This window comes from Chitinophaga sp. Ak27 (assembly GCF_012726295.1).
Lineage (GTDB): Bacteria > Bacteroidota > Bacteroidia > Chitinophagales > Chitinophagaceae > Chitinophaga.
The window spans coordinates 288,358-346,028 of sequence record NZ_JABAOB010000008.1 but is presented as its reverse complement, the minus strand read 5'-3'; the positions used below and the strand labels follow the sequence as shown (position 1 = coordinate 346,028).

Genomic DNA, 57,671 nt, shown 5'->3' with positions numbered 1-57,671 from the left:
TGCCATCCCGTATAGGCGTCTACGTTAATCGTATTGCTGCCGGCCTTTCCTCTTTTAGTGGTAACCACTACTACGCCATTGGCCGCTCTTACTCCATATATAGCTGCAGAAGCATCTTTCAGCACAGAAATACTTTCAATATCGTTGGGGGAGATGTTGTTAAATTGGCCGGCATCCTTCTGGATTCCATCAATCACATACAATACGTTTCCGAAGTTACGCACCTGGATATTGGCGGCGGCGCCAGGGCGGCCATCGGGCATCCGAAAACTCACGCCGGGTATTTTACCTGCCAGCGTAGCGCTCACCGTGGAGGCATGCACCCGTTCCAGGTCTTTGCTGGTAACGCCGGAAATGGCGCCTGTCACCGATTCTTTTTTCTGGGTACCATAACCTACCACAATCACTTCTCCCAATCCTTTACTATCTGTTTCCAGTTTTACATGCTGTACATTTTTGTCGCCTGCGGGCATTTCCTGTTTAACGTAACCCACATAGGAAAATACCAGTATGGCATTTTTGTCGGGCACCGACAAACTGAAAGCGCCGTTGGCATCGGTGGAAGTCCCTTTGGAGGTGCCTTTCACGCTTACCGTAACGCCGACCAGGGCCATGTCCTTGTCATCTGTTACTTTACCTGAAACAATGATATCTGCCGGAGCAGCGTGGCCCGTAAGGGCGCAGAAGAGCAGTAATACCGACAGTAGCGGGCATAGCCCAGCCAGTATTACATTCCGCATTGGGATGCGGATACGTAATCGCTTTTTCATAACATTATTTTTGTGTGGTTTATTGGTTTATCAGTTTTTCATAACTGTCAGTTTTGGTTGATCTTGCAATTACTTTACAACGGGAAATGCTACGATTCTTACCTTGGTACATCCATATGGTACCAGGCTGATGGTTTCTTCCTGTTCGTTTACACGGCCTTTATAAATACCATTTCTATCTGTTACGGGTTGTGGCGCTACATCATCTACCAGCTTCCATTCCGGGATTTTTTTCCCGGTGGTGGTAATTGTTACAGGGGCATGCTCCAGGTTCCAGACAAACTGGTCAGTTACCGGTTGCACCTGCGTTATCTTCAGGTATTGTGCGGGTGATTGAATAATTTTTTCCGGGAGTCCATAGTTCCAGTCGCCGGCCGGATATACACTGAAATAATCACCTTCCGCATCATCATGTCCTTTTTCCCAGCGTTCTCCTAACTTCAACGCATATACGACAGGTCCTCGTTCGATGGTACGTGAGTTTCGTCCCCAGTTGGAGGTACGCAGCTGCATAGGCAGTTGCAGGGTCACCTGGTCGCCATTACGCCAGTTGCGCTCCAGGGTGATTACCTGGCCACCTTTTTCACTGCGCACTTTCTCGCCGTTGATTATCACCACCGCTGCTTCACACCAGGCAGGGATGCGCAGCTGCAAAGGAAATGATACCGCCTGTGACATTGCCAGGTCGAAACGCACCTGCTCTTCAAACGGGTAGGCAGTTACTTCTTTAATCGTTACAGCGGTATTTGTTTTTCCTACTTTAGCCGTTACTTCATTGGGACTGTAAGTAAGTGCAGCCAGGCCATTGCCGGCAGTGCTGTACCAGAGGTGCGAAGCGAATTTCGTCCAGCCCTGGTGCATATTAGCCAGGCAGCAGGTATAGCCGCTTTTCATGCCCAGCACATTATTCATTTCCCGGTCAAACGGCAGGGAAAAATTAAATACGCCCCTTTTGATATTGACCTGGTTGGCCATCTGGAAATACTGCTTATTGTTGTAGTCGTCGGTGGTTTGCGTAGGCAGGGCATTAAAGGTCATGCGCTCCAGGGCATCCATATAAACAGGATCGCCGGTGATACTAATAATTTCTTCCAGTGAGAACATAGATTCTACGATGGCGCATAGCTCCGTTCCCTGCGTAGGGGCGTTACCGTGCAGGTCCTCATCAGCAGAAAAAATACCCATGGGCAGTCCATGCAGGTGCATCAGGTCGGCGAAACCCGTGTGCAGATCCTCCAGGTATTTCTTGTTGCCGGTACGCTGATAATCCAGCGCTGGCGCCTTGAGGCCCATTCCTACATTTACGCCGTGGCGGCGCATCCAGTACTGATCGTTCTGTTGTGCAGCAGCGTCTATCACCCAGCTGCGGTTGCCCAGCCAATCGCTCCAGGCAAATGCCTGTGATTGCAGCAGGTTGGACAGCTCCAGCAACTGCTTATCTTTGGTGATCCCATACAGCCATTGTGCTATCATCACATTCTCCGCTCCCCGGGAAGTGGCCCATTCAGTCCATTTACCCAACGGACATTTTTTCAGGGCTTGTAACTGGTAATTAAAGTACCGCGTCATAAAAGATAAAACGCGGGTATCATTTGTCGCCGTATAATACTGTTGCAAAACCTTTAGCATCACCATCTTCGGCCACCAGTCTTCGCCCTGGTCGGCATTATCCAAATTGATGGTTACATTACCAGACCGCTCTACATTAGTAACCGGGCCGAAATAGCCGGAAGGCCGTTGGTGTTGCAGGGTCCAGTCAATATATCTTTTTGCTTTCTGTTGCAGGGCTTTATCATCCAGCAGGTAAGCCAGGGGAACGGCGCCATCGAGCCAGTAAGGCGTTTCTTCCCAACCATCGCCTTTTCCACCCAGCCAGCCATTGTCTTGCTTCACCTTATTGTAGACTTCATCCAGGTGGCCAGTGGTGCCGTCACGCATGATTTGCAGCTGATGCCGTAACCATCCCTGAGGCCTAATAGCACCCAGTGGTAACGGCTGATATACAGGTGCTACAAACGACGAGGTGTCTGCACTGGTAACCGGCGGATGCGATGCATCCGCCGTTGTTATTCCCACAGAAAAAACAGAAAGAATCAATAAACCAAACTTCTTTCGTTGTTCCATTATCAGGGTTTTAAGGTTACCAGTGCTGGATTATATAATTTCTGATGTACTTGTTTCAGTTGTTCTACCGGTACCTTCTGCACTTTACGGTCGTAGGTCATTAAACCGTTAATCTCGACTTCTACATCGGTAGTCTGTGTATATACAGCAGCCGACAATCCCTGTTTAATCAGTGTTTCCAGGCGATCCGTAAATCCGCTGTAGCGTTTAAACAGGTCGTTGGCATTCTTAAAGCTCTGGTATCCCCAGTTATCTTTTTGTTGCCAAACATGCCCATCTACCGGCAATCCCAGTCCTCCGAATTCTCCCAGCACGATAGCGCGCTTGTCGCCATAAACAGCCGGATCCGGCATGGCTGGCTCCGGATAGTTATGCAGGTCGATGATAGGTCCTACGGGATAGAAGTTACCACCGCTGGCAGTATTCACGAGGCGGGAAGGATCTTTCTGCATAGTCCACTGGGCGATGTCCATCGTTTTAAACTGGCCCCATGCTTCGTTGAATGGCGTCCATACTATGATAGACGGGTAGTTGTATAAGTGATCGATAATAGCATTCCATTCTTTCCGGTAGTAGCCTTCCGATTCGGGTGAGCGATGCTGATCGGTAGCGCGATCGATGATACCGGGACGTGGCTCCCAGCCATTACCCAGGTCGCCACTGGGCATATCCTGCCATACCAGCATACCTAACTGATCGCAGTAATAATACCAGCGGGCAGGTTCTACTTTGATATGTTTACGGATCATGTTAAAGCCCATGGCTTTCGTTTGTACGATATCGTATTTCAGGGCTTCGTCTGTAGGTGCGGTATACAAGCCGTCGGGCCACCAGCCCTGGTCCAGCGGGCCAAACTGGAATACAAAGCGGTTGTTCAGCAACATGCGCTGGATACCATTGGCATCTTTACCAATAGAAGATTTGCGCATGGCGAAATAACTTTTTACTTCGTCTATTACTTTTCCTTTACGCGTTATCGTTAGTTTGAGATCGTACAGGAAAGGTGATTCCGGTGACCACAATTTGGGCGACGCAATTTTCAATATGGCATTGTCGCCACTGATCACTTGCTCGGCTACTTTATTGGCGCCGTCGAAAGCGGCTACTGTTACTACATCACCGGCTTTTGCATTGGCCACATTGGGTGTTACGGTAAGCGTTTGCTGATCAATATCCGGTGTTTGGCGGGTGCCGGCAATATAAGTATCTGCTACGGCTTCTATCCATACGGTTTGCCAGATACCGGTTACAGGCGTATACCAGATGCCTTCGGGTTTTACCACCTGTTTACCTCTCGGCTGCGGACCTTCGTTGGTGGGGTCCCATACCCGCACTACGATGTCTTGTTTGCCTTTTTTAACCAGGGAGGTGATATCCAGTGTGAATGGATCAAAGCCACCTTCGTGCTGACCTGCTTCCTGTCCGTTCACGTATACGGTAGTACGCCAGTCGGATGCGCCAAAATGCAATAATATCTTCTTTCCCTGCATGGTGCCGGGTAACGTAAGCGAGGTATTATACCAAAGTTCGTTGTCTTTACCTACGTTGCGGCCTACGCCTGATAAAGCCGATTCCACGGCAAAAGGCACCAGTATCTTTCCATCCCAGGTGGCAGGTTTTTCCTTTCCTTTTGGTTGGATAGCATAATTCCACAGGCCATTCAGATTTTTCCAGTTGCCTCTTACCAGCTGCGGACGTGGATATTCCGGCAAGGTAGCGGCAGGTGATACCTTTTCACTCCAGGGCGTAGCAATTTTACCAGCCACCATTTTCCATTCCTGCTGTGCGTTGGCGGCGTTCCACCCCAATCCTAATGCCAGCGCAAAAAATAGGTACGTCTTTTTCATATGTATACTTATAGTGATTTTATTCTCCGGAAGGTCTTTTTAGTGGTGTATTTATTTTCACGGGTTCCCCAAAATCAGGGCGTCCATCCGGGCGCCAGCTAATCTGTTGGATACGCGGATTCCGGGCACCTCCGCAGCCTTGTCCTGCTTTTGAATTGGCATGATAAATAATCCAGTCTTCACGCCCGTCCACTGATTTAAAAAAGCCGTTGTGCCCTGGCGCGAAAGCGCCATTTTCCGGTTTGCTTTTCAGCACAGGTTCAGCCGATTTGGTCCAGTTGCCGGGTTGTAAAGGATCTGCATTTTTTTTCAGGGTCATGATACCCAACGTATAATTTTCTGTCCAGCACCCACAGGCAGAAAATACCAGGAATACATCTCCCCGGTTATTCCTTAATATTTCCGGGCCTTCATTTACCCCGTTCTGCTCCCAGGCATACTTGGGAGCCGCTATTTCCACCCGGGGCGATACCAGGGTCCAGGGGTTGGACATGCGGGCAATATAGAGGCGCTGTACATTGTCTTTACCGTTATGCCCGCTCCAGATAAAATAACGCTGGCGTTGATATGTAAACACTGTTCCATCTATCGCAAAATAATCGGCGGCAGTATCTTTTATTTGTCCCCGGTCTGTCCAGGTACCGGTGGTAGGATCTTCCGCCGTATTCTCCAATACAAAAGTGTGCTGGGGATGAATACTGTCTGAAGATCCCGCGGTATAATACAAATACCATTTGTTGTCGAGCCGGTGCAGTTCCGGCGCCCATACATCCCGCACATTCGGTCCTTTACGGGGCGGCGTCCATACTACCATTTCCGGCGCCCTGCCCAGTTCAGACATCCGCGCGGTTTTACGGATTACCAGGTTATGCCCGGTGGTATGCAGGTAATAATAATACCCCTTATGTTGTATCACCCAGGGATCAGGACCACTCCCCAACAGCGGGTTGGTGAATACTCCTGCGGTATCAGCTGTGGATGCCCTGCAAACACCGGCGAGCAATAATAAACATAGCAGGGAAAGTAGCTGGCAGACTTTCATAACATGGATTTAGCGACGCATTATTTAAGTGTAAAAATCACGCTTAAAGACTTCCTCAAAGAAAGCATTTCCCTGGTTTTTCCGGGCGTCTGTTTATCTCATTTTTTATCACTTTTGTATCATTTTAGCTTTTAACGGAAAAAACTATAGTTTTAAGCCTCACCAGTTACTTAAATATACATGCCTAAAGGCTATCGCTATATCTTTTTTCTACTACTGCTGGCGGCCACCAAAACATACGGACAGGCCGAAAGCTTTGTGCATTACCAGGTGGAAAACGGTCTGTCACACAATGCCGTGATCTGTACATTGCAAGATAAGCAAGGCTTTATGTGGTTTGGCACTATGTACGGGCTCAACCGCTTCGATGGCTATACTTTCCGCGTATTCCAGCGCTCTGAAAAGCCCGGGGGGCTAGGCGCCAACTTCATCCTCAGCCTTTTTGAAGATGATAACGGTCTGTTGTATGTAGGCTCCGACCGGGGCGTATTTGTGTATAATCCCCGTACCGAACAATTCCGGGAACTGGATAAAAAAACAAATGGCGATATACATGCCATCACAAAAGACAAACAGGGGAATATATGGATTACCTCCTCCGGGCGCCTTTTCCGCTATTGGTCAGCCACCGATAGTTTATACACCATACCAACGCCACTTAATATTTCTTCTATCTGCATTAACAGCGATGACCAATTATGGGTAAGCAGTATCGATGGTAAAGTAGCCGTGTATGAGCCGGTTAAAAAAAGCTTCAACACCTTCGATGTATTTGCCCACTCCCCAGCGGTAAACAGCAACTGGATTTCTAAGATTGCCGCCATCGGCAAAGATTCGCTGTGGATCTGTACCACTACCCAGGGCGTTAAACTATTTGACACCCGCACACATAGTTACCAGGACTTCTTCATTATTTCTCCCGAAAAAACTGAAATATATGCGAGAGACATTATTTGCCGCCAGCCTGGTGAGTACTGGGTAGCTACCGAATCTGGTATTTATGTTTACCATCTCCCTGGCAATAAAGTAGTGAACCTGCGAAAGCGGTACAATGATCCTTACTCCGTATCGGACAATGCCGTATATAGTTTGTGTAAAGACAAAGAGGGCGGCATATGGGCGGGGACTTATTTTGGCGGAGTTAACTACTTCCCATACCAATACACCTCCTTCGAAAAATTTTTTCCCAAAACCGGCGAGGCTTCGCTGGGTGGAAACGCCGTCAGGGAAATTCACAATGATCGATACGGCCATCTATGGATAGGTACAGAAGATGGAGGGCTCAACAAATTTACACCGGCTACCGGCCACTTTGTAAATATTAAACCCGTGCCGCCCCCCGCTGTGGGCTTGTCACATACCAATATCCACGGGTTACTGGTTACCGGCGACTCCCTCTGGATAGGTACTTTCGAACATGGACTGGACATTATGGATATCCGCAACGGAAAATTCATCAGGCATTATGCTGCTGGTCCCGGCCCCCACCAGTTGCACAGCAACTTCATTCATTCTATGTTACAAACCCGCGATGGACAAATACTCATTGCCACTACGCGCGGGTTATACCAGTATAACCGTCGGCGTGACGATATAGAGCCTGTGCCCGAAGTACCCGATTATATGTTTTATGTATCCATCTTTGAAGACCATACCGGCACTATCTGGCTGGGCACGGTGAGAGATGGACTATATTATTACAACCGGCATACCGGTAAAAAAGGCCTCTACCTTCATGATCCGGCTAATAGCCGGAGTTTGAGCAACAACCGCGTAAACCGGATTTTTGAAGATAGCCAACGGCGGTTATGGCTGGCTACAGACGATGGCCTCGATCTTTTCCATCCCGAAAGCGGGCAGTTTACCACGTACTCCACCCATCATGGATTTTTAAGTAACATGATTTTTAGTATGCTGGAAGATAAGAGCGGGCATCTGTGGGTAACCACTTCAAAAGGGCTGGCTTGCTTTTCTCCTAAAACCGCAAGCGCGGTGGTATTTACACAAGCCAACGGGTTATTGAATGATCAGTTCAACTACAATTCTGCCTACCAGGATAGTAGCGGCAATATGTACTTTGGCAGTGTAAAAGGCATGATCCGTTTTAATCCCGATCACTTCCTGCGCAACAACTTCCAGCCACCGGTATATATTACCGGCTTCCAGGTGTATAACAAAGAAGCACAGGTAGGCGATGTATTAAAAAAATCGATTGCCTACACCGATACTATTATATTATCGCACGACCAGTCGTCGTTCAGCATCGACTTTGCGGCGCTCAGCTATACCTCTCCTGAAATGACAGCCTATGCTTATAAGATGGAGGGACTGGATAAAGACTGGACCTTGCTGGCTACCAACCGGAAAGCCTATTTTACACGATTGGCGCCGGGCAATTACCATTTCATGGTAAAAGCGGCCAACAGCAGCGGTAACTGGAGCGTATCCCCTCGGACATTGTTTATAAAAATACGGCCCCCTTTCTGGGCCAGTTATTGGGCTTATGCCGCCTACCTGTTGTTATTGGGCGCTATTGTATATGCCATCATTTCCTGGTACCATCAACGCGCGTTGCAAAAGCAAAAGCGGCAAATGGAGCTGCTGGAACATGAAAAAGAGAAGGAAATATACCAGGCAAAAATAGAGTTCTTCACCCACCTGGCTCATGAAATACGTACGCCGCTCACCCTCATTAAAGGGCCTATGGAAAAGGTGATCCGTAAATCAGAAGAGGTACCGCCGATCCAGAAAAACCTGCGGATCATGGAGCGGAATACTGACCGGCTGCTGGACCTCACCAACCAGTTGCTGGATTTTCGTAAAACAGAGATCAATGGTTTTAGTCTCAATTTCGTACATACCGATATTTCAGAGCTATTGAAAGAAAACCATTTGCGTTTTACGCCGGCGGCGGAGCAAAAGAATATCCGTTTTAAAATAGAATTATCATCGCTCCATTTCTTTGCGTATGTAGATGTAGAAGCATTGCATAAAATACTGGGCAACCTGTTGAACAACGCCATCAAATATGCCGCTACCCGCGCATCCATACATCTGTTGCCAGTAAACCTTACAGATACTACCTTTACCATATTGGTAAAAAATGATGGGTATATTATCCCTCCGGAGATGAGAGAAAAAATATTTGAGCCGTTTTTCCGGGCTAAGGCGACGGAGGCGCAATCCGGCACCGGGCTTGGGTTGTCGTTGTCGAAGTCGCTCACAATGCTGCATAAAGGCAGCCTCGAACTATTGCCTACGGCAGCGGGGCTCAACATTTTTTCCCTTACCTTACCTATTCACCAGGAGATAGAATTTAATTTGAGCACATGGAAAACAAACCGCTGATATTACTGGTTGATGATAATGAAGAAATTCTGTCCTTCATTGCCGATGACCTGGAAGATAAATATAAAATAGCGACGGCGCTGAATGGCGCCGCTGCCTTGGAACTACTACAGGAACAACCGGTACAGCTGGTGATCAGCGATGTAATGATGCCGGTAATGGATGGTTTTGAATTGTGCCGCATTATTAAATCACGGGTAGAATCGAGCCATATCCCTGTAATATTGCTTACCGCCCGTAACACATTGCAATCAAAGATAGAAGGGCTGGAACTGGGCGCTGATGCCTATATAGAAAAGCCTTTTTCACCGGAATTTCTACAGGCACAAATAGCCAGTTTGCTGAGCAACCGGCATAAAATAAAAGCCTATTATGCCAGCACGCCGCTGGTACACCTGAGAAGCATGGCGTATAACAACGCCGACGAACAATTCCTTGAGAAGCTGAATGACCAGATTAACCAACATCTCACCGACAGCCACCTCGATGTGGAACAACTGGCCGACCTGATGAATATGAGTCGCCCTACCTTTTACCGTAAAATAAAAGCTATTTCGGATCTCACCCCGCATGAGCTGATTAATATTGCCAGGCTCAAAAAAGCAGCGTCATTATTATCTACCGGCGCCTACAAAATCAACGAAGTGGCGGAGCTGTGCGGCTTTGCATCGCTGACAAATTTTGGCAAAAATTTTCAAAAACAATTCGGCATACTACCTTCCCGTTATGTAGCACAAATACAATCTGAAAAAGGTCAGTAGGCAAAATCTTTAGATTACCGTTTATTACTAAAACTTTGTCTTGATTCCCCGCAGGAAAAACGATATATTAGCAATCATTCAAAGATCCGGAAACTGGCATCTGACACATATGTGCGGTGATTTCTCATCGCCATAAACGTACAACAAACGAACCTTAAATCGATTTTTACTGTATGCATCCACCATCATTGATCATTGACCTGGCATTAATTTTAGGAGCGGCGGGAGTTATTACTTTATTATTCAGAAGGCTGAAACAGCCGATGGTGCTAGGGTATATTATCGCAGGATTCATCGTAGGTCCGAACTTTCATTTATTTCCTACCATCGGAGATGCAGCGGGAATAAAAACCTGGTCGGAGATTGGCGTTATTTTCCTCCTGTTTTCCCTGGGACTGGAATTCAGTTTCAAAAAGCTAATGCGGGTAGGAGGCACCGCCACCATCACCGCATTTGTAGAAATAGCCTGTATTACCGGGGCCGGGTATTTTACCGGTCAACTCATGGGCTGGGGATTTATGGACAGCCTTTTCCTGGGAGGACTGCTGGCCAGTTCTTCTACCACCATCATTATACGTGCTTTTGAAGAATTAGGTATCAAGAAAAAGTCCTTTACCAAAATCGTATTCGGCGTACTGGTGATAGAAGATATTGTGGTGATCCTTATGATGGTGTTACTATCTACTATGGCGGTAAGTCGCCAGTTTGAAGGCACCGAAATGCTTTTTACCATCGGTAAACTTATGTTTTTCCTGGCCATCTGGTTCCTGGCAGGGATCTTCCTGCTGCCTACGTTCCTGAAAAAGATGGAACGGTATATGAATGGCGAAACATTGCTGATACTCAGCATAGCACTTTGCCTCGGCATGGTGATCCTGGCTACGAAAGTGGGATTTTCAGCAGAATTGGGCGCATTTATCATGGGCTCTATTATCGCCGAAACCACATCATCCGAAAAGGTAGAACACCTGATACAGCCGGTAAAAGACCTGTTTGGCGCCATCTTTTTTGTATCGGTAGGGATGCTCATTAACCCGGAAATGATCGTGGAATACCGGTGGCCGGTGCTATGGATCACGTTATTAACATTAACCGGGAAGTTTCTGAGTACTACGCTGGGCGCCCTATTGTCTGGTCAGCCGCTGAAACAGGCGGTGCAGGTAGGAATGAGCATGGCGCAGGTAGGGGAATTTGCCTTTATCATCGCCACGCTGGGATTGAGCCTGGGCGTAACCAGCGAATTCCTGTTTCCTGTAGCGGTGGGCGTATCTGCCGTTACTACCTTTACTACACCTTATATGATCAAGTTTTCCCTGCCACTGTACAACTGGCTGGAAAAAATTGTCCCCACCCGTTGGCTCGATGCCTTGAACAGGTATAGCGCCAGCTCACAAACCTTACAGGCCGAAAGCGACTGGCGGATTGTACTGCGCAGCTATGTAAGGGTGATTGTGCTCAATAGTGTGATCATGCTGGCTATTATCCTGCTCAACACTTATTACATTGGCCCGTTTGTGTTGAAGTACCTGCATAATACTTTCTGGGCGCGACTGGTATGCGTGATCATCGGTATTGCCATGATGTCGCCTTTCATCTGGGCGCTGATGGTGCAAAAAATATCCAGTATCTCGTACAAAGCGCTGTGGCTCGACTCCAAATACAACCATGGCCCGCTGGTGGTGGTGGAAGTGGTACGTAACACCGTAGCCGTATTGCTGGTAGGCTTCCTGGTAAATCAATATTTCCCGTTCTGGCAGGCGCTCTTAGGTACCGGTATCGTACTGGCCTGCGTATTGCTGGTGCTGCGCTCCCAATTGCAGAAATATTATAACCGTATAGAAAAACGTTTCCTCGCCAACCTCAACGCCCGGGAAGATGCAGATGCTGCCGCCAAAAAAACCGCGGCCGCCGATCTCCTTCCCTGGGATGCCCAGGTATCAGAAATTGAAATCGACCCCTGGTCGGAGTTGGTAGACAAACCGTTGATAGAACTGGAACTGCGGGAAAAATATGGCATCAACGTAGGCGCCATCAAAAGAGGAAATATCACTATTTACGCCCCTACCCGTGACGAGAAACTTTATCCACATGATGTAATTACTGCTATTGGTACTGAAGCCCAGCTGGAAGAATTTAACCGGGTGGTAAATTCACTTAACATAGAAAGAAGCGATGATGTAGCCGATGAAAATATCGGTTTAACCAGCCTCGTTGTAGATGAACACAACGGTCTGAAAGGCCAAACCATCCGCAATTCCGGCATCCGGGAAAAAACAAAAGCCCTGGTAGTAGGTATTGCCCGTGGCGGTGAAAAAATTCTGAACCCTGCCTCTGAAACCGTGTTTGAGTGGGAAGACGTGGTATGGCTGGTAGGTAACCGGAAAAAAATCCTGGAGTTTTCCAGGAGTAAGGATCAGAAAGCCTAAGGCGGAAGGCAGAAGGCAGAAGGCGTAAAGCAAAAAGCTATTGAAGCGATAGCTTTTTGCTTTACGCTTTACGCTTTAAGCTTTTTGCAAAAATGCCCTTAATACGTACTGCAGGATACCTCCATGGCGATAGTATTCGATTTCTATCGCTGAGTTCAATTTACATTTTACTTTAAATGTCACCGGGTCGCCTGATGCCGGAGTAGCCGTTACCGTTAGCTCTTCTCCCGGCGTAAGCCCATCGGAGATACCGTGGATACTGAACAACTCCGTACCTGACAATTGCAGCGTTGCAGCGTTTTCGTTCTCCAGGTATTGCAATGGCAATACCCCCATTCCTACGAGGTTGCTGCGGTGAATACGTTCATAACTTTCTGCAATCACCGCCTTTACGCCCAGCAAATTAGTCCCCTTGGCAGCCCAGTCGCGGGAAGAACCGCTACCATATTCCTTTCCGGCCAATATAATGAGCGGTATCTTATTGGCAGCGTACTGCATAGCTGCCTCATAAACCGGCAACACTGTTCCGGTAGGTATGATAGTGGTAAAGCCGCCTTCTTTGGGTGATAATTCGTTTTTAATACGCACATTGGCAAAGGTGCCCCGAATCATTACTTCATGGTTACCGCGACGGGACCCATAAGAATTAAACAACCGGGGATCAATACCCCGGTCCAACAAGTATTTACCGGCGGGCGTATCTGATTTAAATGATCCTGCAGGAGAAATGTGATCTGTAGTCACGGAATCGCCCAGCTTCAGTAATACCCTGGCGCCATCAATATCTTCCAGTGCAGCCGGTTGTGCAGACAACCCATTAAAGAAAGGCGCTTCCCGGATATAGGTAGAGTCCTGGCTCCAGTGATAGTCTTTTCCCGAAGGCGCCAGCAGTCCTCGCCATTGCTCGTCTCCATGAAAAATAACACGGTATACGTCCTCAAAATCTTCTCTTTTCACTGCGGCGGCTACGGCCTCATTAATTTCTTCCTGGGTAGGCCAGATATCCCGCAGGTATACCGGCTCGCCATTGGGATCATAGCCCAGTGGTGCCGTCAGCATATCCACATCTATTCGGCCTGCAATGGCATAAGCCACTACCAGCAAAGGCGAGGCCAGGAAGTTCATCTTCACCTGCGGATGCACCCTGGCTTCAAAATTCCGGTTGCCCGATAATACGGAGGCTACTACGAGGTTCCCCTTGTCTACCGCTTCTGCAATGTGCGGCGGCAGCGGACCACTGTTACCTATACACGAAGTACAGCCATATCCGACAATATGAAAACGCAGCGCTTCCAGTTCGGCCAGCAAACCCGAACGCTTCAGGTATTCGGTCACCACCCTCGATCCGGGCGCCAGGCTGGTTTTTACCCAGGGCTTTACATACAAGCCCCGGCTGATCGCTTTCCGCGCCACCAGGCCCGCTCCTATCATTACGCTCGGATTAGAAGTGTTGGTGCAACTGGTAATAGCAGCAATAGTGATGGCGCCGTCGCTTAATACGTATTCTTCGTTTTTCAATTTAATACGTACCGACTTTAAATAATCCAGTTCCACTGCCACCTCTTCTGTGTGCTTCTGTATTTCGTAGGTAAACGCCGTACCAGAACCTCCTTCCGACAACCAGGCGGTGTCGCGGCGTTTGCCTTCCGGCGTATACATGCGTTTAAATTCCTTGTTGAGTAACGTTTCAAACTCGTTGTGCAGATCCCGCACCAGGATGCGGTCCTGCGGGCGCTTAGGCCCTGCTACGGCCGATTGTACCAGGCCCAGATCCAGCTCCAGGATATCAGAATAGGCGATCTGCTCATTGCCATGCCGCCAGAGCATATTGTCTTTGCAGTACGATTCCACCTGCGCAATTTCCTGCTCGGAGCGATTGGTACGCCGCATATATTGCAACGTTTGTTGATCGATCGGAAAGTAGGTAACAGTACAGCCAAACTCGGGCGACATATTGGAGATGGTAGCGCGGTCGGGTACCGATAAATGATCCAGGCCATCGCCAAATACTTCCACAAACTTATCCACCACACCATATTTGCGCAGTAGCTGAGTAATGGCTAATACCATGTCGGTAGCGGTTACGCCTTCGGTCAGACGTCCGGTTAATTTTAACCCGATGACCTGGGGACAGGAAAAATAAATAGGTTGACCCAGGATAGCCGCTTCTGCCTCTATACCGCCTACTCCCCAGCCCAATACGCCGATACCATTTACCATGGGCGTATGAGAATCAGTACCTACCAGGGTATCGGGAAACAGCCAGCCATCACGGCTGATCACGCCTTTGGCCAGGTATTCGAGGTTTACCTGGTGGCAAATACCCATACCGGGGGGCACTACCGTAAAATTATCAAATGCCTGTTGCGCCCATTTCAGCAGCTGATAACGTTCTTTATTACGCTCATACTCATAGGCCACATTTTTTGTATAGGAATAATCAGTGCCGAAAAAATCTACCTGCACAGAGTGATCTACAACCAGGTCCACCGGGATAGCCGGGTTAATTTTAGCGCCGTCCTTTCCTTTGCGGATTACTTCCGCCCGGATAGAAGCAATATCTACTACGGCGGCTACGCCCGTGAAGTCCTGCATCAGTACCCGCGCGGGCTTAAAGGGAATTTCCTTATCGGTCCCTCCCGGTTCCCAATTTACCAGGGTCTCGAGATGCTCGTCGGTAATAGCGAAGTTGTCGTGGTTCCGTAATACATTTTCCAATAGGATCCTGATAGAAAAAGGCAGGCGGGAAATTTGCCGTCCTTCCTTTTCCAGTTTGCTGAGAGAAGCGATACTAGGCTGCATAGTGAGAAATTGTTTTATAGAAACAATACCGCCGGTAATTTGTTTATCAAAAAATCACCGCGAAAGGCAGAAAGCTGTTGCTCTAAAATACCGGCAACAACGGGTAACATTACACTATAAATATACCTCATTATAAATGGTTTGTAATGAGTTTATGAGAAAATACCCCTGCTATCGCGATGCATGAAGGAAGCCTAGTTTTAACTATAAATACACCTCAAAATGACCGTACAGTTAAAAGTACCCGCTACTTCCCGCCTTGTGCTGGAAGCTGCCATGCAGCTCTACACTTCGCCGCTGCAACAGCAATATATGGCTGCTATCGACTTCAGTGAAACCAGCCATATTTTTCACGAACTGCAACGCAAATTTCCGCAGATCATAGACACCGTCTGCCTGCGTAAACAAAGTATACGGGACTCGTTGAAATCGAAGCTACTGACCAATTCTAGGCCGCAAGTCGTTATCCTGGGCGCCGGGCTGGACCCGTTAGCTCTATATCTCCTCGAAAACTACCGGGAAAATATTAGCCGCATTATAGAAGTAGACAATGGGTATATAGAAGAAAAACAACACATCTGCCATCACCTCGCCCCCGTAGCGGCGCAGATACAATTTGTCAAATGCGATGTTACCGATACTGCACTGCTATGGAGCAGACTCCTGGAAAATGGCTACCAGGAAGACATTCCTACTATTATTATTTTTGAAGGTGTGATACATTACATCAGCAATGAAGCATTTATCCAGACCATGCAGTTGTTTAAAACACCTGACCACCGTAATCATGTGATGCTAGATTATTCGGTATCGGAAGAAAACCTGGTCCCCTCCTTTCTCCCCACTTACCGGGGTATCCGGGAGGCGATGGAATCTTATATTGGCAGGCCTTTTAATGTCAACAGCCGGGCAGATATGGCAGGGGTGCTGTACCAGCTCAATGCGTCGCTGGAAACATTGGAACCGTTATGTGATATTGAGAAAAGAGTGAGAGGTCATCACCATTTTTTTCATCTGCCCGGCGAAGGAATCATAGAGATGCTGAGTTTTGCCATTTGAGCAGAAGCCAGAAAACAAAAAGCTATTATGGAGAAGGCCAAACGCGGTTTTAAATATTCGCCAGCGTCATTATTCATAATAGCTTTTTGCTTTAAGCTCCTAAAAACCACGGTTCATCGGGATAAGATTCATCCACTACCACGGGCTGTCCTATTTTAGGTGTGGTGATCTTCATGCCCAGCTCAGCTGCGCTGGCAGTAACCCGTTTGGCTGATTCATTCCAGGGATGGTTGGCCAATGCAAATTTAGCCCAGTGCACGGGCAGCAAAACTTTCCCTTTCAGGTCGATAGCCGCCTGTACGGTTTCTTCCGGCTTCATATGGATAAAAGGCCAGTTATTGTTATACTGGCCGCATTCCAGTATCACCAGGTCGAATGGACCGTATTTATCGCCAATGGCACTGAAATGGGTATCATAGCCTGAATCGCCGCCTATAAATAGTTGATAGCCGTATATCTGTAATACAAAAGAACTCCACAGGCTGCCTCCCCGTTTCAGCCCCCGGCCGGAAAAATGTCGTGCAGGCGTAGATGTTAGCGTAACATCGGGCGCTATCTCGCCGCTTTCCCACCAGTCAAGTTCATGAATATTATTGTTCCTCACCAGGCAGGATTGCAGATCACGACCTACGCCCAGTGCGGTGTAGATCATTTTGGTGTGAGGCTTCAGCTGAGCCAGTGTTTTTTTATCGAGATGATCATAGTGATTATGCGTGATAATCATCAGGTCTATTTCTGGCATATCTGCCGGCGTATAGGCATCTGCGCCGGGGAAAGCTTTGATCATAAAAGACATGGGCGATGCGCTGCCGCTGAATACCGGGTCTACCAGGATATTAAAACCCTTTACATGTACCAGGTAAGAAGAATGCCCGAACCAAACGATCACGGGTTTTTCGGCGTACAGCGTTTTCAGGTTGGTTTTTACAGAAGGCAGCGGCATGGAGGGCCTCACATCTGCCGGGCGCTGAAAGGTTTCCCTTAGCATCTGGTAATAGGTAACATCGTCCGGCTTCATGGGCGTGGGCGAAAAGTTCTGAAAAGCGCCTTGCTTGAACTGCGGAGATGATTGGATCCGTTCTTTTATAGAAGTTAATTTTTGCGGCATGTCTTAAAGTTAAGAAACTTGTGATATAAGGAAGACGGATACCGGCGCCGGATATTTTAGTGTAGCATAAAAAAGACCTGCCCCGAAGGACAGGCCTGCATTCAACCTATCTTTAAGCAGGCACTTTACCGTGCCAACAATCTTTTGCCCCTGGCCATCAGGCGCAGCAGGCGGGTGTTTCCGTAAAAAGCCGAATGATACTTTGCATCAGCCCGGCGGCGTTCACCATAAGCTCTTAATACGGCATCGGCGGTAACGACACCAGTTATTTTCTTTTCTTCGTCCAGTACTACCAGCACATCCGGCCGGTAGCTATCGAATAATTCTGTTACCAGGTTAATATCGTCGGAGGCATATACATAAGGCGCAGATGCTTCCAGGTATTGATAAACCGCCGTTTGATCGGCCTTCGTCAGTGTTTCCCGGTTGAGGTAGCCTTTAAAATGCCCGGCATCATCTGTTACCGGCAGGTATTGATAATAATAGGCGTTGTTTTGCTGCAACAGCTGTTGTGCCTGTATGAGGGTCATATCGTAACGGAGCGTTGCCAATGGGCGGCTGATCACCGATGCCACGTTGATGAGCTGCATCACATCCGGAGTATACTCATCCGGTGCAGATACGCCACGCCGCCGGATTTTTTCCGTCATGATACTACCTTTCATCAGGAAGAAAGAAACGAAGTAAGCCGCTGTGCAGGCGCCGATCAATGGCAGGAGGCCATGTGGCTGCCCGGTAGTTTCGAGCGAAAAAACGATGGCGGTAAGCAAAGCGCGGGAAGCGCCGGCAAACATGGCAGCCATGCCAATGAGTGCGGCGGTGGCAATGTTGATATCACTACCGGGGAATAACTTTTGTACCACAATGCCCATTAATGCACCCAATGCACCGCCAATGGTGAATAACGGGGCGAGGGTACCACCAGATGTACCACTACCCAGTGAGATAACCCAGGAAATATACTTCAATACACAAAGCGATATCACCAGGGTTAACGGCAGGTTGCCTGTGAGCAGGCCGGTAATATTATTATATCCTACTCCCATGGTATGTGGTGCATAGTAACCTACCACACCTACGACAACAGCACCTAAAGCGGGCCACCACATCCAGTGGATGGGCAGCTTTTCAAACATATCTTCTACGAAGTATACTGATTTTGATACGTAGGCTGCTACCACACCCACGGCAGCACCCATGAGCACATAGGTCACCAGCGCAATGTCGGATACCGCAGGAATATCAGGCATCGCAAATACCGGGTGCGAGCTAAACAGCAGGATGTGCATACCGGCGCCAGTAATACAGCCAATGGCCACCGGTATTACAGAACGGGGTGAAAACTCGAACAATAACAGTTCAATCGCCAATAAAATGGCTGCCAGCGGGCTTCCGAAGATCGCGGCCATACCCGCACAGGCGCCGGCTGCCAGCAATACTTTTCTTTCAGCAGAAGAGATATGGATTACCTGGCCGGTAAAAGAGCCGATAGCTCCCCCCGTGGCAATGATAGGGCCTTCCGCACCGAAAGGACCACCCGTACCAATAGAAATAGCAGCAGATATCGGTTTCAGTAAAGTAATGACCGGCGGGATCTTGCTTTCATTCAGGATAATGTTTTCCATGGCTTCGGGAATACCATGCCCACGGATGGCCTTGCTGCCAAAACGGGCCATAATACCCACTATAACACTACCAATAACAGGTACAAGTACCACCAGCCACCCCAGCTGATTGCCGGCCGGCCCTTCCTCTCCGAATGAAAACTTTCCATAAAACGACAAATTGGTGATCAGATTGATCAACAGCACCAATCCCTTTGCCACGAAGCCTATTACCAATGCATTGATACATGCCTGTATACTGAGATAAAACACTCTACGGGACATATTTCCGGCAAACTTCTGCTCTTTTTTATGATTCATAATATATAAAATGACAACCCATTTTTAAAAAACACCACAAAAATATGATCTAAATCATATTAAATCCTATTTTTTCTAACAAAAAGGCAAAAAAACATTACGTTTGCAACCATGAAGAAAGCCGGGGCTTGCGATTTAAAGACTTGTTTCCTTTGCCAGTTCAGCATTCCTGAGTGGATTGCTGCGGTGGGAGACCATAAACAACATCTCTCTTATAAGAAGAATGAAACCATTTTCCAGGAGGGCAGCCCGGTAAAGGGCATCTATTTTTTATACGATGGGAAAGTAAAAGTGCATAAGCAATGGGGCGCGGAAAAAGAGCTAATTGTACGTTTTGCACAAAAAGGAGATATCCTGGGGCATAGGGGTCTGGGTAGTGGCGAACGCCTGTATACGGTATCTGCTACAGCATTGGAGGATACCACGGTGTGTTATACTGACCTGGCATTTTTTGAAGCATCGCTGAAAGTGAATCCAAAGCTCACCCTGAAACTCATGCAGTTTTATGCCGACGAACTACAGGAAGCAGAAAGAAAGATGCGCAACCTGGTGCATATGGATGTAAAAAGCAGGCTGGCAGACGCTTTGCTCGATATCAGCCGGCTGCATAATGATGTTCAGTTTACGATCAGCCGCCAGGATCTGGCGTCTTTTGCTGGCACTACTTACGAGACTATTTACCGCAACCTCCAGGAATTTATACAGGAGAAATTAATTGCGGTAGATGGCAAAAGCATCACCATTCTACAGGAAAAGAAACTAAAAAAATATATTACCCTCTGATTATTGAATGTCGGTTAAACGAAGCAGCATCGCTTCATTCAGAATGGTATAGTTTTTTCCCGACACCGCTACCAGCCGTTCGGCAATCAGCTCATTCAATATGCGGAACGTGGTTTCATAAGTAGCCCCGATATAAGAAGCCAGGTCCTGCTTACTCAATGCTATGTTGATAAATCCATCCTTATTAAATCCGAATTTTTGCTGCAGTAGCAGCAAAGCATTGGCTATACGGCCTTTTACGGTCATGTGGGCCAGATTGCGCATTTGCTTTTCCGAAGATTGCAGTTCCTGTGCATAAAATAACATCAGCTCGTATAACAGTGCATGGTTGATTTTCAGAGAAGCCTGGAAAAAATCCATCTCTATAAAACAAACCTTTACCGGTGCTAATGCCGTAGCCGATACTGGGTAAAACTGCTCCAGTCCCCCGATACCCCGATGCCCTATAATATCGCCTTTCTGCGCAAAACGCACAATCAGTTCCTTATCCGGGCCCCAATGTTTATGCACTTTCATCAGTCCTTCATGAATGAAGTAAATGCCAGCCACCGGGTCGCCTTCTTTAAACAGCATTTCGCCTTTTTGCAGGATAAAATTACGGCGGTGCAGTGCTACTGCCGGCGCCCATTCCTTGAGTGATAGCCGGCACAGGAGGCAGGTTTTTCCATCACAACCCTGTTTGTCTTTCTTCATGTACGAGGTGATTGTTTAGTTGTTGTACAGCAGTAGTGGTGAGCAGGGCGTGCAGGTTTACGACTGCGCCTACCACGATAATAGCGGGATTGCTCATCCCTGCGGCAGTGGCTCTCCAGGCAATATCCGTCACCGTACCGGTGACCATCTTTTGATGTGCGGTGGTGCCATCCTGGATGATGGCTACCGGCGTATCCTGCTTTCCGTGGGCGGCGAATAGTTCCATAATTTCACTGAGCTTACTCATCGCCATCAGGATTACGACGGTAGCGGTGGAGCGCGCTGCCAGGGCAATATCTCCCGAAATATCCCCTGAGCGGGTGGTGCCGGTAGTTACCCAAAAGCTTTCGGATATTCCCCGACAGGTGAGCGGGATAAACTGTGAAGCGGGTACCGCTATGGCGCTGGAGATACCCGGGATAACCTCTACGCCAATGCCATGGTCCCTCGCCGCCGTAATTTCTTCCACTGCCCTGCCAAATACAAAGGGATCACCGCCTTTGAGTCGTACTACATGCCCATGTGCCATTGCCATTTCCACGATCAGGTGGTTGATTTCCTGCTGCGATAAAGCGTGGCACCCATACCGTTTACCTACAAACCGGATAATGGCGCCGGGGCGGGCGTGGTGTAATAATGATTCGTTGACCAATGCATCATATAATATAACATCGGCGCGCCGAATGGTATTGACCGCTTTGAGGGTGATCATTTCCGGGTCTCCGGGACCTGCTCCAACTAACGACAAAAATGGATTCAACATTGGCATACATATTATATTTAAATTTATATATGATATTTAACACTAACGATACATAAATTTAAAACAAAATCGCTTAATTTTATAACCAACATCATACACCTACCTTGAAAATCATCTCCAAAACACAAAATAAGATTATATTAATTTATTTATAATATATCTGTTTTTTCTGATCCATAAATATAATCTAATGAAAGTAGTAGTCATCGGAAACGGCATGGTGGGCTATAAATGCTGTGAAAAGCTGGTAGCAAGGTCCGGCTCTTCTCCCCTCGAACTGGTTGTATTTGGAGAAGAACCCCGCCCTGCCTACGACCGCGTACATCTTACCTCCTGGTTTGATGGCAAAACAGCCAACGACCTTCTTCTCGCACCACTTAGCTGGTATACCGACAATGGCATCCGGCTCCACTTGGGCGACCCGATCATGCAAATAGACCGGACCAACAAAACCGTTACCTCCTATAAAGGCATTACCGAACAGTATGATTACCTGGTAATTGCCACCGGCTCTGCAGCATTTGTTCCGCCGGTACCGGGCATGGATAAAAAGGGTGTCTTTATTTACCGCACCATAGAAGACCTGGAAATGATGAAGGCTTACGCGCCACAGGCCAGCTGCGGCGCCGTTATCGGCGGCGGCCTCCTCGGACTGGAAGCAGCTAAAGCCCTGCTCGACCTCGGCATCAGCAATACCCATGTCATCGAATTTTCTCCAAGGCTGATGCCCCGGCAGATTGATGAACAGGGTTCCGCTATCCTGCAACATAAACTACATCAACTGGGATTAAAAATACTCACCGGCAAAAACACCCGGGAAGTAATGGGCGAGGAAGCCGTTACCGGGCTGCAGTTTGCAGACGATACCATTCTTCCGGCTGATATCGTAGTTGTATCTGCCGGCATCAAACCCCGCGATGAGCTGGCCAAAGCCTGCGGCCTCGCTACCGGCCCCCGCGGTGGTATCATTGTAAACGAACAACTGCAAACCAGCGATCCCTATATATATGCAATAGGAGAATGCGCCCTCCATAACAATATGATCTATGGCCTGGTAGCTCCCGGTTACGAAATGGCGGAAGTTGCCGTTTCCCACATCTGCAGCGATCACAAAGCCTTCACCGGCTTTGACATGAGTACCAAATTAAAACTCATCGGTGTAGATGTGGCCAGCTTCGGCGATCCGTTTCCTGCCCCCGATACCTGCCATAGTATTGTATTTGAAGATAAATACAAAGGAACCTATAAACGCATCAACATCACACCAGATGGGCAATTCCTGCTGGGAGGTATCCTCATCGGCGATGCAGCAGCCTATAACCTGCTGCTCCAAACTGCCCGCAACAAAATGGTACTCCCTGCCAACCCGGAAGAACTACTGCTGGGAAGCCGCGGTACTGCCGACAACGGCGCCGGCGTAACCGCCCTCCCCGACGAAGCCATGATCTGCAGCTGCGAAAATGTGAGCAAAGGCGCTATCTGTCAGGCCGTAACAGATGGTCATGAAACACTCGACGACGTAAAAAAATGTACGAAAGCAGGCACCTGCTGCGGTGGTTGCACCCCCATGGTAAAAGACCTCATCACCGCTACCATGAAAGCACAAGGCAAATATATCCGCAACGTGGTATGCGAACATTTTCCCTACTCCCGCCAGGAAATGCTGGATCTCATTAAACTGAAATCGCTCCGCTCCTTCGATGAAGTACTGGACCACTACGGCTCCGGGGAAGGCTGCGAAGTTTGTAAACCAGTGGTAGCCTCTATCCTGGCCAGCCTGTGGAATGACATGATCCTGGACAAAGGCAACGACACCGCCCAGGATTCCAACGACCGCTACCTGGCCAATATACAGAAAGGAGGCACCTACTCTGTAGTACCAAGGATTCCAGGCGGAGAAATTACACCCGAGAAATTAATTGTCATCGGGGAGATTGCCACCAAATACAATCTCTATACGAAAATCACCGGCGGACAGCGTATCGACTTATTCGGCGCCCATCTCAGCGACCTGCCGGACATCTGGGAAGAACTGATTGCCGCCGGCTTCGAAAGCGGTCATGCTTACGGAAAAGCACTCCGCACCGTAAAAAGCTGCGTAGGCTCCACCTGGTGCCGCTTCGGACTGCACGACAGCGTTAGCTTCGCTATCCAGATAGAAGAAAGATACCGGGGACTGAGAGCACCGCATAAAATCAAATCCGCCGTATCAGGTTGTATACGCGAATGTGCAGAAGCCCAGTCGAAAGACTTCGGCATCATCGCTACCGAAAAAGGCTGGAATCTTTATGTATGCGGCAACGGCGGTTCCAAGCCACAACATGCACAGCTGCTGGCAGCCGATCTCGACAGCGAGACCTGCATCCGGTACATCGACCGCTTCCTGATGTTCTATATCAAAACAGCCGATCCGCTTACCCGTACGGCCACCTGGCTCAATAAACTCGACGGCGGTATGGACTACCTCCGCAATGTAGTGGTAAATGATAGTCTCGGTATCGCCGAACAACTGGAAGCCGCCATGCAACTGCTGGTCGACAATTATAAATGCGAATGGAAAGAAGTGGTGGAAAACCCGGAACTGCGTAAACGTTTTTCTCACTTCGTAAATGCACCGGCTGATAAAGATCCAACAGTAAAATTTGAAACCATGCGGGCACAGAAGAAAGCCGCAGAATGGAAATAATTTCTTTACACAAAAATATATGGCTATGTCTACTACTCACACTACCACCGGCACCTGGTTCTTTGCCTGCAAAACAACTGATGTACCCACCAATGGAGGCGTATGCGTAAAGTACAATGATGAACAGATTGCACTATTCTTTTTTGCCCGCAGAAATGAATGGTATGCAACCCAGAATCTTTGTCCGCACCGCCGCCAGATGGCCCTCAGCCGCGGCATGACTGGCACCGTGCAAGATGAGCCCAAAGTAGCCTGTCCATTTCACAAAAAGACCTTCTCCCTGAAAGACGGCCGTTGCCTCTCCGACGAACATGAATGTTCCCTCACCACCTATCCCGTAAAGATTGTGGATGACCGGGTATACATCAACGTGGCAGAGATAACAGTGATGGCAGAAGTGTAAAAGACGAAACCCGGCAGCTGGCAGGCTGACCGGGCTTCTGATTCGGAAATGATTGGCTCATTCAAAATCAACCAAAGTTACATGAAAAAATGGTTCTCCCGCAGGGTATCTATGATACTCCCCGGACTACTGCTGTCGCAGTACGGCTATGCCCAGCTTTCGCTGGGCGCCCAGCTCCGGACCCGTACTGAATTACGCGACGGACAAGCGGCGCCACAGGTACAAGGCGCCGCCCCGGCTTTTTTCACCTCCCAGCGTACCCGGCTCATCGCCGGATTTAATGCCTACCGGATTAAACTGGGATTAACGGTACAGGACGTACGTGTATGGGGACAGGACGTATCCACCCTTAATCGCACTACCACGCCCGACAACAACGGCTTTATGCTGCACGAAGCCTGGGCCGAAATACTGCTGACCGACACCATCGTAAAAAATAAAGCACTGTCACTGAAAATAGGCAGACAAGAACTGGTATACGACGACAGCCGCCTGCTGGGCAACCTCGACTGGCTGCAACAGGGTCGCCGCCATGATGCCGCCGTGCTAAAATATGAAAGCAACAGCTGGGTCATGCACGCCGGCGCAGCTTTCAACCAGAACAAGGAAAATGCCTCCGGTACCGTGTACAACGCCACCCCTCCCGGCAATTACACTGCCAATACCAATGGAGGCAACGCCTATAAAAGTATGGAGTTCCTGTATGTTTCCAGGAAGCTGCATGCCGGCAACCTCTCTTTCCTGTTCCTGGCCGACCAATTCTCTAAATATCATACAGACAGCGTGGAACATGTAGCCGTAAAAGTGTGGGAACAAGGCACCCACCAACGCATGACCACCGGCCTATTCTATACGCAACAGTTCAATCAAATCGCCTTTACTGCTGCTGCCTATCAACAGTTTGGCACTAACGCCAACGGGCAAACGATAGATGGCCGCCTGTTATCCGCCTCGTTTTTATATAGTGTGAGCCAGGCATTCAGCGCAGGCGCAGGAGTGGATTACACCAGCCCTGATTTTGACCCGCTGTATGGCACCCCGCATAAGTTCTGGGGTAACATTGATTATTTCTATGTAGCCAGCGGCTTTGGCAACAAAGGGTTACAGGACTACTACATCAAAACCCGGCTAAAACCCGGCAAGCGTTGGGCATTCACCGGCGATGTGCATGAGTTTTATAGCGCCGCTGCTATTACAGGCATGTCGAAACAATTTGGTACAGAGGCAGATGTAACGGCCAACTATACCCTCACTAAGATGGTGGGCCTGGAAGCCGGCTACAGCCACTTCTGGAATACCAATACGCTCACGTCTCCTGCGGTAAAAAATATCAGGAATGCTGCCAGTAACAGTAACTGGGCTTACCTGTCTGTCAATATCCGGCCTGAGTGGCTGATTAAATAACCCGAAAAATTACTACTATGGCTGCTCCGCTAGATAAAATAAAACTCTTTAGCCTGAATACCATACAGATGCGCACGTTTCACATAACGTGGCTGATGTTTTTCGTTTGTTTCTTTGGTTGGTTTGGCCTGGCGCCGTTGATGCCGACCATCCGTACCGACCTGGGACTTAGCAAGGCACAGGTGGGCAATATCATTATTGCCTCCGTGTCAGGTACCATTATTGCCCGGTTAATCATAGGCCGGTTATGTGATACCTGGGGACCGCGCAAAACGGCCATCCGGTTGCTGCTGGTAGGTTCCATCCCGGTGTTCCTGGTGGGATTGTCGAGGGACTATACCTCTTTCCTATTATTCCGTTTAGCCATCAGCGTGATAGGCGGTTCTTTTGTGATCACACAGTTTCATACTTCCCTGATGTTTGCGCCGGCCATCAAAGGCACTGCCAACGCCATTACCGGCGGATGGGGCAATTTAGGTGGCGGCGTTACCAATATGGTGATGCCGGTCATTTTTGCGGCTATCGTAGGTTTTGGTTATAGTAATGCATCGGCATGGCGATATGCTATGATAGTACCGGGATTGATGATGCTAGGAGTTGCCTGGCTGTATTATCGTTTCACCAAAGATACGCCCAATGGCAACTTTGATGAGATTGGCCATCATCGCAAAAACGAAAAAACGGATTGGTCGATCCTGGCCGACTGGCGCATTTGGGCACTCACCCTGGCCTATGGGATGTGCTTCGGTATGGAAATTACTTTCGATAATGTAGCGTCGCTGCATTTCGTGGATACCTTTCATCTTTCTCAAAGCAGCGCGGGGTTCTGGGCGGGCATATTTGGTTTCATGAACCTTTTTGCCCGGGCATTGGGTGGCATTATATCAGACAAAGTAGGCGCTAAATCAGGAATGAAAGGCAAAGGATGGCTCCTGGCCCTGATGCTGCTGGCGGAAGGAATCGGATTATTATTATTTGCCCAGGCAGGCTCCCTCGTAATCGCCATTATGGCAATGCTGAGCTTTGCACTGTTTCTCAAGATGGCTAACGGCGCTACTTATGGCATTGTGCCTTTTATCAATGAAAAAAATGCGGGACTGGTCAGCGGCATCGTTGGAGCCGGTGGCAATATGGGAGGCATGTTATTCGGATTCCTGTTTAAATCGGACAGCATCACCTACGTACAGGCGTTTACGTATATCGGGTTTATCGTGATCGGCGTTTCCTGTATCGTGATGCTGACAAGGTTCGTTCGTCAACCAGCCACCAGCGAAGCATCCGTGAATGCGCCCGTAGCAGTATCCTAACTCATTTCTAAAATTCCGGCATGCAAGCAACATTCAAAACCACCTGTTGTTATTGTGGGGTAGGTTGTGGTATCGTAGTAGAAAAAGACCGGCAAGGTAAGCTGCATGTAGCAGGTGATAAAACGCACCCGGTAAATAAGGGCATGCTTTGTTCCAAAGGTATGAACCTGCACTATACGGTAATGGATACGTCCGACAGGCTGTTGTATCCTGAAATGCGCTATCATCGTGATCTTCCGAGGAAAAGAGTGAGCTGGGACCAGGCATTGGAAAGAACTGCTGCCGTATTTGCCGCCATCATAAAACAACATGGTCCCGATGCCGTAGCTTTTTACGCATCGGGGCAGTGTTTAACAGAGGAATACTATGTGGTGAATAAGCTGATCAAAGGATTTATTGGCAGCAATAACATCGACACCAATTCCCGCTTATGTATGAGCAGCGCGGTAGTTGCCTATAAGATGGCCCTGGGAGAAGATGCCGTACCGGGCACCTACGATGACATCGAACAGGCCGATTGCATTTTTGTAGCTGGCGCTAACCCCGCTTGGTGCCATCCCATTTTATGGCGCCGGGTAGAAGCCGCCAAGGCCGCTAATCCGGCGATGAAAATTATCGTCAGCGATCCGCGGGTTACCCAAAGCTGCGCCATTGCCGACCTGCACCTGCAGGTAAATCCCGGCACCGATATCGTTTTGCACCATGCCATTGGCCGCGCCCTGATCACCGCCGGTCATACCAACAGCCAGTTTATCCAGGCACATACCAATGGCTACGATCAATACAAGGATACCGTGATGGAACGCAGCATAGAAGAGGCAGCCGCTATTTGTGGTATTACCCCGGGGGAAATATATACCGCGGCGGACTATATCGGCAACGCTACCGGCTTCATGACTTTCTGGACTATGGGGCTGAATCAAAGTGTGGTGGGTGTGAACAAAAATCTGAGTTTAATCAACCTCCACCTGATCACCGGCCATATCGGCAAACCTGGCAGCGGGCCGTTTTCATTAACCGGTCAGCCTAACGCCATGGGCGGCCGTGAAGTGGGCGGTTTGTCCAACCTGCTGCCCGCCCACCGCGTGCTCAGCAATCCCCGCCACCGGGCAGAAGTACAGGCCTTCTGGGGAGGCACCACCCTATCGGATAAACCGGGATTCACCGCCACGGAAATGTTTACCGCATTGAATGACGGCCGCCTGAAAGCTATTTGGATCATGTGTACCAATCCGCTGGTAAGCCTGCCGGATGTACGCTTTGCAGAAGCGGCGCTGCAAAAGGCAAAATTTGTAGTAGTACAGGAAATTTCCAGCAAGCCCGAAACCCTGCGCTATGCCGATGTAGTGCTGCCCGCCGCCGCATGGACAGAAAAAGAAGGTACCATGACCAACGCAGAAAGGCGTATCAGCTATCTGACCAAAATTACCGATGCCCCCGGAGAAGCCTTACCGGACGCAGAAATCATCTGCCGTTTCGCCAAAAAGATGGGATATCACGGTTTCGACTATACGAACTTGTCGGAAATCTATGACGAACATTGCCGCCTCACCGAGGGCACCAACATCGATATCAGTCACCTGAACTATAGCACCCTCAAAGCAAAGCGCAGCGTGCAATGGCCGTATTATACCGGCAATGGCACGCCGCGCCTGTTTGAAGATCATGCATTTTATACACCGGATCAGCGGGCGGTTATTCATAGCTTTGAAGATGCCAATCACTCGGAACCACTCAGTCCCGAACGCCCGCTGATACTCACTACCGGCCGAATACGCGACCAGTGGCATACCATGAGTAAAACCGGCAAGGTGAGCAAACTGAAACAACATATTGCGTCCTCTTTCCTGGAAATACACCCGGAAGACGCCCGGCAGCGACATATCAAAGAAGGCGATATTGTAACGGTGAGCAATGGACGGGGAAATGTGCGGGTAAAAGCACAGCTCAGCAACAGCATCAAACAGGGCGTTGTTTTCTTACCCATGCACTGGGGTAAAATTTTGAACAGCGACCTGCATCGCGCTAATAACCTCACCAATCATCTACTGGACCCTATTTCCAAACAACCGGATTTTAAATATTCCGCCGTACAGGTACAACGCTATCAGAAGCCCAGGCAAAAGATAGTGATCATAGGTGCGGGGGCCGGGGCCTGCGGATTCGTGAAATCGTACCGGGAGCTGAATACCACCGATGAAATCGTGGTGTTCAGCAAGGAAAACCTTCCCTTTTACAACCGGGTAATGCTGCCAGACTATATCAGCGGCACCCAGCAATGGAAGCAGCTGGTGAAGATGACCCGCCAGGAAGAAACCGCGCACCGCATTACGCTGCACCGCGGCGTGAGCATTACTCATATAGACCGCAGTAACAAACAGGTAACCGATAGTAACGGGAACGTACATACGTACGATGTACTCCTGATGGCTACCGGTAGCCGGGCCGCCACGCTGCGTGATATTCCGCCTATCCCCGGCATCTTCACTATGCGTACCCGCATGGATGCCGATGCCTTCAAACAACATATACATCCCTCCGGAGGGAAAGTAATGATAGTAGGTGGTGGCTTACTAGGGATAGAGCTCGCTGCATCTCTCAAAGAAATTAATATAGACGTAGGCGTTATACAGCGTACATCCCGGCTCATGGACCGGCAGCTCGATACGCTGGGAGGACAGCTCCTGTACGAGGAGCTGACCGACCGTGGTATCGACATCATTTACAACGATGAAATAGACCGGTTCATCGGGCAAACGCAGCTGGAAGGTATCCGCATGAAAAGCGGGGTGTATATTCCATGCCAGGCAGTGGTGATGAGCATAGGCACCGTACCCAATATAGAACTGGCGCAGGCGGCGCAGCTGCAGTGCAACAGGGGCGTGGTGGTAAATGAATACCTCCAAACCAGCGACCCGGATATTTATGCCATTGGTGAAATAGCGGCTTTCAACGGCGTGTTGTATGGCATCACCGCGGCTGCCGAGCAACAGGCTGCCGTAGTGGCCCAGTATCTCAACGGCGATATCAGCCAGTATTACCAGGGATCGCTCTTTATGAATATCCTGAAAATGCATGGTACCGATCTCTGCTCGCTGGGCATGGTGGAAACACCCAAAGATCCGGCTTACGAAGAAGTAGTGTTCATCGACAAGGCCAAACGTTATTATAAGAAATGTATCATACACCAGGACAAGCTTGTAGGCGCTATATTGATTGGTGACAAATCGGAGTTCATCGAATTCCGGGATCTCATCCAGCAGCGGATTGAGCTGTCCGATAAAAGGCTGGAGCTATTACGCTCCGGGAAAAAAGGTACGCCGGTGATCGGCAAACTGGTATGCTCCTGCGGCAATGTAGGAGAAGGGAACATCCTCGAGAAAATTAAAAGCGGCTGTCATACCCTGCCGGCTTTATGCCAGGCCACCGGCGCCGGCATGGGCTGTGGTAGCTGTAAACCAGAAGTAAAGGCATTACTGGAAAAATCTATTCCTAAAACAACCACCGAACTGGTATCATCATGACAAAACATAGCCATACCCTGTCCGTTAATTTCACCGGTGGCATTATATCACCGGGTTTCCTGCTGGAGCTGCTGGAAACCGCCACCGATGCGCAGGCAACCCATGTACGTTTTGGACTGAGGCAACAGCTGTTAATAGACATTCCTGATAAGCACCTGGAAGCGTTCAAACAAGACTGCGCAGCCAGGCAGATTACCTTTGCTATGCAACCCAATATGATGAGCGCCTATCCGGCGGCAGGCATCTTTGTACAAAACAGCTGGCTCAGCGAAGGTATTTACAAAGATGTGTTTAATCTTTTTGAGGAGATGCCGTCGCTCAAAGTGAATATCTGCGATAGCGGACAAACATTTGTGCCCCTGTTTACCGGCCATATCAACTGGATCACTTCTTCGTATACCCATTACTGGTACCTGTACCTGCGCCTGCCAGGCAGTCAGCAGTTATATGTATGGCCCGAACTCATTTACACCAATCATATTGCCGAAGTAAGCAAAGCTGTGGAAACGTTCCTGCTGGCCGGCTATTCGCCAGAACAGGCTTATGCCGCGGTGAAGGATAGTTTATCATACATTTCCCGTGCTAAAGACCGCGACCTCGATTTACCGGCCTTTCACCTCCCCTATTATGAAGGATTTAACAAATACGACAACAACTACTGGCTTGGTATTTACCGGCGGGATGAGGATTTTCCCATCGACTTTCTGAAAGAAGTATGTACCATTTGCCTGGAAACGCGTACGGGTCAACTTTATGCCACTCCCTGGAAATCGCTGATCATCAAAAATATTGATGCACGACATCGGCCTTTATGGGATTATATATTGGGTAAACACGGTATTAACGTGCGCCATGCAGCTAACGAGCTCAACTGGCAGGTGGAAGATAATTGTGAAGATGGGCTGATATTAAAGCGGCATGTTATCCGGTACTTCGATACCGCTGATGTGCGCACTTATGGACTTTGTTTCAGTGTAAGAGTCAGGCATCCCGCCAGCCTTTTTGGTACCGTAGTTATCCGGCGGCAGGAAAATAAATATGGCAGCAAACTGAAGTACATGCAGCGGTATGATATCCTGTATACGGCAGACTACAACGCCAATTCGGCGCAATTGCTGGTATACCGGGAGGCGGTCACCAAAGAACAGCTGGGACCCTACATTGTGGCGTTGTGCAAAGCCTTCTATGAACAGCGTAGTGCCGCCAATGTATTACAACATTATGTAACCGAGCAGGCCTCCCAGACAGTGCACGCTGTGGAGGAAAAACAGGTATATCAATGTACCACCTGTCTTACCGTGTACGATGAAACGGTTGGAGATGCAGAACAGGGGGTGGCAGCGGGCACCCCGTTTACCAGCTTACCGGCTGATTATGGCTGTTCCATTTGTGCCGCGCCAGTAGGTGATTTCACGATGGTCAGGGAAGCCACGATTTTGGCACAGCCTGCTTAATGTCGGATATACAGTTAAAAAGAGCGCCCGAGTTTCCCGTGGTTTGTCTAATTTTGCATCCTTCAGTACGTAGATCATGTTAGCAAATATTCACAACGAAACCGATGCAAGGCAGTACAGGATTGCCACTTCCGTATTTTTCTTCCTCTCCGGATTAGGTTATTCGTCCTGGGCATCCAGGATTCCCTCTATACAGCAGCAATTGCATTTAAATGAGGCGCAGCTGGGAGCGGTGTTATTTGCATTGCCAATAGGGCTGATGCTCACAATGCCCATCACCGGCAAATTGCTGGGAAGCTTCAGCAGTCGCAAGATCATGGTGTTTGGAGCGTTGATATTTAACATCGTACTAAGCTTACCTGGCTTTACCACCAGTATCTGGCAGCTGGCCCTGGTATTATTCTGTTTCGGGTCGGCCCGCAACCTGCTCAATCTCTCTATGAATGCGCAGGCCGTACAGGTACAGCATTTATACCCGCAATCGATCATGACCACCTTTCACGGGATCTGGAGCGTGGCGGGGTTTACCGGCGCAGCAATCGGTTACCTGATGGTGAGCATGAATATAGCGCCTTCCTGGCACCTGTTGATGGTGAGCGTGTTACTACTGATTTTCACGATATATTATACTCCTAAAACCTTTCCCGACCAACCGGTAAAAGAAACCGTAAAAAGGGCAGCCTTTGCATTACCCGACAAGTCATTGCTGAAGTATTCGCTAATCTGCTTTGCCTGTATGGCCACAGAAAACACCATGTACGACTGGAGCGGATTATATTTTGAGAAAGTAGTGGGCGCCAGCAAATCTACCGCAGTAGCGGCCTTTGTGATATACATGGTGGCTATGACCACCGGGCGTTTTGCCGGCGACCGCCTGGTGAAAAAAATAGGGATCAAGCCCATCCTCATGTATAGTGGTTGGTTTATTCTAAGTGGCTTGCTACTCACCATCCTCTTGCCCTACCCTGTTACCGCAGGCATTGGATTTATATTAGCCGGATTAGGTGTAGCCTGTGTAGTACCATTGGTATTCAGCCTGGCAGGTAAATCTAAAAGTGCCAATAGTGGACAAACACTGGCATCTATTTCTACTATCGGCTACCTGGGCTTCCTGGTGGTACCTCCACTGGTGGGCTTTGTAGCGCAGGCCACCAGCCTTCGCTGGTCGTTTGCCATCATGGCGGTATGCGGACTCCTGATTATATGGATGGTAAAAGGCATCAAAGCGGAATAGCGGGAAAACCATTTTTGGTGAAGCGCAACTTTATCTCTAATTTTTAATATTAGTAATCAATTTTGTTACCTGTCACCCGAAATTTATGGAGCAAAGCAATTACCCAGCAGCACCAGACAATACCGCCGTGCGCGTGGCTTTGTGGAGAGCCTTACATGTAGCCATCGATGCACCGCCGCATATCCTGGAAGATACCATAGGATTACAGCTAATTGCACCAGACAACACCTGGCATGAACGGCCCGATATGGATCCCGTTTTCACCCAGGGGCTAAGAGCTTCTATTGTAGGCAGGGCCAGGTTTGTAGAAGACCTGGTCATCGAACAACATAAAAAGGGGGTTAGCCAGTATGTACTCCTTGGCGCCGGCCTCGACACCTTCGCACAACGCAGACCGGATATAGCTTCCCAACTACGGATATACGAAATAGATCAACCGGGTACCCAGGCCTGGAAGCAACGACGCCTTGCAGAGCTGGGATTCCATCTCCCGGATTCATTGCAATTTGTACCAGTCAACTTCGAAATATCTTCCTGGTGGGAGGAATTGATCGCCGCGGGATTTGATACCGGTCAACCTGCTGTGGTAGCCTGTACCGGCGTTAGTATGTATCTTACCCAGGAAGCGATTGCGGCCACCCTGCACCAGGTAGCGCAATTTGCCAAAGGGTCCATACTGGCCATGACTTTCTTATTACCATCAGAATTACTGGCGGAAGCAGACAGGCCCTTGCTGGACATCGCTAAAAAAGGTGCTGCTGCCGCAGGTACTCCTTTTCTCAGTTTTTTTGCGCCTGGCGAAATCGCCGCGGCAGCCCGCAGCGCTGGATTTAAACATGTGGAAATCGTTAACACCGAAAATATCACCGAACAATACTTTACCGGCAGATCAGATGACTTACGCCCTATTACCGGAGAAGAATTCCTGCTGGCAGTTACCTGACAATAATAAACCCGCCCCAAAAAGGACGGGTTTACTCAACTAAAACGAGACTTGAGCAATTGGATATCCGGCTATTAGCATACCCAAAAAGTTTTCCCCAAAGGGGTATACGCTACCAGCAGCAGCCTGCTGCCGTATTGTTAACTGTTAGTGCCTTACTGATACCGGAAATAAGAATATAGCTACGTTGCCGTTTAAACAGGGTTTCATTTCCATGGTGTACAGATTCTGGTAATTGTAATGTACATTAAGAACCCCATACCAACAATCACGTAAAAGCGGGATATTTGTCATGCAATGCCGGAGCCTGCAAAAGAAAAAGGCCGGCCACGTACAACGGCCAGCCCTTTATCTTCTTAGGGGTTTATGATGATTTATTGCTGTGCACCTTTGCTAATCAGGTTGTTCACAATCCTGGCCTTACCATCAATATCCAGGCTTCCATTCACCGCTTCTGAAATCACTACGCCGGTATTTTTTGCGGGGGAGTTGGCAGTAATATGCAGATCGGGCATAGTGGTGCTGACCAATAGCGGATCTGCTCCATAAACAGAGGCCGCATCTACGCCGGAAGTAGTCTTCCACACATTAAAATCAGTTATAGCAGGACCATTGGTGCTGCCCCAGATCCATTGCGGTGTACCGGTAGTATAAAAGAGATTATTGTCTATTACGTTGCCAGATCCTGTGTTGGTATACTTATGCACAAATACATCTACCGGCCTCGCATATACGATGTTGTTCTTAATAATGTTGTCGAAGCATTGCTCTGTCAGCCGGATTTCTCCTTCTATTTCCCCAAATGCACCTGGCTCGCGGTTATTCATGAACAGGGTATTATTTACTACATAACAGTTACGGGTGCCACCGGAAGTATATCCCAGGTAACCACCCAGGTAAATGCCGGTTCTCCAGCAGTTAAATACAAAATTATTTCTGACAATACAGTCGCGGGTAGGATATGCATCATTTTCACTCACAATGCCTATACCACGGTCTGCTTCATGTATGCGGTTTCTTTCCACGGTAATATTCCGCGCGCCATCTACATAAATAGCAATTGCTCCATGGCCGTGTATGCCTCCAATAGGGCCGCGGGTCATATCGATGTTATATAATTCGTTGTCGCTGATCACACCGTTGCGGGCATAATTGAACGCAGGGTTGCTGTTGGCCGCATATCCACCGGCGGCATCGATTCCAATGTTCTCTGTGTTATAGATGGTATTACCGCGAATGGTAAATCCGTCAACATACCCGTTGATGGTCAGATTTTCGCTGTAGCCTGTTTTTGTATCATGGATCACATTGTTTTCCACCAGGATATTTTTCATTACATCAACCGTATTACCAATGATTTCAATACCGTGCCCACTTCTGCCATCGGCAGGAGCGGCATTGTGTTCAATGTTATAAATGCGGTTATTACGGATGATAATATTGCTGGAACCTGCATCAGCTGTGATCCCATTAACGTTGGCCCCTGGCGCACTGCTTTTCAGGTTGCAGATATCAAATCCTTCCAATACCACGTAACTGGCACGGCTAATCGTTACCAGCGATTCTTTCCCACTTACCGATAACCCGGTGCCGTCAATTACTGCTTTTTCACCGGCATAAGCCTTGAGTGTAATTAATTTATCGAGCCGCCCGGATTGAGGAAAGGTCACCTTCTCGTAATAATTACCGGCCCTTACAATAACGCTGTCGCCAGGAATGGCTTTCAATAAGGCAGCATTGATGGTGCGCATAGGAGCGTTCAATGATCCGCTGGCAGCGTCGTTGCCGCCGGTAGCTACATAGTAAGTGTGTGTGCCGGCCAGTACCGGTTCCGGTACTGGTGAGCCGCTTTTACTGCAGGCACCCGTCAGCAGCGCAAATAAAAAGAGATACATAGTGTTGTTAAACATATGATTAAAAATATAAGGCTGCAATATTTCTATTGCAGCCCCGGGTTTACATTTGATGGCTTTACTCTGTGACTATCTTTCTGACCCTGTTGTTATTCTTATCTAAAACGTATACAATTCCATTTTTATCCACGGCTACGCCCATGGGCATATTAAATGCGGCGGCGGTGCCAATGGCGTCTGCAAACCCTCCAGTGCCACTGCCTGCAAAAGTGCTTACATCCCAGGTCCCCGCTTTAATATAGCGAACACTTTCATCCACGTTAGGTCCATAGCTACCATTACCGGCTACGAAAATATTACCACCGGCATCGATGGCGAGTCCCCAGGGATTGGCAAAACGAGCTGCCGTGCCTACGCCATCTGCATAAGCAGGCGTACCGGTAGCACCTGCAATTACTGTAGGCTCCCAGGTATCTGCTTTCAGCTTGATAATGGTATGTTCGCTATTGCTGGATACAAACAGGTTACCGGCCGGATCAAGGGCAAGTCCTCCCGGCGCCGCGATGGTAGCAATATTCACACTGCTGCCATCGGGTTTCATTTCAAACACTCCACCACCGCCAGTGCTGGAATAATATATCTTTCCGTTTGCTTTATTAACAGTTACATTCCAGGGCTCCTGCACGGTGCCTCCTATCCTCGACGTAGTGCCATCCGGCGTAATTTTCCGGATACTCCAGGTGCCGGGATCGGCAGTATATACGTTACCCGCTGCATCGATGCCCAGGCCATAGGGGATGCTAAACGTAGCGCCAGTGCCTATCCCATCTGAACCACCTGCATTACCCGGATGCCCCGCCAGGATAGATACCTGCCCGGTTTTGTCAATTTTACGAATACAGGCATTTCCCGGATCGGCCACGTATACGTTGCCGTTATCATCGGCTACAATGCCCATCATTCTCAACCAGCCAGGGTTACTAAAAGTAAACATCGCATCTGTAGGACCACCATCTGCATAACCTGCTTTACCATTACCGGCCAGCGTGGTTACTGTATGGGTGAATACATAATTAAATATAGCGGTAGACTTACCGCTGTCTTTCCCGATGGTAACTACCACGTTACCGGAGCCGCATCTTTTCGGCACTACCGCCATAATCTGCTTTGTGTTGGCGCCCACAATGGCACAGCGGTTACCGTTGATCGTAACGCTGATTTGGCTGGTATCTCCGGAGAAATTATCTCCCGAAATTAAAATTTCTGTGGTACCTCCTCCGGTAGTAGGTGTAAAGTCGGATATCGTGACAGGCGACCCTACCACATGCTGCAACCCCTCATCTTTCTTGCAACCTGTTAGTATGGCCGATATTAAAAAGCAACCGGAGAGTATATATGTATGCAATGACCTGATCATAGCAATAATTTAAAATTGAATAAATAAATTTTACCAGCCTGGGTTTTGTACCAATGAACGATCCCTTTCCAGGTCGCCCTGAATGATCGGGAACAGGTACATTTTATCGTTCCATACCCTTTTCTGGAATAGCGTGCGTTTGTAAAAACCCGTAAATGAAAATCCAAGTCCCTGGTCGTTGGCATTTACATCCATTCCATAGATGGTCTGGTTTTCCGGGTTACCCAGCATTTTCCGACGTAGCATGGTATAGCAACGATCGCTTTCAAAGCAAAACTCTACCTGTCTTTCTCTCAGTATATACTTCCGCATTGCCAGTTTATTACCTACCGCATCCGGATAGGTGGTTTCAATACCCGGCAGTCCCGCCCGGGTTCTTACCATATCCAGGTAGGTAACAATATCCGGGTTAGTAGGATCGTATTCGTTCAATGCTTCCACGTAGTCCAGTAATACCTCGGCATAACGGATAAGAATATACGGAGAACGGTAAGCGGTGACATCGTTGCGGATATTATCACTGGAGCTGACCCGCTTCAGGGGCAGATAGCCGGTGAGGTTATTGCTGCCGGCTGATTTTTGCCCGGATTTACCACTGTAGTAAAACTCCACTCTTCCTTTCCCGTTGATATTATTGTCGGAAGAATAATAATTCTTATCATCAACCGTCACTGCCGGTACTACCGGACGGCCATTATAGGCGATGTAAGCATAAAAGCGTGGTTCCCGGTTAGCGTACATGTTCCAGTCGCCCTGGTGATGCCCCCAGTCATAATCATCGTCTGATTGTGCAAATCCCGTTTCCACATAGTTGGAAGCCGGGTCATCGATGGTGCGGCCATTCTTCATGTAAAAGGCATCTACCAGGTTTTGGGTAGCATTATACATGTTATAACCTCCGGGGCCGGGAGAAACACATTTGGTGTATCCCCAGCGGCTCCAGTCAATACTACCCAGGATGATTTCATCGTTCCAGGTGGTCAGGAACAAATCACGCACAGAGAGATACGGGTCGAAAGAGGAGCCACCATTATCCAGGTTGGTGAATAATTTGTAGTGGGCAGAGTCGATGATATCTTTTGCGGCCTTAGCGGCAATCTTCCACTTATTCACATCGTAACCCACCGGTGCCAGCTGCTTGCCATCGTTATTTTTGAAATTGGCAAACGCAGGGTTTCCATTCCATAGTTCGCTCGCAGCCAGTTGCGCTACTTTTTCCTTTACGGCCATGCAAGCGCCTTTGGTGGGCCTTCCCAGGTTGCCGGACGAATTCCATACACCCGGCAAGCCAGCAGCGGCTTTATCCATTAGCCCATTGATATGTGCTACGCATTCATCGAATGAGCCACGGGAGTACTTGGTAAAATCTTCATCCTGCCCAATCAGTTTGGATACAATGACAAACGGGCCATATTTTCTTAACAGCTGATAGTAGAAGTATCCCCGCAAAAAGTTATTCTCTGCTTTATATTGATCCTTCAACGTCTGGCTCAACTGGCTCTCCGGCACTTTATCCACATTCTGGTCAAAGATGATCGACTTACGGATGAAGCCATACATATAGCCCCAGCTGTCCCAGTTGTTGCCATCAGAAGGGGTCCAGTTGCCCGATACCATAAATCTTACCCCCACCGTTGGAATAGCTACGGAAGTTTCATCTGAAAAACCCATCGATGCCCAATCGCCCCCATCAGGCCCCCGCATGCCAGTGTACACATTATTCAGATAAGCTTCGGCGTTAGCCCTGGTTTGCCATATCTGGTCTTCCGTTAAAAGATTATCAGGTTTCTTGTCCAGGTACTTGCTGCAGGACGCCAGGCTCATGGCGATCATGCCGCAGCAAAAAAGTAACAGGTATTTATATCTGGTCATAAACGTATTCTTTTTTGTCTTGATTAGAATTGCGCTCTCACGCCAACGGTCACTGTTTTCGGATAAGGATACTTAGCGGAGTTATTACCCAGCTCAGGATCCCATAATTTAAACTTCGTGAAAGTGAGCAGGTTGGTGCCTGCACCATATACTTGTAAACTGCTGATACCACGGCGTTTCATCTGGGGAGTGATAAAAGAATAACTGAGCGATGCCTGCCGGAGCCGCATGAAACTACCATCTTTCAACCACCAGGTGCTGTTCTGATAGTTGTTATCATTTACACTGGCTACCGTTAACCGGGGATAGTGCGCATTAGGATTCGGGTTATCGGGCGACCAGCGATTCAGCATATCAGATAAGCCATTGGCGGTATATTGTCCCATACCGGCGAAAGGTATTACGCCTACGCCCGGCGCGCCATCCTGGCCATGGGAAATATCGGCGCCGTTGGCCATGATACCTACATCTGCTACACCAGCAAATACACCAGACAATTCAAATCCTTTATAACCAATGTTGAAACCGTATCCGTAAGACCATACAGGGAAAGCCGATTTATTCAGATAAGTAGCATCGTTGGCGGTAATTTTTCCATCACCACTGAGATCTTCATACTTAACATCGCCGGGAAATACGGTTCTGAGTTGCGTTGGGCTTTTATCCACATCATTCTGATCTTTGAACAATCCCAGGCTTTTATAGCCATAGAAAGCGGTAGCACTGGTGCCTTCCCGTTGCTGGTAGGGGAAAATGGCTTTCGGATAATCGGCGTACAATACTTTGTTACGGGCGTAGGTAATGTTACCGAATAAACGGATAGTCACATCTTTACCAATATGATCAGTGTATTCCACACTACCATCCACCCCTTTATTTTCCAACTCGCCCAGGTTACCATAAATTTCGATACCACCATAACCTGCAATAGAAGAGATGGAGTTACGACGTACCAGTATATTGGTTCTCTTATCCCGGAAAGCGTCAAATACAAAGCTCAACTTATTCCAAAATCCTATTTCTAAACCCACATCTGTTTTAGCAGACTTTTCCCAGGTGAGGTTTTGTGTTCCGATAACGGAAGCGGCAATACCGGGATAATAAGTAGGAGAACCGGAACCACCAAAAGAAGTACCGGAAGCATCATTGATATAGGTAAGATAGCCAAACCGGTCGCCATTGCCTATCAGGTCATTACCAGTCATACCGTAGGAACCGCGAATTTTCAGTAAGCTGATGGTTTTAGTCAGTGGCTGGAAAAAATTTTCTTTCGAAATCACCCATCCGGCAGAAGCGGCAGGGAAATAACCCCAGCGTTTTCCTGTTTCAAAGTTTTCAGAACCGGTGGCCCCCATGTTTACTTCCGCCAGGTATTTGTCGAGGTAAGAATAGGTAACCCTGGCCGCAGCATTCTGGCTACGGTAAGGAATGGCAGTCTTCAGGTCTCCAGCTGAACCAATCACGCGGTTTCTCATAGCTCCCACCAGCAGAGCGCCAACATTATGCTTACCGAAGCTGTGATCGTAGGTCAGGTTCCCTTCCAGGTACATCATGCGCTCACCGCTGGACGAGCTACCATACCCCAGGTAAGTACTACCAGTACGTGTGCGTTCAAAATTCAGCGAGCCATCTTCATTCCGGCTGCCGGCATACCATAAGTCATTTAATCCTTTCCGGGAGTTGTCGAACTCGCCGTAAGTATCAAAAGAGAATTTAACGTTAGCACTCAACCCGGAGGTAAACATATCCAGCTTTTGGTTGAGGTTTAATACCGATTGTACCGAAGGTCTGAACTCAGTACTATATCCGGCATTCTGCACCATATTAAAGGGATTGGCGCCGCCATTGTTACGTGGGCCGGCCCATTTATCGCCCGGATATTTTACCGGGAAAGAAATCGGGTTAGTACCATACGCCGCATACCAGATAGCGCCGGCCGAGTTACCCGGGTAACGGCTGTTTACCAGCATGGAAGCGAGGTTGAGGGAAAGCAGTGTTGTTTTGGTGACGTTCAGATCTACGTTACTTCTGAAATCGTATCGCTTAAAATTTAGATTGGGGTTATAAGTTGTTTTGGTGACTTTATACTGACCTTCCTGGTCATAAAATGACATCGACACATAATAACGCATGGCTTCTCCACCTCCGCTTACATTCACATTAGCATTGGTCATGGAAGCCCACTTCTTATAAATCGTGTTAATCCAGTCAACGTTCGGATACAGGTAAGGATCTAATCCGCTGGCGGTCTTTTGGATCGCTTCATTGGTATAGGTAGGTTGGTTACCCATGTTTACCTGCGCTTCATTATATAACTTCATATAACTAACGCCGTCCAGCATTTTAGGCAGCTGGGTAAGTCCGCTCATACCTGTTTCTGCTTTGGCAGATACTTTCGGCTTACCGGCTATCCCCCGGCGGGTAGTGATGATCAACACGCCGTTGGCGCCCTTGGCGCCATATACCGCCGTAGCCGATGCGTCTTTCAACAGGGAAATACTCTGGATATCTTCGGGATCAATATTATTGAAAGCACCGCCATAGGTACTGTTTACATCTTCTCTTTGCACCCCGTCTACGATGATCAGGGGCGATGTGCTACCGGTAAAGCTGCCAATACCACGAATAGTGAAGTTAGGATTATCATAACCGGGTTCACCGCCACCGCTCTGCATGGAAATGATACCGGCCACTTTACCTACCAGTGCGTTGGTGAGGGATCGTACCGGCGTTTTCATATCTTCCATATTTACAGAAGCAACCGAACCCGTTACCGTTACTTTTTTCTGGTTACCAAAACCTACTACCACCACTTCTGTCAGTTTATCCACTTTAGCCGCTAAACTGATTTTCATGGTCTTCTGATTATTCACCCTCACTTCTTCCGTTTGCATCCCCATCATGGCTATACGCAGGATATCATTGCGGTTGGCGCTGATGGAAAAAACACCCAAAACGTCGGTAACGGTACCTTTTTTGGAGTCTTTCACCGTAACGGAAGCACCAGGTATCGGACTACCATCGGCATCCATTACCTGGCCCCGTACCAGCCATTCTACCTGTTTATCCTCTCCTGCCGGCACAGCCGCTGAAACAGGTTCGGCCGGCGCTTCTTTTTTGTCGAGCACAATGCGGTTCCGCTGCAAAACATAGCTGATATTTTTATTCTTAAAAATAAAAGCCAATACATCGGCCAGTTTGGCCTGTTGAAAATTCAGGCTGATTTTTTCGGCATCATTGAGCAGCTGGTTACTGTATACCAGTGTGAGGCCGGTTTGTTTTTTAATAGCCCGGAACACCTGCAGGAGTGATACATCATTACCGGTAACGGTAACAATAGATTGCAGGGAAGGAGTCGAAGTCTGGGCCTGTACAGGAAAAAATGTGGTACATACCAGGCTGCACAGCACCAGCAGACGTACCATTGTTCGCATAGCCAGGTAGCGTTGGCGTATACTTTTTCTCATGCGGGAATTGTTTACAAGTTAAAATGATTGGATAGCGATTGGTTGACAAAAGCTTTGCAATACAACTACTCCGGTTTTATGAAAACGGGTGACAGGAAGCAGTAACTTTTTTTTCAAATCCGTAAAATGAGCCGTGGGAACGGTGTACGTATTGGAAAATACTTTGGGGGAAGGATGTGATTTATCTCAATGTAATTTCATTACCAGTCACCTGGTAGTCGATATGAGCGGTTGTTTTGAGGTCGGATAGGAAGTCATCCAGGCGTTTTCTATCCATTAAACCGGTGACAGATTTCCCGGCCATTTTTTCCTGGTCCAGTACGAAACGTACCCCGTAGAACCGGGAGGCGGCAGACAGGAGGGCCGCCAGGGGCATACGGTGGTAATAGTATATCCCATCGCGCCAGGAAAGCACTTCTTCTTCATCGAAGTGACTGGTGGTAAAACCAGCAGCTGCATCATAATCGGCCTGGATGCCAGGGCTCAATGTTTGCTGCGCTCCGCCTTTGGCGCTGGCAACTACCTTACCGCTCACCAGCGATGTTTTCACCATGCCGGCCTGGTAAGTATTAATATTAAAAGCGGTACCCAATACCTGTACCTGTGTTAAAGCAGTACGCACTATAAAAGGACGGCGGGCATCTTTTGCCACGCTGAAATAAGCTTCTCCTTCTACGTATACTTCCCTGGCTGACTGTCCGAACATAAAGGGGAAATGCAGCCTGGTAGCGGCGTTCAACCATACCTCCGTACCATCAGACAACGCTAGCTTATACGTTTCTCCCATGGGCACTTCCAGGGTATTGAGCATCGTATCGGCGGAAGTATATTGCAGGGCGCCCCGGCTGGTATTCAGTGTAGCGTTGTTTAAGGCAATGGTTTGATGGGTGGAATCTCCCAGGACAATGGTTTGTCCTTGTCCCAGCACTAGCTTTACCGGCTCTTTGGCTTGCCGTAGTAAGGCGTTGGCAGTTAAAGGAGCAGGATGACGTTTGTTAACCAGGAAGAACACTGCCCCGCCGCCGATCAACAGTACAGCCACTGCGGCAGCTGCGGCAATCCTTCTCCAGGTAATCACCGGGCGGATAACCGGCGCCTCTCTCTGTTGTTTCACGTGCGCAAGGGAAGCAGTGGAGTCGATGCGTTGCAGGTAGTCGCCGGCATTCATATTGGCAGCTTCCCTGGAGAGTAGTTGCCATTCAGCATAGAAAGCAGGATCGTTTTGTAACTGTCGCTGCACATAACTCTCCTCGTCCGCCGAAAGTGTTCCGGACAGGTGTTGTATGTATAATTCAAATATTTTTTCCTGCGATGTTTCCATGTTAACAAAACCGGGTTAATATCCCTTATGAATGACTGCGTGACGTAATACCTTCAAGCCCCGCTTCAAATGGGTTTTGAAGGAATTAATACTGATTCCCATCTCATCTGCTGCCTCCTGGTAACGCTTCCCCTCCATATATACCATTTGTATGGCAGAACGCTTTTGTATAGCCATCTCATTGATAGCTGTCAGCGCCTGTTTATAATAGTCTGGTGAATTTTCTGCATGCTCCGTACAGATAGCGTCCTGGAACTGGGTAAAGGCTACCTGCTGTTCCCGCTCTGCTTTCTGTTTTTTTAAATAAGTCAAACAGCGATTCTTCACCGCCTGGTGGAGGTATCCCTTTATATCGCCCTCGAAGTGAAGGTATAACTTTTTGTCCCAAATGTCCAGGAAGAATGTCTGCACCAGGTCATTGGCTTCCGCATCATTCCGCAAAAACCAATACGCATTCAGGCAAAGCAGCTTATGATATTTCATAAATAAATCATCATACGCCGTGGCATCTCCTTCTTTCAATCGTTGCACTAATATGATATCTGAACAATGATCCATTTAATAAGAAAGCCTTATTGATGATAATACTTTACACGTGGCATAAAACATGACATCAGGTATACTGCATAGCAGATAACCCGTTACAGGTGACAATGATACTTTATAAGTGCTGGAAGAAAATTTCTCCCATTGTTCACATTATGATTATGATTATATTATTACGATTACTAAGATTTTGGCAACTGACTTCTTAAACTTGAATCAAGGTAAATAATAAAAATGTAAAAACATAAAAAAATAAAAGCTCCGGTAAAGATACCGGAGCCTTTTTTCCATGGGGGTTTCAGTAGATAGCTTATAATTTGAAAAATATTTTCCGTTTATACAGCCAGTAACACAATCCCCATTCCAGGGCCAATACCGCGAAGGCACTCACTACATTCTGCAGGGATTCCGGCAAGCCTGCCATCCCGGTAAATCCTTTTACAAAAATCCCGGTGGTCGGATTTACCCATTGCCCTCCTACGGTTTCAAAAAACAGGTAAATAAAAATAGCGTTCATCCCCACCACGGTGGCGATCCAGGCATAGCGCGCCTGCTGTTTCACATCGATGATCCAATACAGAAACGCCAGTAATAACATTACCCAACCTCCAGATGCCAGTGTAAAGGAAGCGGTGGCAATCCGTTTGATAATGGGCGTTATGCCAGCCCAATCAAGTCCGAAGCCAGCCGCCAGCCCCAATATACCTGCTATCAGCAGGATACGGATCTTTTGTCCGGCGGCACGGTTACTGATCAGCAGCTTTCCCGCCAATACGCCCCAAATGGTATGCGCTGCAGTGCTGATAAAGTTGATGGTCACCCATCCTCCCCCATCATTTAATTTACCCATCAGTAACATATCTACATATGATCCCAGGTTATGGTCCTGAACAAAAGGCTGATCATAGCCAGGCAACAGCACGAAACGATAGAGTAAATCAATGGCCAGCAATAATAACAGGCTTACACCCAGCTGGAAAACATAGGAACGTCGTATAATCAGGTAAGCAATCAGGGTGGTAACGGATAACTGTGTAAGTACATTCCATAACTCCCACACTAACCGGCCTGCATATACGCAATGGAGGGCGGTACCAAATATAAACAACTTTAGGCAACGAAATGCAATATGCCGGAAATTTTGTGCCCAGGTGATCCCTTTTTGCGTTTTATAATAATAAGAGATATACATCGCCGACCCCGCCATGGTCATAAACGCCGGCTGTACCAGGTCCCAGGCACGCAGCCCATTCCAGGGATGATGAAAAAACTGCTGCATGACAGCGCCCCATATCCCCGTTGGATGCAAATGCTCCAGTGATCCATATACATGGGCACTTTCTGCCGCCAGCAAAATCATAATACATCCACGCATCACATCCAGGGAAATCAGTCGTTGGTTGACATTGGTAGTAGTATTCATAGTACAGATTGGAGTGCTTAAATTAATCATTTATTCCGGCATATTCAATAAAAACGAAGGCGCCCCTTCATCCGGAATAGTACCCAACTGCGTGCCCCAATCGCTGGTAGTAGCCACCATACCCAAACGTATAGCCGACCCCGTAAAACCCTTTATCTTGGAACGATCCAGTTTTCCTTCAAACCGGATCACCCCATTGGATTCCTGCACGGTGCCGATACTGTAAAAGTCGGTGCCGGATTGCTGGTCAAAACTGAAGCTGGTTTGCGCCCCTGTATGATAATACATAGCCATAGGAATAGCGGCAGTAGCCGGTTTCAGTAACAGCTGTCCTTCCAGCAGCACATCATATCCACCGCCGGTAAACAACGCTGTCAGCAGCCCCGTGCCCGCATTGTTGTCACTATCTATATATACATCGAAAATAACCCCATCAGCTGCCTTACCGGTCATTTCCACATAGAAATACATGCTCTGTCCGTCGTAATCAAATTTGGCTTTTTTAAACACCCCGCCTGCCGGTCCGACAGTGATTATGTTCTGGCTGATAGTATCCCAGTCGCCCAGGCTGTTATCATTCAATTTTACCGGGGAGGTTTTGGAGATACGTAACACCGTAGAGCCCTCTGCCACCATGCCCGCAGCAGACGTGGCATACAGGGTAGGCACATACTTTCCTTTGCCCTTATAGGTATGCACCGGGCTTTTTTCAGTGGAACCCGTACTATCGCCAAAATCCCATTTCCAGGAGGTAGCTCCCGTAGAAGTATTGTTGAATGTAACGGTATACCCCTCTACATTCACTGTATACACTACCAGCGGCGCCGGCTCGTTATCGTCTTTCTTACAGGCCGTAGCTGCACAAAGCAGCAGGAATATATAAAGCAGTTTCTTTTGCATGTTCAGGAAATTTTAAGGATTCTGGATACACAGTTTATTCGTTTCTACTTCGTCGATAGGGATGTAATAAACAATCTTCGGATTATCCGGCTGTATCAGCATCCCATTGTAACCGGAAGGATTGGCAGCGGGATTAATATCCGACTGCTTTAAACCCGGTAAATGATACCCCCAGTAAGTTCTGTTCATCACCCGTTTATTGCGGTAAACATCATAGGTACGGTGTCCCTCAAACGCCAGTTCCAGGCGCCGTTCTTTCAATACCAGGTCCAGCGCCGTTTTGCCCGCCGGCACCTGCTGATGATATAATGCGCCGGATAAGCCGCGGTTAGACCGGATCATGTCTACATCATCGAGCGCCGCAGCAGTGTTCCCCAACTTTGCTTCTGCCTCTGCTTTGTTGAGGTACATTTCTGCCAGCCGGAACAGGATAGGTGAGCTCAGCGTGGGGCTTCCACCCTGACCAGAAAACTTTGAGATATAATAAATATCGATACCATTCTTTTGTTGCACGGCGCCATTACCATCTTTCAGCGGCACAATATATTTCCAGCGCACATCTTCGGGATTGGCCGACATGGTATCTCTCAGCGAAGCAGAAGCAAATTCTTCGCCCCAGCCAGAGTTACCGTCTGAATAGATCATAGAGGCAATAGAACCAAACTTCTTGTAATCATCTATTGGGGTAAACGCCACACAAAGAATGGTTTCACTGGCAGCGGTAGCATTGGCAAACATATCAGGATAGGTAGCTGCAGTAGTCAACGTAAACCGGCCGCTTCCTATTACTTTGTTGGCATAGTAAATAGTGCTGTCATTCTTTCCCTCATACAGGTACGCCCTGGAAAGCAGCGCCCATGCGGCTTCCCGGGAAGCGTACTGCGGCCCCCGCGATTGATTCATTAACTCCGCCGCTTTGCTGGCATCGGCTATCACCTGCGCATATACTTCCGCTACAGTGGCTCTTGCCTTTTGTGCCGGGTCGCTGGTAGATGTACGTAAGATTACGCCCGGCGCAGCCGCCTGCTGCGTATACGGCATAGCAAATATTTTCACGAGATTTAAATGGCTGAGCGCCCGCAGGAAATAACATTCGCCCAGCATCTGCTGTGTGGCTGCATCTACATTCTGCAGCTTGTTCACCGCCTCTATCACGGTATTGGCATCGTTGATAATTTTGTAAGAGATATACCAGAAATAACGAGTATTTGTTTGCGTGGGAGAATGATCCAGGGAGAAGCTATAGAACAAAGGATCTTCTGTTGTTTGTCCACATACAATATCATCGCTGGCAAAATCTGACAACTGGAAATACTGCCGCAGGTACATATTGTTATCATCGGTGGTACCATTGAAAGGCACGTGGTCTTTCAGCAGCGAATAAGCCCCGTTTACGGCATTCTTTAACCCATCTGCGGAGTTGGTAATCGTTTCGGTACTCAAAGCATCGCTAGGATTGACGTCTTTCATACAACCGGTTTGCCACAACAGCAAGGGCAATAGTATCAATATTATAATGGCTGATCTCATGATGAGCGGTTTAGAATCTGAAATTAATGTTGAACAGGTACTGGCGGTTATTCGGATATTTGAAATCCGATACGCCCGGCATCACCTGGGAGCCCGGCGTGATCGTGGTTTGCGGGTCTTGTCCGAGGAAATTGGTGAACGTGTGCACATTATCTGCTGTGAAACCTACCGTAATGCCGTTGAGCTTCATCCTGGTTACCAGCGCATGCGGCAGCTCATAACTCAGGCTGATATTGCGCAGGGCAAGGAAACTCCCGTTTTTCAAAAATCTGGTAGACGTTTGGGTGGAGTTAGCCGAATTTTGCGGGCTGGGCTCTGTGGCGTCATCCCCCGGCTTCGCCCAGGTACTACTGCCTTTGGGCAGGTTTACCTGGTTGTAGTAAGGTTCATTGCCATCGTTTTCTACGAAACGGAGATTGTTGCTATATACTTTATTACCCGACAGGAAATAGATATTCACACCCAGCGAAATACCGTTGTAGGTAAACGTATTGGTCATCCCTCCCTGGAACCTGGGCAGCGCAGAACCCACTTCCTGGTAGGTAGCGCTGGCATAATCCGAAGTGGCTTTGGTGGTGCCATCTTTGTTTACCACTTCCCAGAGCGGCGCACCTGTTTGTTTATCTACCCCCAGCCATTTAGGCATATAGAATTCATAGAGATTGCCACCATTGCGGTATATCTGCGAAATGCTCCAGGTGGATTGTGTATTGATAATATTGGCGGGGAATTTTTGCAGCTTGTTGGTATTGAAGTTGATATTGAAGTCGGTGCTCCATTGAAACTTGCCGCTGCGGATGTTAACGGAACTCAATCCCAGTTCCACCCCATTATTCACCAGCTCTCCCACGTTCTGCCATTTGGTTTCGAAGCCTACTGATAAAGGCTGGGATACCTGCAGTAACAGGTTTTTGGTAACATTGTTATACACATCTACGCTCAGGTCGATCCGTTTAAACAGGCTGATATCAATACCGCCATTCCATTGGTATTTGCTTTCCCAGGTAAGGTCCGGGCTGGGTAGCTGGGAAGGCGTAGCAGCGCTTTGCCCATTATATTGGCTGGCCAGTGAAAACAGCGCCAGGTAGCGCGACGACCCGATGTCCTGCGTACCGGTAACCCCATAGCTGGCCCTCAGTTTCACGTTAGTGAAAATGTGATGATCTCTCAAAAAATCTTCATTACTCATTAACCAGGCGGCCGACACCGAAGGGAAGGAAGCATACCGGTTGCCGGAAGGGAAATTGGAAGAGCCATCCACCCGGAAGGAACCGGTGAGGAAATACTTATCCTGGAAACTGTAGTTTACCTGGGAGATAAAAGACTGTATAACGGCTTCATTCAGGCTACCAGATACCTGCTGGTTATTAGCCACCGTGTTCAACACTTTTAGTCCTACCGGCAATCCCTTACCAGAGGCGCCCATCACATCGGTGTTGCTGCCTTCAAAGGCAACACCGGCAAGACCGCTGATATGATGATCACCGCGATGAAAATCAACTTTCAACAGGTTATTGGATACGTATCCATAATTGAGCGTACTCAGTTCACTCAGGTAGCCCGTAGCATGATACTGCCCAGCCACCAATGGCGAATACCAGGTTTTATTTTTGTTATATCCCAATGATAAACGGTTGGTGCTCACGAACGACAACCAGTTGGTAATGCCGATGTTCAATCCCATATCATAGTTCACATCAAAATTCTTGTATGGATGTTCCGAATTGTTGATCGTGTGAATGGGATTCACTTTGTCGCGCGACCACCATTTGAACGCCGCATTACCATCTACATACAACGGTTTTCCCATACTGTCGTACGGATTATCCCAGGGCATATTGAGAAACGCATAATACATATCGTTGTAGTCGTATGTTTTGCCAAAAGAACCGCTGAGGTTAATGTTGTTGGTGAGACTGATCCGCGGAGAAAAATGATAGGTAGAATTGGCTCTCAGGTTTATCCGTTGATAGTTGGTATTCATGAAAGTACCTTTCTCATTGTAGTAAGATAAACCCAGGTAATAATCGGCTTTCTCTGTTTTACCGGCGGCCGACAGGTATATGTTCTGCATAGGTGCGCGGCGGAACATATCGGTGAGCCAGTTATAATTCTGGTTGCGGAGCGACAAGGGCCGTTCGTTGTAAAACTTGAGCAGGTCTATTTTATAGGAGTTGCTGGCAGCGCCGGGAATGTAGTCGCGGTAATATTCTTTTTGCCGTTCATACAATTCGCTGCCATTCATCATATCCATGGTTCCGAAGTCGGGTGTGCGGAAGCCGGTAGTGATCTTTGCCTGGAATTGTGTTTTTCCTGATACCGCTCTTTTCGTGGTGATGATGATCACCCCTGCGTTAGCCTGGGAGCCGTACATAGCGGTGGCGCCGGCATCTTTCAATACCGTTACGCTTTCAATATCATTGGGGTCGTAATTGCCGCCAATAATACCATCTACCACTACCAGTGGGCTCTGAGAAGCATTGACAGAAGAGATGCCACGGAGGCGAATTTCGGCGGCGGCGCCGGGAACGCCCGAGCTGCTTACCACCTGCAGCCCCGATACCTTTCCCTGTAACATGGTTCCCACATCGTTGGTGGTAACATCTTTTAATTTGGCGGCGTTAACTACAGTAACAGCGCTGGTTAGTTCACTTTTCTTCTTATCGGAATAACCTACCACTACTACCTGGTCGAGCTGGCTGCTCCCGGTTTTCATGATCACCTGCATGCCAGGATGAGCGGGGAGTTCCTGTTTATCGTAACCGGTATAGGTAAAGATGAGTATTTCACCAGGATTGGCAGCCACGGTAAATAACCCGGCTGCATTTGTAGCATTTCCGCGGCTGGTACCTTTTACCAGTATCGTAGCCCCGGGGAGGGGTGTTCCATCGGCCGACCGGACGGCCCCACTTATTTTCCCGATGGTGTCTGCCGGCGGTGAAACAGTGGCCGGGGGCGATAAAGGGCGGATCACAAATACGCCATTGCTCACGGTAAAGGTAACCGGCTGGTGTTGCAGGCATTGTTCCAGCACCGATTCCACATCGGCATTGCTAACGTGCAAGGTAACAGGCGCCGTATTTTTCAGCACCGATTCATTATATACGATAGTGGCGCCCGACTGCAGGATTATCTCTGCAAATACTTTCTGTAACGGCATGTTTTTCACGGAGAGTGTGACTTGTTGTGAAAAACTCCTGGCGCTTACATGCAAGCAGGCTACCAGGATAAGCCAGGTGGTCATTTTCATCACCCGCAAAATTTTGGTTAATAAAAGTCCCTTGGGGAGAAAAGGTATCTCCTTAAATTTTAAATACATACTTTTAATAAGGTTTAGAATTCTTAAATGATCTTTCGCTGATCTTACAGGATGCTGGACTTTCGCCGGGGGTGTGTCACCACCTCCGGTTTTTCCATTGTTCAAAAGTTATTTCATACGTTACTGTTTACAGGTTTACGGTAATACCACTACTTGTTTTCCATTGATTTTAAAATGATTGTTGCCGTTTTCTTCGAGTACGTGCAACACGGCTGATAAATTAAGATTCCGGCTGATACCGCCCCCATACAGTTCTTTACCGGGAACGGTGTGATATACAATTTCCACATCATACCAGCGGGCTACTTCCCGTAGGATGGTGGGGAGATCCATATTATTAAAGACGAACAGGCCATTTTTCCAGGCCATAATTTTATGTACATCGGCAGTGCTTATCCGCAGTTGCCCCGCTGTGGGCGACCAAACTGCCTGCTGTCCCGGCTGCAATATTTTATCGTGCACTTTTATCTTTCCATCAAGCAAGGTCGCATTCACGGTGGGCTCATCGGCATAAGCCATTACATCAAAGCGGGTACCTAACACCTGTACTTCCATGTCGCTGGTTTGTACCTGGAAAGGCTGTATAGCGTTGGGGGCAATTTCAAAATAGGCCTGGCCCGTGAGCAGTACCTTCCTGTTTGTGCCTTTAAAGGCGGTGGGGTAACGCAGGGAGGAAGCGGAATTGAGCCACACTTTAGACCCATCAGGTAAAGTAACCTGGTACTGGCCGCCCCGGGGAACGCTGAGGGTATTATACACCACTTCTCCGGCGCTACCATCGGCCTGGTAAGACAGTTGCCCCGGGGAACTTTTCACCACGCGTGCGCTGCCCTGCTGGCTCAATGCACCGTTGGCGGCATCATCCAGGGCGATCGTGCTGCCATCGGCCAGGGTGAGCAAGGCTTTCTTTTGTGCTGGCGCAATTTCCCTGAGGGGCATATGAACGGCTATATCTTTTTTGGGCAAGGTCTTATACCGGTGCCATAAAGCAATAGCGCCGGCCGCAGCGACCAACAGCGCCACCGTAGCGGCCACCGCGTAGCGGCGATAGGGCGGCATTGCTTTGATGGGCGTTTCCGGTTGCATAACGGGCAACAGCCTGCTAAGCAGGCGTTGTTTCAATTGCGCGGGATCTTCTCCCGGCTCCAGTGGCAACGGCACTTCGCTGTCATCGAAACTGTGGTACCAGTCTTCCAGCGCACTCGTTTCTTCCGGCGTAGCGCGGCCTTTCAGGTAACGTTGAATCAGGTCTTTCAGGTGTTGCATACAGGTAGAGTACAGAAATGCAATGGTTACCCTTAGTATGGAGAGATATTTTTTTTAGAAGAAGAAAGAAAAATAGGGGTATACATCTTTCAGGCGTATCCGCAGGTGTTTCAATGCCTTGGTGAGATGAGCTTCCACGGTTTTTTCGGATAGCTGGAGAGCGGCCGCAATTTCTTTATTGCTGTATTGGTCGCGGCGGCTGTATAAAAATACCAGGCGGCATTTTTCAGGTAATTCATCAATGGCATTTCCCAGTCTTTGCTGCAGCCTGTAAAAATCGAGCAGGTCGCTGTCTGGCGTGGATACCAGCTGCTGTACATCCGGATTATCCAATGGCTGATCGGGTAACAATCGGCTGATCTGGCGGAATACGGCATAGCGGGTGGCGGTGGCCAGGTAACCGGAGAGATGGCGTATGTCGAGTTCTTTACGGCGCACCCAGAGGCTGGCCAATACCTCCTGTACAACATCTTCTGCGGCGGTACGTATTCGTAGGCGATTATAGGCAATGGCGTACAGCTTTTCCCAGTAGCGATGAAATATTTCGGTATAGGCAGCTTCATCGGCCTGTTGTAGTCGTTGCAATAGCGCTATGTCACTTAGTTCGTGCAAGTATCCCTCTTTGCAATAAATGTAATAAAAAAAGCGGAAGGCTTAAAGCAGAAAACACAAAGCTTTCCGCTCCTCTACAGCCGTTCCCTGATTACCTTCACGGCCTGTCCTCTTTCCAGCTCATTATGTTCCTGCCAGCGGTCCTGCTGCTGGCCAACAAGCCTGCTAGTTTGCCAGGCCAGGAACTTCGCTTCAAGACGCTGGAGACATAACTGCTTGTTTTGCAGCTGTGAGCGGCTGTCCATGGCCAGTACCTGCAAGCCGCTGGGAAGATGTGTGCCCCGCACGGCGGTTTCCACTTTATTCACATGTTGACCTCCGGGTCCGGAAGCACGGCAGGTTTCCAGTACTACGTCTTTCACATTCCAGGACAACTGTTGCTGCACATCGAATACCGACACGCCGGCAAACCAGTTTTTGCGTTTGTGAAATTTACGGTAGGGGCTGAGAGAAACCCATTGCACCGTTCCCTCCCACTCTTTGATAAAAGCCGGGAGACGTTCTCCCTGGGCTAACAGTGTAGCGGACAACAGGGTACCTTTCAGGTCGCCTTTTATGTTTTCCAGTACTTCCAGGGAGATGCCCGCCGCACGGCCCTGCTTCAGCATCAGTTCCTGCACCCGGGCCACTACCCTGCTACATTCTGCAGGGCCGCGGCCGGAAGTGATTTGTATAATTACCTTGTTCATGTCATTAATCTTTGTTCATTCTTACAATAGCGGGCATAAAACGGCCCTCGATGTCGATTAGTTCCTGCTGGGCATTGATCACCGTTTCGATGTCTTTATATGCCAGCGGATTTTCTTCCACGCTGCCGCCAATAAGGGTAACGCCTGCATTGGCCAGCATTTTTTTCATGCCTGACACGGTCATGTTTTCTTTGGCGCGCTTACGGCTCATGGCCCTGCCTGCACCGTGGGAAGCGGAGTATAACGCTTGCTCCACCCCTTTTCCTTTTACGAGGTAGGCTGCCGAGCACATGCTGCCGGGAATGATGCCCATTTCGCCGGTATGCGCAGGGGTAGCCCCTTTGCGGTGAATGATCACCCGTTGACCATTGGGCAGCGTATCTTCCCAGGCAAAATTGTGGTGATTTTCAATGGTGGCCAGTGCCTCCAGGCCCAGCGCCTTCAGCAGATTAGCGTGAATCCGGTCGTGACAGGCTTTGGCGTAATCGCCGGCCAGGTTCATGGCCAGCCAGTATTCCTGACCAGCCTCACTGTTGAGGTCCAGCCAGGCCAGCTGCTGTGCCGACCGTGGCAGCTTACAGCTATCCATAGCGATGCGGGTATAATGCTGCGCGATATTAGCGCCCAGGCCCCGGCTACCGGAATGCGATAACAACGCCAGGTATTGTTTTGCCGGCAGTTGCAGCGCATTGTCTTCCGCCATTTCTATCAACCCAAATTCTACGAAGTGATTCCCACTACCAGACGACCCTAACTGACGCGCTGCTTTGATCTGTAATTTCCGCAGCAGCTCGGTCGACTGAAATGCAGGGTCATCCAGCACCTCATGCGATTGCGCAAAGGGTAGTCCTCCTTCCATTCCAAAGTGAGTATAGTCTTTCAAGGCCACTTTTACCTGGTGGGAAAAGCGTTTCAGAAAACTTTCCCCTTCCGCAAAAATGGTGAGCGCCATGCGGCAGCCTATGTCTACACCTACGGCGAAAGGCAGTACGGCATTATCTACCGCCAGCACGCCGCCGATGGGAAGTCCGTAGCCGGTGTGTGCATCAGGCATTAAGGCCCCCTGTACCGTCACTGGCAGCGACATGGCCACTTCCATTTGTTGCTTGGCCGAACGCTCAATTTCCTTGCTGCCGTATACTTTCAGCTGCCCGGCTTTTTCCAGCAGCTCATAGCTTTGAAAATGGCATTCCACCGGTTCATCCATAAAAGTGGCGGCAATTTTACCCAGTATTTCATCGCCGTGGTAAGCCGCAGGATCTGCTTTGATGGCTGTAAGCAGCGCCATCAGCTCTGCTTTGCCGGTATGTTTAAAATGTTTGGAAATAGTATTGATAACAAGACTTCTTGCCCTGTCGTTGGTATAACCTATTTTACTTAATTCTTTTGTTTTTATACTGCCCATAAAATGGTGATTGTAGTATGTATAATTGCTGAGGAGCGGGCATAGCACGTCCTCCGGGCGCTCCGCGCCCATTGTAATATTTTGGTGAAACCACTGCTGCGGGAAAGCTTAATGGGGCGGCAAACAATACCCTAACGTATACGCTTATACGATATCCTGTTACAGCCAAAAATTATTATAAAATATAGCTGTATATACAATATTGATTTATACTGCCTTGTACAAACAATCGGGTTATGTAATGCAGGAAAATACGAGCAATAACAAGGCGTTTGCCTGATCAGGCAAGCAACAGTGCGGGTGATATGTGGGTACGTTCTGTCATGATTCCTTGCAATTTTAAACGATGAAGAATAAGGAATTCGGGTGCAAAGATATGGTTATTTTCCAAATACCAAATTCCTTTTTTTATCATAATAATTTCCTGGTAAATAAAACAGATTTTAACATTTCCACCCACGATAAAAAACTGTTTATAAGCGCACATGCCGTAAATTTGTATGCGCCCACGTCTTTAACCTCCGGTACCAATCCGGACGGGCTTATTCAACAACCGTAAACCTTTTTCTTATGGACAAACAGCTTATTCGCAACGCCTATAAAGTGTACTGGCTTGAAAATGGCAAAGCGCCGGTATCGGTATATGCACTCTGCAAAATTGTAGATATCACGGAAGCTGCGTTTTACGAACAATACAGCTCCCTGGAATCAGTGGAACAGGATATCTGGCTATCCATCTTCCAGCAAACACTCGAACAATTACAGGCAGATGATACCTATCTCCAGTACAACGCACAGGAAAAACTCCTGGCCTTTTATTTTCTCTGGGTACAAAAACTGAAGGAAGACCGCAGCTACCTGTTACTGCAACGGAAACATTTCCGCCTGCCAGACCTGTACCGTAATAAACTGGAAACCTTCCATGATGCCTTTAATGCGTATGTACGCGACCTGGTAAAGGAAGGCTATCAATCCAACGAAATCAAAGAAAGAAAATATATCTCCGATCAATATGTACATGGCTTCTGGTTACAGGCACTGTTTGTATTGAAATACTGGCTGGATGATACCAGTCACCAATTTGAAATGACCGATGCTGCAATTGAAAAAGCAGTGAATCTCAGTTTCCAGCTGATCAAATCCAATACCCTGGATAGCTTGCTGGACTTTGGGAAATTTATTTTTACGAGGAAATAAACATCATGAAAGAGCAATCCAACATTCCTACCTCCAAGGTGGAAAGGGCAGGCAGATTTGTTACGACCGGACTTAAAGTTGGTTCTAATTATATCAAACACTACACCCGCAAACTGATGGATCCTTCCACCACGAAGGAAGCGCTCCACCAGGACAATGCCGCTGATATTTATGATACCCTCAGCAACCTGAAAGGTAGCGCCCTTAAAGTGGCACAGATGCTGAGCATGGACAAAGGAATGCTCCCCAAAGCCTATACAGAAAAGTTTGCCATGTCGCAGTACAGCGCCCCCCCGCTGAGCGGACCGCTGGTAGTTAACACCTTTGTAAAAACACTGGGCAAATCGCCCTCCCAGCTATACGATACCTTCGAGATGCAGGCCTCCAATGCCGCCTCCATTGGCCAGGTACATAAAGCCACCAAAGCTGGTAAAACACTGGCCGTAAA

Annotated in this window: 38 protein-coding genes (2 of these 38 only partly in view); 15 read left to right on the top strand and 23 right to left on the bottom strand. The window is 48.4% G+C overall.

The features are described 5' to 3' along the window. The 4 genes from HGH90_RS25350 to HGH90_RS25335 form a co-directional block, all read right to left on the bottom strand. On the bottom strand, nucleotides 1-770 hold the start of the coding sequence (locus HGH90_RS25350) for a SusC/RagA family TonB-linked outer membrane protein (RefSeq protein WP_169192148.1). The gene continues 2,389 nt to the left of window position 1, outside the view; only the first 770 of its 3,159 coding nucleotides appear in the window; it begins with the start codon at nucleotides 768-770; the stop codon falls past the left edge of the window. A 69-nt stretch (nucleotides 771-839) separates the two neighbouring features. Further along, nucleotides 840-2,894, bottom strand: a complete 2,055-nt coding sequence (locus HGH90_RS25345) for a beta-L-arabinofuranosidase domain-containing protein (protein ID WP_169192147.1) — start codon at nucleotides 2,892-2,894, stop codon at nucleotides 840-842. A 2-nt stretch (nucleotides 2,895-2,896) separates the two neighbouring features. Next, nucleotides 2,897-4,741, bottom strand: coding sequence for a glycoside hydrolase family 2 protein (locus HGH90_RS25340; protein ID WP_168766506.1), 1,845 nt, complete (start codon nucleotides 4,739-4,741; stop codon nucleotides 2,897-2,899). 19 nt (nucleotides 4,742-4,760) lie between these two features. After that, the gene (locus HGH90_RS25335; protein ID WP_168766505.1) at nucleotides 4,761-5,783 is read right to left on the bottom strand and encodes a family 43 glycosylhydrolase; all 1,023 of its coding nucleotides are present in this window, start codon (nucleotides 5,781-5,783) and stop codon (nucleotides 4,761-4,763) included. A 180-nt stretch (nucleotides 5,784-5,963) separates the two neighbouring features. Here HGH90_RS25335 and HGH90_RS25330 point away from each other — a divergent pair, with 180 nt between their 5' ends. The 3 genes from HGH90_RS25330 (at nucleotide 5,964) to HGH90_RS25320 (ending at nucleotide 12,318) form a co-directional block, all read left to right on the top strand. Continuing rightward, complete coding sequence (locus HGH90_RS25330) at nucleotides 5,964-9,131, top strand: two-component regulator propeller domain-containing protein (RefSeq protein ID WP_169192146.1); 3,168 nt, start codon at nucleotides 5,964-5,966, stop codon at nucleotides 9,129-9,131. Next, nucleotides 9,113-9,892: a response regulator gene (locus tag HGH90_RS25325; RefSeq protein ID WP_168766503.1), complete on the top strand. Its 780-nt coding sequence runs from the start codon at nucleotides 9,113-9,115 to the stop codon at nucleotides 9,890-9,892. Before HGH90_RS25330 ends, HGH90_RS25325 begins: the two co-directional genes overlap by 19 nt. Before the next feature lie 173 nt (nucleotides 9,893-10,065). Beyond that, on the top strand, nucleotides 10,066-12,318 hold the full coding sequence (locus tag HGH90_RS25320; RefSeq protein WP_169192145.1) for a cation:proton antiporter: 2,253 nt from the start codon (nucleotides 10,066-10,068) through the stop codon (nucleotides 12,316-12,318). Between the two features lie 75 nt (nucleotides 12,319-12,393). Here the strand turns inward: HGH90_RS25320 and acnA are convergent, their stop codons facing one another. Then, nucleotides 12,394-15,120: an aconitate hydratase AcnA gene (gene acnA, locus HGH90_RS25315; protein WP_168766501.1), complete on the bottom strand. Its 2,727-nt coding sequence runs from the start codon at nucleotides 15,118-15,120 to the stop codon at nucleotides 12,394-12,396. 222 nt (nucleotides 15,121-15,342) lie between these two features. Here acnA and HGH90_RS25310 point away from each other — a divergent pair, with 222 nt between their 5' ends. Continuing rightward, nucleotides 15,343-16,179: a class I SAM-dependent methyltransferase gene (locus tag HGH90_RS25310; RefSeq protein WP_168766500.1), complete on the top strand. Its 837-nt coding sequence runs from the start codon at nucleotides 15,343-15,345 to the stop codon at nucleotides 16,177-16,179. Nucleotides 16,180-16,270: 91 nt separating this feature from the next. On the opposite strand, the gene HGH90_RS25305 is transcribed toward HGH90_RS25310, so the two are convergent. Together HGH90_RS25305 and HGH90_RS25300 are read right to left on the bottom strand one after the other, a co-directional pair. Then, nucleotides 16,271-17,287 carry an MBL fold metallo-hydrolase gene (locus tag HGH90_RS25305; protein WP_168766499.1) on the bottom strand — a complete coding sequence of 339 codons (1,017 nt, stop codon included), beginning with the start codon at nucleotides 17,285-17,287 and terminating at the stop codon, nucleotides 16,271-16,273. Nucleotides 17,288-17,412: 125 nt separating this feature from the next. After that, entirely contained in the window at nucleotides 17,413-19,212 is a 1,800-nt protein-coding gene (locus HGH90_RS25300; protein WP_168766498.1) for a chloride channel protein, read from the bottom strand. 111 nt (nucleotides 19,213-19,323) lie between these two features. On the opposite strand from HGH90_RS25300, the gene HGH90_RS25295 reads away from it, so the two are divergent. Further along, nucleotides 19,324-19,995, top strand: a complete 672-nt coding sequence (locus HGH90_RS25295) for a Crp/Fnr family transcriptional regulator (protein WP_168766497.1) — start codon at nucleotides 19,324-19,326, stop codon at nucleotides 19,993-19,995. Here the strand turns inward: HGH90_RS25295 and HGH90_RS25290 are convergent, their stop codons facing one another. Beyond that, nucleotides 19,996-20,688 (bottom strand): Crp/Fnr family transcriptional regulator, encoded by a 693-nt coding sequence (locus HGH90_RS25290; RefSeq protein WP_168766496.1) that lies wholly within the window; start codon nucleotides 20,686-20,688, stop codon nucleotides 19,996-19,998. It abuts the gene before it with no gap. After that, the gene (gene cobA / locus HGH90_RS25285) at nucleotides 20,663-21,451 is read right to left on the bottom strand and encodes a uroporphyrinogen-III C-methyltransferase (protein ID WP_211093079.1); all 789 of its coding nucleotides are present in this window, start codon (nucleotides 21,449-21,451) and stop codon (nucleotides 20,663-20,665) included. Before cobA ends, HGH90_RS25290 begins: the two co-directional genes overlap by 26 nt. A 190-nt stretch (nucleotides 21,452-21,641) precedes the next feature. On the opposite strand from cobA, the gene nirB reads away from it, so the two are divergent. The 8 genes from nirB (at nucleotide 21,642) to HGH90_RS25245 (ending at nucleotide 34,406) form a co-directional block, all read left to right on the top strand. Further along, the gene (nirB, locus tag HGH90_RS25280; RefSeq protein WP_168766494.1) at nucleotides 21,642-24,137 is read left to right on the top strand and encodes a nitrite reductase large subunit NirB; all 2,496 of its coding nucleotides are present in this window, start codon (nucleotides 21,642-21,644) and stop codon (nucleotides 24,135-24,137) included. 25 nt (nucleotides 24,138-24,162) lie between these two features. After that, on the top strand, nucleotides 24,163-24,540 hold the full coding sequence (nirD, locus tag HGH90_RS25275) for a nitrite reductase small subunit NirD (protein WP_247679998.1): 378 nt from the start codon (nucleotides 24,163-24,165) through the stop codon (nucleotides 24,538-24,540). Between the two features lie 81 nt (nucleotides 24,541-24,621). Beyond that, nucleotides 24,622-25,944 (top strand): alginate export family protein, encoded by a 1,323-nt coding sequence (locus tag HGH90_RS25270; protein WP_169192144.1) that lies wholly within the window; start codon nucleotides 24,622-24,624, stop codon nucleotides 25,942-25,944. Between the two features lie 17 nt (nucleotides 25,945-25,961). Then, nucleotides 25,962-27,251, top strand: a complete 1,290-nt coding sequence (locus HGH90_RS25265; protein ID WP_168766491.1) for a NarK family nitrate/nitrite MFS transporter — start codon at nucleotides 25,962-25,964, stop codon at nucleotides 27,249-27,251. A gap of 20 nt (nucleotides 27,252-27,271) precedes the next feature. Next, complete coding sequence (locus HGH90_RS25260; RefSeq protein ID WP_169192143.1) at nucleotides 27,272-30,775, top strand: nitrate reductase; 3,504 nt, start codon at nucleotides 27,272-27,274, stop codon at nucleotides 30,773-30,775. Next, entirely contained in the window at nucleotides 30,772-32,229 is a 1,458-nt protein-coding gene (locus tag HGH90_RS25255; protein WP_169192142.1) for a rubredoxin, read from the top strand. Before HGH90_RS25260 ends, HGH90_RS25255 begins: the two co-directional genes overlap by 4 nt. 76 nt (nucleotides 32,230-32,305) lie before the next feature. Continuing rightward, a complete protein-coding gene (locus HGH90_RS25250; RefSeq protein WP_169192141.1) occupies nucleotides 32,306-33,463 on the top strand; it encodes an MFS transporter in 1,158 nt (385 codons plus the stop codon). Nucleotides 33,464-33,548: 85 nt separating this feature from the next. Beyond that, on the top strand, nucleotides 33,549-34,406 hold the full coding sequence (locus tag HGH90_RS25245) for a class I SAM-dependent methyltransferase (protein WP_169192140.1): 858 nt from the start codon (nucleotides 33,549-33,551) through the stop codon (nucleotides 34,404-34,406). A 374-nt stretch (nucleotides 34,407-34,780) separates the two neighbouring features. On the opposite strand, the gene HGH90_RS25240 is transcribed toward HGH90_RS25245, so the two are convergent. The 14 genes from HGH90_RS25240 to HGH90_RS25175 form a co-directional block, all read right to left on the bottom strand. Beyond that, complete coding sequence (locus HGH90_RS25240) at nucleotides 34,781-36,316, bottom strand: nitrous oxide reductase family maturation protein NosD (RefSeq protein ID WP_169192139.1); 1,536 nt, start codon at nucleotides 36,314-36,316, stop codon at nucleotides 34,781-34,783. 61 nt (nucleotides 36,317-36,377) lie between these two features. After that, nucleotides 36,378-37,676: an IPT/TIG domain-containing protein gene (locus HGH90_RS25235; RefSeq protein ID WP_168766485.1), complete on the bottom strand. Its 1,299-nt coding sequence runs from the start codon at nucleotides 37,674-37,676 to the stop codon at nucleotides 36,378-36,380. A gap of 30 nt (nucleotides 37,677-37,706) precedes the next feature. Continuing rightward, complete coding sequence (locus HGH90_RS25230; protein ID WP_169192138.1) at nucleotides 37,707-39,548, bottom strand: RagB/SusD family nutrient uptake outer membrane protein; 1,842 nt, start codon at nucleotides 39,546-39,548, stop codon at nucleotides 37,707-37,709. Nucleotides 39,549-39,571: 23 nt separating this feature from the next. After that, complete coding sequence (locus HGH90_RS25225) at nucleotides 39,572-43,015, bottom strand: TonB-dependent receptor (protein ID WP_169192137.1); 3,444 nt, start codon at nucleotides 43,013-43,015, stop codon at nucleotides 39,572-39,574. Nucleotides 43,016-43,196: 181 nt separating this feature from the next. Further along, entirely contained in the window at nucleotides 43,197-44,336 is a 1,140-nt protein-coding gene (locus tag HGH90_RS25220; protein WP_169192136.1) for a FecR family protein, read from the bottom strand. A 15-nt stretch (nucleotides 44,337-44,351) separates the two neighbouring features. Further along, nucleotides 44,352-44,894, bottom strand: a complete 543-nt coding sequence (locus HGH90_RS25215; protein ID WP_168766481.1) for an RNA polymerase sigma factor — start codon at nucleotides 44,892-44,894, stop codon at nucleotides 44,352-44,354. A 298-nt stretch (nucleotides 44,895-45,192) separates the two neighbouring features. Continuing rightward, nucleotides 45,193-46,305, bottom strand: a complete 1,113-nt coding sequence (locus HGH90_RS25210; protein ID WP_169192135.1) for an acyltransferase family protein — start codon at nucleotides 46,303-46,305, stop codon at nucleotides 45,193-45,195. A gap of 30 nt (nucleotides 46,306-46,335) precedes the next feature. Then, nucleotides 46,336-47,205, bottom strand: a complete 870-nt coding sequence (locus HGH90_RS25205) for a PKD domain-containing protein (protein ID WP_169192134.1) — start codon at nucleotides 47,203-47,205, stop codon at nucleotides 46,336-46,338. 12 nt (nucleotides 47,206-47,217) lie between these two features. Continuing rightward, complete coding sequence (locus HGH90_RS25200) at nucleotides 47,218-48,735, bottom strand: RagB/SusD family nutrient uptake outer membrane protein (RefSeq protein WP_168766478.1); 1,518 nt, start codon at nucleotides 48,733-48,735, stop codon at nucleotides 47,218-47,220. A 10-nt stretch (nucleotides 48,736-48,745) separates the two neighbouring features. Beyond that, a complete protein-coding gene (locus HGH90_RS25195) occupies nucleotides 48,746-51,985 on the bottom strand; it encodes a TonB-dependent receptor (RefSeq protein WP_169192133.1) in 3,240 nt (1,079 codons plus the stop codon). Nucleotides 51,986-52,189: 204 nt separating this feature from the next. Then, the gene (locus HGH90_RS25190; RefSeq protein ID WP_169192132.1) at nucleotides 52,190-53,320 is read right to left on the bottom strand and encodes a FecR family protein; all 1,131 of its coding nucleotides are present in this window, start codon (nucleotides 53,318-53,320) and stop codon (nucleotides 52,190-52,192) included. A 54-nt stretch (nucleotides 53,321-53,374) separates the two neighbouring features. Continuing rightward, a complete protein-coding gene (locus HGH90_RS25185; RefSeq protein ID WP_168741183.1) occupies nucleotides 53,375-53,932 on the bottom strand; it encodes an RNA polymerase sigma factor in 558 nt (185 codons plus the stop codon). Nucleotides 53,933-54,006: 74 nt separating this feature from the next. Further along, the gene (gene prfH, locus HGH90_RS25180; protein ID WP_168766474.1) at nucleotides 54,007-54,621 is read right to left on the bottom strand and encodes a peptide chain release factor H; all 615 of its coding nucleotides are present in this window, start codon (nucleotides 54,619-54,621) and stop codon (nucleotides 54,007-54,009) included. 4 nt (nucleotides 54,622-54,625) lie between these two features. After that, nucleotides 54,626-56,026, bottom strand: a complete 1,401-nt coding sequence (locus tag HGH90_RS25175; protein WP_169192131.1) for an RtcB family protein — start codon at nucleotides 56,024-56,026, stop codon at nucleotides 54,626-54,628. A gap of 570 nt (nucleotides 56,027-56,596) precedes the next feature. Between HGH90_RS25175 and HGH90_RS25170 the strand changes: the two genes are divergently transcribed. Together HGH90_RS25170 and HGH90_RS25165 are read left to right on the top strand one after the other, a co-directional pair. Continuing rightward, nucleotides 56,597-57,223, top strand: coding sequence for a TetR/AcrR family transcriptional regulator (locus HGH90_RS25170; protein WP_168766472.1), 627 nt, complete (start codon nucleotides 56,597-56,599; stop codon nucleotides 57,221-57,223). Between the two features lie 5 nt (nucleotides 57,224-57,228). Then, a protein-coding gene (locus HGH90_RS25165) for an ABC1 kinase family protein (RefSeq protein WP_169192130.1) crosses the window boundary here: on the top strand, nucleotides 57,229-57,671 show its start. 895 nt of this gene lie beyond the right edge of the window; only the first 443 of its 1,338 coding nucleotides appear in the window; it begins with the start codon at nucleotides 57,229-57,231; its stop codon lies beyond the right edge, outside the window.

Bases quoted from the DNA above. Each gene is read 5' to 3' on its own strand.
- HGH90_RS25195 (WP_169192133.1), bottom strand. From the start codon at position 51,985: ATGAAAATGACCACCTGGCTTATCCTGGTAGCCTGCTTGCATGTAAGC.
- HGH90_RS25300 (WP_168766498.1), bottom strand. From the start codon at position 19,212: ATGAATCATAAAAAAGAGCAGAAGTTTGCCGGAAATATGTCCCGTAGA.
- HGH90_RS25200 (WP_168766478.1), bottom strand. From the start codon at position 48,735: ATGAGATCAGCCATTATAATATTGATACTATTGCCCTTGCTGTTGTGG.
- HGH90_RS25225 (WP_169192137.1), bottom strand. From the start codon at position 43,015: ATGAGAAAAAGTATACGCCAACGCTACCTGGCTATGCGAACAATGGTA.
- HGH90_RS25250 (WP_169192141.1), top strand. From the start codon at position 32,306: ATGTTAGCAAATATTCACAACGAAACCGATGCAAGGCAGTACAGGATT.
- nirB (WP_168766494.1), top strand. From the start codon at position 21,642: ATGAAAGTAGTAGTCATCGGAAACGGCATGGTGGGCTATAAATGCTGT.
- HGH90_RS25290 (WP_168766496.1), bottom strand. From the start codon at position 20,688: ATGAAGAAAGACAAACAGGGTTGTGATGGAAAAACCTGCCTCCTGTGC.
- HGH90_RS25345 (WP_169192147.1), bottom strand. From the start codon at position 2,894: ATGGAACAACGAAAGAAGTTTGGTTTATTGATTCTTTCTGTTTTTTCT.
- HGH90_RS25245 (WP_169192140.1), top strand. From the start codon at position 33,549: ATGGAGCAAAGCAATTACCCAGCAGCACCAGACAATACCGCCGTGCGC.
- HGH90_RS25240 (WP_169192139.1), bottom strand. From the start codon at position 36,316: ATGTTTAACAACACTATGTATCTCTTTTTATTTGCGCTGCTGACGGGT.
- nirD (WP_247679998.1), top strand. From the start codon at position 24,163: ATGTCTACTACTCACACTACCACCGGCACCTGGTTCTTTGCCTGCAAA.
- HGH90_RS25270 (WP_169192144.1), top strand. From the start codon at position 24,622: ATGAAAAAATGGTTCTCCCGCAGGGTATCTATGATACTCCCCGGACTA.
- acnA (WP_168766501.1), bottom strand. From the start codon at position 15,120: ATGCAGCCTAGTATCGCTTCTCTCAGCAAACTGGAAAAGGAAGGACGG.
- HGH90_RS25340 (WP_168766506.1), bottom strand. From the start codon at position 4,741: ATGAAAAAGACGTACCTATTTTTTGCGCTGGCATTAGGATTGGGGTGG.
- HGH90_RS25210 (WP_169192135.1), bottom strand. From the start codon at position 46,305: ATGAATACTACTACCAATGTCAACCAACGACTGATTTCCCTGGATGTG.
- HGH90_RS25170 (WP_168766472.1), top strand. From the start codon at position 56,597: ATGGACAAACAGCTTATTCGCAACGCCTATAAAGTGTACTGGCTTGAA.
- HGH90_RS25265 (WP_168766491.1), top strand. From the start codon at position 25,962: ATGGCTGCTCCGCTAGATAAAATAAAACTCTTTAGCCTGAATACCATA.
- HGH90_RS25335 (WP_168766505.1), bottom strand. From the start codon at position 5,783: ATGAAAGTCTGCCAGCTACTTTCCCTGCTATGTTTATTATTGCTCGCC.
- HGH90_RS25330 (WP_169192146.1), top strand. From the start codon at position 5,964: ATGCCTAAAGGCTATCGCTATATCTTTTTTCTACTACTGCTGGCGGCC.
- HGH90_RS25295 (WP_168766497.1), top strand. From the start codon at position 19,324: ATGAAGAAAGCCGGGGCTTGCGATTTAAAGACTTGTTTCCTTTGCCAG.
- HGH90_RS25305 (WP_168766499.1), bottom strand. From the start codon at position 17,287: ATGCCGCAAAAATTAACTTCTATAAAAGAACGGATCCAATCATCTCCG.
- HGH90_RS25320 (WP_169192145.1), top strand. From the start codon at position 10,066: ATGCATCCACCATCATTGATCATTGACCTGGCATTAATTTTAGGAGCG.
- HGH90_RS25220 (WP_169192136.1), bottom strand. From the start codon at position 44,336: ATGGAAACATCGCAGGAAAAAATATTTGAATTATACATACAACACCTG.
- cobA (WP_211093079.1), bottom strand. From the start codon at position 21,451: ATGTTGAATCCATTTTTGTCGTTAGTTGGAGCAGGTCCCGGAGACCCG.
- HGH90_RS25190 (WP_169192132.1), bottom strand. From the start codon at position 53,320: ATGCAACACCTGAAAGACCTGATTCAACGTTACCTGAAAGGCCGCGCT.
- HGH90_RS25325 (WP_168766503.1), top strand. From the start codon at position 9,113: ATGGAAAACAAACCGCTGATATTACTGGTTGATGATAATGAAGAAATT.
- prfH (WP_168766474.1), bottom strand. From the start codon at position 54,621: ATGAACAAGGTAATTATACAAATCACTTCCGGCCGCGGCCCTGCAGAA.
- HGH90_RS25235 (WP_168766485.1), bottom strand. From the start codon at position 37,676: ATGATCAGGTCATTGCATACATATATACTCTCCGGTTGCTTTTTAATA.
- HGH90_RS25310 (WP_168766500.1), top strand. From the start codon at position 15,343: ATGACCGTACAGTTAAAAGTACCCGCTACTTCCCGCCTTGTGCTGGAA.
- HGH90_RS25205 (WP_169192134.1), bottom strand. From the start codon at position 47,205: ATGCAAAAGAAACTGCTTTATATATTCCTGCTGCTTTGTGCAGCTACG.
- HGH90_RS25255 (WP_169192142.1), top strand. From the start codon at position 30,772: ATGACAAAACATAGCCATACCCTGTCCGTTAATTTCACCGGTGGCATT.
- HGH90_RS25175 (WP_169192131.1), bottom strand. From the start codon at position 56,026: ATGGGCAGTATAAAAACAAAAGAATTAAGTAAAATAGGTTATACCAAC.
- HGH90_RS25260 (WP_169192143.1), top strand. From the start codon at position 27,272: ATGCAAGCAACATTCAAAACCACCTGTTGTTATTGTGGGGTAGGTTGT.
- HGH90_RS25215 (WP_168766481.1), bottom strand. From the start codon at position 44,894: ATGGATCATTGTTCAGATATCATATTAGTGCAACGATTGAAAGAAGGA.
- HGH90_RS25230 (WP_169192138.1), bottom strand. From the start codon at position 39,548: ATGACCAGATATAAATACCTGTTACTTTTTTGCTGCGGCATGATCGCC.